At 54.3% G+C, this 57,367-nt stretch carries 55 protein-coding genes (1 of these 55 cut by a window edge); 16 read left to right on the top strand and 39 right to left on the bottom strand.

Going from position 1 to position 57,367, the window contains the following annotated elements:
- A protein-coding gene (locus AC6I8L_RS00275; RefSeq protein ID WP_058961170.1) for a valine--pyruvate transaminase crosses the window boundary here: on the top strand, positions 1 to 740 show its 3' portion. The gene continues 502 nt to the left of window position 1, outside the view; the window shows 740 of its 1,242 coding nt (coding positions 503-1,242); its start codon lies beyond the left edge, outside the window; the stop codon is at positions 738 to 740.
- A 49-nt stretch (positions 741 to 789) separates the two neighbouring features.
- Here the strand turns inward: AC6I8L_RS00275 and AC6I8L_RS00270 are convergent, their stop codons facing one another.
- Together AC6I8L_RS00270 and AC6I8L_RS00265 are read right to left on the bottom strand one after the other, a co-directional pair.
- Positions 790 to 1,005 (bottom strand): hypothetical protein, encoded by a 216-nt coding sequence (locus AC6I8L_RS00270; protein WP_058961171.1) that lies wholly within the window; start codon positions 1,003 to 1,005, stop codon positions 790 to 792.
- Positions 1,006 to 1,148: 143 nt separating this feature from the next.
- Positions 1,149 to 2,600: an aminotransferase-like domain-containing protein gene (locus tag AC6I8L_RS00265; RefSeq protein WP_058961173.1), complete on the bottom strand. Its 1,452-nt coding sequence runs from the start codon at positions 2,598 to 2,600 to the stop codon at positions 1,149 to 1,151.
- 182 nt (positions 2,601 to 2,782) lie between these two features.
- Here AC6I8L_RS00265 and AC6I8L_RS00260 point away from each other — a divergent pair, with 182 nt between their 5' ends.
- From AC6I8L_RS00260 to AC6I8L_RS00235, 6 genes are read left to right on the top strand one after another with little or no spacing between them, the layout of a single operon-like run.
- Entirely contained in the window at positions 2,783 to 4,249 is a 1,467-nt protein-coding gene (locus AC6I8L_RS00260; protein ID WP_058961175.1) for a hypothetical protein, read from the top strand.
- Positions 4,250 to 4,266: 17 nt separating this feature from the next.
- Positions 4,267 to 5,544 (top strand): ATP-grasp domain-containing protein, encoded by a 1,278-nt coding sequence (locus tag AC6I8L_RS00255; RefSeq protein WP_058961177.1) that lies wholly within the window; start codon positions 4,267 to 4,269, stop codon positions 5,542 to 5,544.
- Entirely contained in the window at positions 5,532 to 6,242 is a 711-nt protein-coding gene (locus AC6I8L_RS00250; protein ID WP_058961179.1) for a class II glutamine amidotransferase, read from the top strand. Before AC6I8L_RS00255 ends, AC6I8L_RS00250 begins: the two co-directional genes overlap by 13 nt.
- A gap of 5 nt (positions 6,243 to 6,247) precedes the next feature.
- Positions 6,248 to 7,048: a 2OG-Fe(II)-dependent halogenase WelO5 family protein gene (locus AC6I8L_RS00245; protein ID WP_097118435.1), complete on the top strand. Its 801-nt coding sequence runs from the start codon at positions 6,248 to 6,250 to the stop codon at positions 7,046 to 7,048.
- Positions 7,049 to 7,075: 27 nt separating this feature from the next.
- A complete protein-coding gene (locus tag AC6I8L_RS00240) occupies positions 7,076 to 7,576 on the top strand; it encodes a YbaK/EbsC family protein (RefSeq protein WP_034829989.1) in 501 nt (166 codons plus the stop codon).
- A 23-nt stretch (positions 7,577 to 7,599) separates the two neighbouring features.
- A complete protein-coding gene (locus AC6I8L_RS00235) occupies positions 7,600 to 8,505 on the top strand; it encodes an EamA family transporter (RefSeq protein ID WP_058961711.1) in 906 nt (301 codons plus the stop codon).
- 56 nt (positions 8,506 to 8,561) lie between these two features.
- Here the strand turns inward: AC6I8L_RS00235 and ibpA are convergent, their stop codons facing one another.
- On the bottom strand, positions 8,562 to 8,978 hold the full coding sequence (gene ibpA, locus AC6I8L_RS00230) for a small heat shock chaperone IbpA (RefSeq protein WP_034830093.1): 417 nt from the start codon (positions 8,976 to 8,978) through the stop codon (positions 8,562 to 8,564).
- 277 nt (positions 8,979 to 9,255) lie between these two features.
- Here ibpA and AC6I8L_RS00225 point away from each other — a divergent pair, with 277 nt between their 5' ends.
- Complete coding sequence (locus tag AC6I8L_RS00225) at positions 9,256 to 9,603, top strand: YceK/YidQ family lipoprotein (protein ID WP_034829992.1); 348 nt, start codon at positions 9,256 to 9,258, stop codon at positions 9,601 to 9,603.
- Here AC6I8L_RS00225 and AC6I8L_RS00220 read toward each other — a convergent pair.
- The 15 genes from AC6I8L_RS00220 to dnaA form a co-directional block, all read right to left on the bottom strand.
- Entirely contained in the window at positions 9,581 to 10,843 is a 1,263-nt protein-coding gene (locus AC6I8L_RS00220; protein WP_058961710.1) for a YidR family protein, read from the bottom strand. The genes AC6I8L_RS00225 and AC6I8L_RS00220 overlap by 23 nt on opposite strands.
- Positions 10,844 to 11,070: 227 nt before the next feature.
- The gene (locus tag AC6I8L_RS00215) at positions 11,071 to 12,363 is read right to left on the bottom strand and encodes an MFS transporter (RefSeq protein ID WP_058961709.1); all 1,293 of its coding nucleotides are present in this window, start codon (positions 12,361 to 12,363) and stop codon (positions 11,071 to 11,073) included.
- Between the two features lie 297 nt (positions 12,364 to 12,660).
- Complete coding sequence (gene dgoD / locus AC6I8L_RS00210; RefSeq protein WP_034829995.1) at positions 12,661 to 13,809, bottom strand: galactonate dehydratase; 1,149 nt, start codon at positions 13,807 to 13,809, stop codon at positions 12,661 to 12,663.
- The gene (locus tag AC6I8L_RS00205) at positions 13,806 to 14,423 is read right to left on the bottom strand and encodes a 2-dehydro-3-deoxy-6-phosphogalactonate aldolase (RefSeq protein WP_034829997.1); all 618 of its coding nucleotides are present in this window, start codon (positions 14,421 to 14,423) and stop codon (positions 13,806 to 13,808) included. Before AC6I8L_RS00205 ends, dgoD begins: the two co-directional genes overlap by 4 nt.
- Positions 14,407 to 15,282 (bottom strand): 2-dehydro-3-deoxygalactonokinase, encoded by an 876-nt coding sequence (locus AC6I8L_RS00200; RefSeq protein WP_058961708.1) that lies wholly within the window; start codon positions 15,280 to 15,282, stop codon positions 14,407 to 14,409. The genes AC6I8L_RS00205 and AC6I8L_RS00200 overlap by 17 nt, the downstream gene beginning before the upstream one ends.
- Positions 15,279 to 15,977: a FadR/GntR family transcriptional regulator gene (locus AC6I8L_RS00195; RefSeq protein ID WP_034829999.1), complete on the bottom strand. Its 699-nt coding sequence runs from the start codon at positions 15,975 to 15,977 to the stop codon at positions 15,279 to 15,281. The genes AC6I8L_RS00200 and AC6I8L_RS00195 overlap by 4 nt, the downstream gene beginning before the upstream one ends.
- 453 nt (positions 15,978 to 16,430) lie before the next feature.
- Entirely contained in the window at positions 16,431 to 17,240 is an 810-nt protein-coding gene (gene yidA / locus AC6I8L_RS00190) for a sugar-phosphatase (protein ID WP_034830000.1), read from the bottom strand.
- An 88-nt stretch (positions 17,241 to 17,328) separates the two neighbouring features.
- The gene (locus AC6I8L_RS00185) at positions 17,329 to 18,618 is read right to left on the bottom strand and encodes an MFS transporter (protein ID WP_058961707.1); all 1,290 of its coding nucleotides are present in this window, start codon (positions 18,616 to 18,618) and stop codon (positions 17,329 to 17,331) included.
- A complete protein-coding gene (locus tag AC6I8L_RS00180) occupies positions 18,615 to 19,109 on the bottom strand; it encodes a NanQ anomerase/TabA/YiaL family protein (RefSeq protein ID WP_058961706.1) in 495 nt (164 codons plus the stop codon). The genes AC6I8L_RS00185 and AC6I8L_RS00180 overlap by 4 nt, the downstream gene beginning before the upstream one ends.
- A gap of 72 nt (positions 19,110 to 19,181) precedes the next feature.
- Positions 19,182 to 20,105: a dihydrodipicolinate synthase family protein gene (locus AC6I8L_RS00175; protein WP_058961705.1), complete on the bottom strand. Its 924-nt coding sequence runs from the start codon at positions 20,103 to 20,105 to the stop codon at positions 19,182 to 19,184.
- A gap of 44 nt (positions 20,106 to 20,149) precedes the next feature.
- Positions 20,150 to 21,346, bottom strand: coding sequence for a PfkB family carbohydrate kinase (locus AC6I8L_RS00170; RefSeq protein ID WP_058961704.1), 1,197 nt, complete (start codon positions 21,344 to 21,346; stop codon positions 20,150 to 20,152).
- Positions 21,347 to 21,545: 199 nt separating this feature from the next.
- A complete protein-coding gene (gene gyrB / locus AC6I8L_RS00165; RefSeq protein WP_034830003.1) occupies positions 21,546 to 23,954 on the bottom strand; it encodes a DNA topoisomerase (ATP-hydrolyzing) subunit B in 2,409 nt (802 codons plus the stop codon).
- Positions 23,955 to 23,971: 17 nt separating this feature from the next.
- The gene (gene recF / locus AC6I8L_RS00160) at positions 23,972 to 25,057 is read right to left on the bottom strand and encodes a DNA replication/repair protein RecF (protein ID WP_058961703.1); all 1,086 of its coding nucleotides are present in this window, start codon (positions 25,055 to 25,057) and stop codon (positions 23,972 to 23,974) included.
- A 180-nt stretch (positions 25,058 to 25,237) separates the two neighbouring features.
- Entirely contained in the window at positions 25,238 to 26,338 is a 1,101-nt protein-coding gene (gene dnaN, locus AC6I8L_RS00155) for a DNA polymerase III subunit beta (protein ID WP_034830010.1), read from the bottom strand.
- 5 nt (positions 26,339 to 26,343) lie between these two features.
- Entirely contained in the window at positions 26,344 to 27,744 is a 1,401-nt protein-coding gene (gene dnaA / locus AC6I8L_RS00150; RefSeq protein WP_034830012.1) for a chromosomal replication initiator protein DnaA, read from the bottom strand.
- A gap of 600 nt (positions 27,745 to 28,344) precedes the next feature.
- Here dnaA and rpmH point away from each other — a divergent pair.
- The 6 genes from rpmH (at position 28,345) to AC6I8L_RS00120 (ending at position 33,001) form a co-directional block, all read left to right on the top strand.
- Positions 28,345 to 28,485 carry a 50S ribosomal protein L34 gene (gene rpmH / locus AC6I8L_RS00145; RefSeq protein ID WP_000831330.1) on the top strand — a complete coding sequence of 47 codons (141 nt, stop codon included), beginning with the start codon at positions 28,345 to 28,347 and terminating at the stop codon, positions 28,483 to 28,485.
- A 14-nt stretch (positions 28,486 to 28,499) separates the two neighbouring features.
- Positions 28,500 to 28,859 (top strand): ribonuclease P protein component, encoded by a 360-nt coding sequence (rnpA, locus tag AC6I8L_RS00140; protein ID WP_034830013.1) that lies wholly within the window; start codon positions 28,500 to 28,502, stop codon positions 28,857 to 28,859.
- Positions 28,823 to 29,080: a membrane protein insertion efficiency factor YidD gene (yidD, locus tag AC6I8L_RS00135; RefSeq protein WP_007893564.1), complete on the top strand. Its 258-nt coding sequence runs from the start codon at positions 28,823 to 28,825 to the stop codon at positions 29,078 to 29,080. The genes rnpA and yidD overlap by 37 nt, the downstream gene beginning before the upstream one ends.
- A 2-nt stretch (positions 29,081 to 29,082) precedes the next feature.
- Positions 29,083 to 30,729, top strand: coding sequence for a membrane protein insertase YidC (yidC, locus tag AC6I8L_RS00130; RefSeq protein ID WP_038643953.1), 1,647 nt, complete (start codon positions 29,083 to 29,085; stop codon positions 30,727 to 30,729).
- A 141-nt stretch (positions 30,730 to 30,870) separates the two neighbouring features.
- On the top strand, positions 30,871 to 32,235 hold the full coding sequence (gene mnmE, locus AC6I8L_RS00125; protein WP_034830015.1) for a tRNA uridine-5-carboxymethylaminomethyl(34) synthesis GTPase MnmE: 1,365 nt from the start codon (positions 30,871 to 30,873) through the stop codon (positions 32,233 to 32,235).
- 175 nt (positions 32,236 to 32,410) lie between these two features.
- On the top strand, positions 32,411 to 33,001 hold the full coding sequence (locus AC6I8L_RS00120; RefSeq protein WP_058961702.1) for a malonic semialdehyde reductase: 591 nt from the start codon (positions 32,411 to 32,413) through the stop codon (positions 32,999 to 33,001).
- A gap of 43 nt (positions 33,002 to 33,044) precedes the next feature.
- On the opposite strand, the gene AC6I8L_RS00115 is transcribed toward AC6I8L_RS00120, so the two are convergent.
- A complete protein-coding gene (locus AC6I8L_RS00115) occupies positions 33,045 to 33,554 on the bottom strand; it encodes a flavin reductase family protein (protein ID WP_034830017.1) in 510 nt (169 codons plus the stop codon).
- A 291-nt stretch (positions 33,555 to 33,845) separates the two neighbouring features.
- Here AC6I8L_RS00115 and AC6I8L_RS00110 point away from each other — a divergent pair, with 291 nt between their 5' ends.
- The gene (locus AC6I8L_RS00110; RefSeq protein WP_058961701.1) at positions 33,846 to 34,595 is read left to right on the top strand and encodes a 4'-phosphopantetheinyl transferase family protein; all 750 of its coding nucleotides are present in this window, start codon (positions 33,846 to 33,848) and stop codon (positions 34,593 to 34,595) included.
- A 31-nt stretch (positions 34,596 to 34,626) separates the two neighbouring features.
- Here AC6I8L_RS00110 and AC6I8L_RS00105 read toward each other — a convergent pair whose 3' ends face one another.
- The gene (locus AC6I8L_RS00105) at positions 34,627 to 35,940 is read right to left on the bottom strand and encodes an NCS2 family permease (RefSeq protein WP_058961700.1); all 1,314 of its coding nucleotides are present in this window, start codon (positions 35,938 to 35,940) and stop codon (positions 34,627 to 34,629) included.
- A gap of 150 nt (positions 35,941 to 36,090) precedes the next feature.
- On the opposite strand from AC6I8L_RS00105, the gene yieH reads away from it, so the two are divergent.
- Complete coding sequence (gene yieH, locus AC6I8L_RS00100; RefSeq protein ID WP_058961699.1) at positions 36,091 to 36,750, top strand: 6-phosphogluconate phosphatase; 660 nt, start codon at positions 36,091 to 36,093, stop codon at positions 36,748 to 36,750.
- A 229-nt stretch (positions 36,751 to 36,979) separates the two neighbouring features.
- On the opposite strand, the gene AC6I8L_RS00095 is transcribed toward yieH, so the two are convergent.
- The 19 genes from AC6I8L_RS00095 to mnmG form a co-directional block, all read right to left on the bottom strand.
- Positions 36,980 to 38,218, bottom strand: coding sequence for an MFS transporter (locus AC6I8L_RS00095; protein WP_479397882.1), 1,239 nt, complete (start codon positions 38,216 to 38,218; stop codon positions 36,980 to 36,982).
- A gap of 119 nt (positions 38,219 to 38,337) precedes the next feature.
- Positions 38,338 to 39,072: a phosphate signaling complex protein PhoU gene (phoU, locus tag AC6I8L_RS00090; protein WP_034830028.1), complete on the bottom strand. Its 735-nt coding sequence runs from the start codon at positions 39,070 to 39,072 to the stop codon at positions 38,338 to 38,340.
- 14 nt (positions 39,073 to 39,086) lie between these two features.
- Positions 39,087 to 39,860 carry a phosphate ABC transporter ATP-binding protein PstB gene (pstB, locus tag AC6I8L_RS00085; RefSeq protein ID WP_034830029.1) on the bottom strand — a complete coding sequence of 258 codons (774 nt, stop codon included), beginning with the start codon at positions 39,858 to 39,860 and terminating at the stop codon, positions 39,087 to 39,089.
- A gap of 44 nt (positions 39,861 to 39,904) precedes the next feature.
- Positions 39,905 to 40,792: a phosphate ABC transporter permease PstA gene (gene pstA, locus AC6I8L_RS00080; protein ID WP_058961698.1), complete on the bottom strand. Its 888-nt coding sequence runs from the start codon at positions 40,790 to 40,792 to the stop codon at positions 39,905 to 39,907.
- Positions 40,789 to 41,751 (bottom strand): phosphate ABC transporter permease PstC, encoded by a 963-nt coding sequence (gene pstC, locus AC6I8L_RS00075; protein ID WP_034830032.1) that lies wholly within the window; start codon positions 41,749 to 41,751, stop codon positions 40,789 to 40,791. The genes pstA and pstC overlap by 4 nt, the downstream gene beginning before the upstream one ends.
- A gap of 90 nt (positions 41,752 to 41,841) precedes the next feature.
- Entirely contained in the window at positions 41,842 to 42,885 is a 1,044-nt protein-coding gene (gene pstS / locus AC6I8L_RS00070) for a phosphate ABC transporter substrate-binding protein PstS (protein WP_045815086.1), read from the bottom strand.
- 177 nt (positions 42,886 to 43,062) lie between these two features.
- On the bottom strand, positions 43,063 to 44,892 hold the full coding sequence (glmS, locus tag AC6I8L_RS00065; protein WP_058961697.1) for a glutamine--fructose-6-phosphate transaminase (isomerizing): 1,830 nt from the start codon (positions 44,890 to 44,892) through the stop codon (positions 43,063 to 43,065).
- A 244-nt stretch (positions 44,893 to 45,136) separates the two neighbouring features.
- A complete protein-coding gene (gene glmU, locus AC6I8L_RS00060) occupies positions 45,137 to 46,507 on the bottom strand; it encodes a bifunctional UDP-N-acetylglucosamine diphosphorylase/glucosamine-1-phosphate N-acetyltransferase GlmU (protein ID WP_058961696.1) in 1,371 nt (456 codons plus the stop codon).
- 264 nt (positions 46,508 to 46,771) lie between these two features.
- Complete coding sequence (locus AC6I8L_RS00055) at positions 46,772 to 47,191, bottom strand: F0F1 ATP synthase subunit epsilon (protein ID WP_034830038.1); 420 nt, start codon at positions 47,189 to 47,191, stop codon at positions 46,772 to 46,774.
- A gap of 24 nt (positions 47,192 to 47,215) precedes the next feature.
- Positions 47,216 to 48,613: a F0F1 ATP synthase subunit beta gene (gene atpD, locus AC6I8L_RS00050; RefSeq protein ID WP_034830039.1), complete on the bottom strand. Its 1,398-nt coding sequence runs from the start codon at positions 48,611 to 48,613 to the stop codon at positions 47,216 to 47,218.
- A gap of 63 nt (positions 48,614 to 48,676) precedes the next feature.
- Positions 48,677 to 49,543: a F0F1 ATP synthase subunit gamma gene (gene atpG, locus AC6I8L_RS00045; RefSeq protein ID WP_034830040.1), complete on the bottom strand. Its 867-nt coding sequence runs from the start codon at positions 49,541 to 49,543 to the stop codon at positions 48,677 to 48,679.
- A 52-nt stretch (positions 49,544 to 49,595) separates the two neighbouring features.
- Positions 49,596 to 51,137, bottom strand: a complete 1,542-nt coding sequence (atpA, locus tag AC6I8L_RS00040) for a F0F1 ATP synthase subunit alpha (protein WP_058961695.1) — start codon at positions 51,135 to 51,137, stop codon at positions 49,596 to 49,598.
- Positions 51,138 to 51,151: 14 nt separating this feature from the next.
- Positions 51,152 to 51,685, bottom strand: coding sequence for a F0F1 ATP synthase subunit delta (atpH, locus tag AC6I8L_RS00035; RefSeq protein ID WP_034830043.1), 534 nt, complete (start codon positions 51,683 to 51,685; stop codon positions 51,152 to 51,154).
- 14 nt (positions 51,686 to 51,699) lie between these two features.
- Positions 51,700 to 52,170 carry a F0F1 ATP synthase subunit B gene (gene atpF, locus AC6I8L_RS00030; protein WP_034830044.1) on the bottom strand — a complete coding sequence of 157 codons (471 nt, stop codon included), beginning with the start codon at positions 52,168 to 52,170 and terminating at the stop codon, positions 51,700 to 51,702.
- A gap of 107 nt (positions 52,171 to 52,277) precedes the next feature.
- Positions 52,278 to 52,517, bottom strand: a complete 240-nt coding sequence (gene atpE / locus AC6I8L_RS00025) for a F0F1 ATP synthase subunit C (protein WP_003849523.1) — start codon at positions 52,515 to 52,517, stop codon at positions 52,278 to 52,280.
- A gap of 50 nt (positions 52,518 to 52,567) precedes the next feature.
- Positions 52,568 to 53,386, bottom strand: coding sequence for a F0F1 ATP synthase subunit A (gene atpB / locus AC6I8L_RS00020; protein WP_034830046.1), 819 nt, complete (start codon positions 53,384 to 53,386; stop codon positions 52,568 to 52,570).
- 8 nt (positions 53,387 to 53,394) lie between these two features.
- Positions 53,395 to 53,775 (bottom strand): F0F1 ATP synthase subunit I, encoded by a 381-nt coding sequence (gene atpI / locus AC6I8L_RS00015; protein ID WP_034830047.1) that lies wholly within the window; start codon positions 53,773 to 53,775, stop codon positions 53,395 to 53,397.
- 713 nt (positions 53,776 to 54,488) lie between these two features.
- Positions 54,489 to 55,106, bottom strand: a complete 618-nt coding sequence (rsmG, locus tag AC6I8L_RS00010; RefSeq protein ID WP_038643976.1) for a 16S rRNA (guanine(527)-N(7))-methyltransferase RsmG — start codon at positions 55,104 to 55,106, stop codon at positions 54,489 to 54,491.
- Between the two features lie 47 nt (positions 55,107 to 55,153).
- The gene (gene mnmG / locus AC6I8L_RS00005) at positions 55,154 to 57,043 is read right to left on the bottom strand and encodes a tRNA uridine-5-carboxymethylaminomethyl(34) synthesis enzyme MnmG (protein ID WP_058961694.1); all 1,890 of its coding nucleotides are present in this window, start codon (positions 57,041 to 57,043) and stop codon (positions 55,154 to 55,156) included.
- Between the last annotated feature and the right edge of the window lie 324 nt (positions 57,044 to 57,367).

The raw sequence follows: 57,367 nt of genomic DNA, 5'->3' as shown, positions 1-57,367 counted from the left end.
ACGTCGATTTCGACCATCTGCCGCTGAATGAGGACGTGGGCCTGATTTGTGTGTCGCGCCCGACCAACCCGACCGGCAACGTGATCACCGATGACGAGCTGATGCAGCTGGATGCGCTGGCACAGCAGCATGGCGTGCCTCTCTTGATCGATAACGCCTACGGTGTGCCCTTCCCCGGCATTATCTTCAGCGAAGCCCGTCCGTTGTGGAACCCGAATACTATTCTGTGCATGAGCCTGTCGAAACTCGGCCTGCCGGGTGCACGTTGCGGCATTATCGTTGCCGATGAGAGCACGATCAGCGCGATTGGCAACATGAATGGGATTATTAGTTTAGCGCCAGGCAGCATCGGTCCGGCGATTGCCACTGAGATGATCGTGCGTGGCGATTTGCTGCGTCTGTCGGAAGAGGTGATCAAGCCGTTCTATCAGGCCAAGGTGAGCGAGACGATTGCCATTCTGCGCCGCTATTTGCCGGAAGATCGCTGCCTGATCCACAAACCCGAAGGAGCGATTTTCCTCTGGCTGTGGTTCCGCGATCTGCCGATCAGCACCGAAGCGTTGTATCAGCGCCTCAAAGCGCGTGGTGTGCTGATGGTGCCGGGTCATTTCTTCTTCCCAGGTCTGGAACAGGAATGGCCGCATACACATCAGTGCATGCGCATGAACTATGTGCCGGACGCGGAGAAAATTGAACGCGCGGTGCAGATTCTGGCGGAAGAGCTGGAGAAGATTGGCTAAACCAATCTTTTAAAACGCCTCTCGAAATTAATCGGGAGGCGTTGATGCATTATTTATTATTGTACCAGTCGTAAAATCGGAACAGGCTTGAATAAAAAGCATAGGCTCCGATCAGCATAAATAACCATGCTACTACGCCAACCCATCCAGGATTATTCACCGGGACATAGGGTAAGGATTCATGCGATAGGGTAAAGAAAGTCCAAATCCACAATGCGAAAATAATGAATCCACGTGTAGGGATATCCTTTCCAAAAATTTTCATTACTTATCCTTGTCATCTATTTCATATATTTAATGATAAACCAAGCCAGACAAGAATAAATTAGTGATTCCATTAACTGGTAGTGAATAATAAACACAGCAGCCGATGTTTATTTAAATTTGTGAACTACTTCCAAATAATCTCTATTTATCCGCCACCAGCGATAGCTGGCACCATTGCGCCAGCTGCTTGATCGCCTCCTCCACTTCCGCATTCCAGCCAAAACCGGCGTTCAGTCGGAAACAGTGATCGTAACGGTGATCGGTGGCGAAGATATGTCCCGGCGCGATACCGATGCCCGCGTTACGCGCTTTAAGAAACAGCGCGCGCACGTTTAACGACTGAATGGGCATTTCCACCCACAACACATAGCCGCCTTCAGGATCCGATACACGCGTGCCCGCAGGGAAATAACGCAACACCGCCTGGCGCATATGGTGGATTTGATTCTTCAACTCACGACGCAATTTGCGCAGATGCGCATCGTAGCCGCCGCTGCGCAGCAGTTCAGCAATCGCTGCCTGTGACAACACCGAGGTGCCCATGCTGGTGGTGTATTTCAGCGAGGCGATTTTGCGCATGTAATTACTGCTGTGCACCCAGCCAATGCGGATACCGGGCGCCACCGTTTTCGAGAAGCCGCTGCAAAGAATGGCATTCGGGCTAAAGGCGCGCATCGGGAACGGACGGCGATTGCCAAACGCCGTATCACCGAAAATATCATCCTCAATAATCACCACATCATTCTCATCGGCCTGACGCGCAATATAGGCTTTCTGCTCGTTGGGAATGCTTTTCCCCAGCGGATTATTGATGTTGTTGATGGTGAGATAGGCCTGCACCGCTTTACGCTGAAACAGCGCGGTAAGTTTGCTGACGTTAACATAACCTTCCGGCCCGGCTTCCACTTCAATCACGCGCAGATTGAGATTATGCAGCATCTGCAACAGCACGAAGTAGCACGGCGATTCCACTGCCACGATATCGCCGGGGCGGGTGGTGGCGCGCAAAGCCAGTGAGATAGCTTCGATACAACCGTTGGTGATCAGGATGTCATCAGCGCTGATATTGCAGCCATAATCCACCGCGCGGCGTGCAATCTCGGCTTTGAGCGGCGCATAGCCGGTGCCCTTCACCGTGTTGCCGAGCAGTGCCGGTTTGCTGTAGCCCATCTGGCGCATCAGCAATCCAATTTTCTTGACCGGATAGAGCGAGATATCGCCATTGGCCAGATCCAGCCGCACACGACAATCGGAGCCCAGCATGGCCAGATGCAGCTCGGTTTGTTCATCCAGCGGGGCGACTTCACGCGGCTGTTCGCTGTGGATGGCAGCGGGTAACCCCCTGGGAACCTGACGGGGCGCCACAAAAAAGCCGGACTTAGGACGCGCAACGGCATAGTGCTCATCCTCCAGCGTGCGTAATGTTTTCAGCGCAGTGGTCATGCTGACGCTGTACTGCGTCGCCAGCGTGCGCACCGACGGTAAACGGCTATCAGGCGGCAGCGATCCGCTGTGAATGGCTTGTTTTATCTGCTCTGCAATCTGACGGTAACGACTACTCTGGCTCTCCTGTTCACCCGTTCCATCCGCCATCTGTTCCACCCTATATCGTGCTGATCTGTGCGTATCCATCAGATTACATTCAAAGTACTTTAGGCTGCATCTGTTAATTCAGCCTCAGACATTCATTCCGTTGCAACTTCGTGGCCCCTTTTCCTGCCCGTTACCGCCAGCACGGTAACGGCGATTTTATTAGCCAAAGGATGAAGTGAAAAATGAATAATCTGTCCACCATGATGAGAGAAATTGAAGGTTATCTCACGCCCGCGATTATCGATTCTGCTCAACGCTGTTCTCAACGCTTACTTGCCGCCCTACCCGATAGCGACAATCCCGCTAACAATCGCGTGCTACTCGCCTATGGCGGCGGGAAAGACAGCAGCTACATGGTGGCGTATGTGCGCTACATTCAGGGGCTGATTTGGCAGCAGCAGGGCAGCACCTTCCAGCTGCGCATCAGCACCAATCGTCATGCGGCGATGAACGACAGCGTGATGGAAAATATCGACCGCGTATATCGTGCACTGCACATTCCGGGTGATGACTTTACCGAATGCCTGGTGACTGATGGCTTGCAAATCCGCCACTTTGAACGTCATCTGCCGATGCCCGACAGCGTGCGCCAGCAGAATCGCAACGATGTGCTGATGAATGGCCATCGCTTTCGTGCCGATGCGCGCTCCACTTTCTGTAACGCCTGCAACCTCAGCATGGTGAACTCATTTGGCCTTGCCGCGCACTACGAGGGCGGCGTGGATGTGATCATCACCGGTGATTCGCCGCAGGAGCAGACCGCTTACCTCGCCTGGGCTCGTCATCTTTCACGCCTGTTTGATGCGCCCGTTGCCGACAAATCACGCGGCTTTAGCGGCTTCCTGCAAACCCTGGATGGCGTGGCAGAACGCTATTTCGCCGACATTTACGGCGCCGAGCAGGTTACCCCGGCCCATCGCATCACCTGGCAGCTGGCACGCGATCCGCTGTTCTTCAACATCTATCAGGACACCGCCTATGAAGCGGGTGCGCACTGGTCGCTACTCACCGAGTTCATGCACTTCCGCTTTGATGAGCTGATGTTCAGCTTCTCTGAATCGGACTGCGGCAACCCGACGTTAATGGCACATATTCGCGGTCTGCGAGCGGAGACGCTGATGCAGCGTAGCTACGCCGAAGGCATTCGCGAATATGTGCGCTTTGCGCTCGGCCTGATGGAGAAGAAAGATTTCCCGCCGCAACTGATTGCGGAAATGGCGGCGCGTTATCAGGACGATGCGGCGATTGAACGCGCTCGCCAGCGTGCAGCGCAGTTTGCCGAACAGGCGTTTGGCCTCAACGAAACCCAGCTGGTGTGCATGATCTATTCGCCGTTTATCGCGCAAGGCCAACAGCTCAATGTCTGGCTACAACAGCTCGATCAGGCGCCTGATGAACAGGCGGTGTGGGCACTGCTATGCGGCGATAGCGATGATTTGCTGCTGGCACAGCAGCTGGAGCAGCTCTCCGGCCTGACGATTGCACAGATGCGCCAGTGCTGGCGCAGTGCACAGGTCAATACGCTGCTGGATGGCACGCGCGGCGATGCGCTCTCACGCGTGCTGCGTTTCGATCCCCACAAAGCAGTGATTCAGGTCAACAACGGTGCCTTGCAAGACATCGTCACTGAAGTGATCTCCGGGCGTTAACCCGGTAAGGCGACGCGATGAGAAAGATTTTCCTGCAGATTGGCGCCACGCGTGACGGGCAAAATCCGTACTGTGCGGTGGCAAAACGTGAGGGCTATTTTACCGTGCTGGCGGAGATGGGCGACTTTGTCGACTATCAAAGCTTAAGCATTCAGCTGCCGTTCGATCTGATTGTGCGTCTCGATCGCCCGGAAAATCCGTGGGATGTGTTACAAGCCTGTCTGCGCGCGGGCTTACTGGAACATCCTCAGGTGGTGCTGGCAGGCTTTGAAGCCTACAACGCCAGCGCCGGTCGCGTACGCGAACTGCTGGCCGGGCCGGATGCCGGACCTTGCTTTATTCCGCCGGATAAGTACGCACAGCGCATGGCCTTGCGTAAAGCCTGGCCACGCTTTCCACAGCCGGAGTTTCGCTTCTTTGCCTCACCGCTGAGCATTCGTGACGCGCGTGATGCACTGCTGTATCCCTGCGTGATCAAACCGGTAGATGGCGGCGGCGGATTAGGGATCTGGCTGGTGGAAGAGGCCAGCCAGCTCGATGCGGTGATCGGCAAGCTGGTGGAGACCATGAACTACGGCGGGCGCGGCTTTAGCGGCTTTATTGTCGAAAGCTGGCTGCCGGGCGACGAGTATTCACTACAAGGTGTGGTGGATAACGGACACGCGGTGGCGCTGACCTGCTGTCAAAAGGTGATCGAGCACCACATCGATGCAGAAGGCTGTATCAGCTTTTACGAATCCGGCCATGTGGCGATGGCTGCACAACAGCTGCCTGCGGCCTTTGCCAGTTTGATGAGCTTTTGCTGTGAGACCTTTGGCTATCGCCAGGGCGCCTTCCACATCGATTTTATTATGGTGAACGGTGAACCGCACTTCCTCGAAATGGGCTTCCGCTTATCGGGCATGGGCGTGGTGAATCTGGTCGAGGAAGTCACCGGCATTAACTGGGCGGAGGTAGCGTTTCAGATTGAAGCCGGACGGGGTTTGCCGGTGCTGCACTTCCCTAAGCAAGCCCAGGCCATTGGTCGCCTGCGCCTGCGTCAGCGCCTGCAATATGACGCAGCGGAACGCTGGATCGCCCAACATCAGCGCGGTCAACTATTGCCACCGCTCAATCTGCCCGCGCTGGCCGTCTCGCCGCGATCTTCGCTCTACGCTGATCTCACCCGCCATGCCGGGATTCTCGCCACCTTCCGTCTCGCAGCAGAAAGCCGGGACGATGTGCTGGCTGTGTTCCAGCAGATTCTCGACGTTCCGTCTTTAGCCACCCGGAGAGATCTTCTATGTGCAGAATGATTCTGGCATACGGCCAGTTTGATGCGGCAGCGGTACTGGACGCCGCACGCGCCATGAGCTGTGGCGAAACCGCCACGCATGACGGCCCGATCAAACAGCACCCGAATGGCTGGGGCTGTTTGTGGCTGGATCAGGGAAAGATTCGCACCCTGCATGGCACTGGCACCTTTGCTGATGCGCTGCCTGGTATTGATGTTGATGCATTGCGTCATAGTCGTTTTCTGGCGGTACATGTCCGCCACGCCACGCTGAGCAAAAATCACGGCATCGAGTTTTCCCATCCGCTGTGGCGCACCAGCGGCGCGACGCAGTGGTACATGATGCACAACGGCTTTTTACCCACGGTCTATGCGCAACTGGGCATGGCGGAATCGCGCTTTGACTCCGCCGAATACCTTGAATATATCGTCGATCAGGTGACGCCTGCCGATTTTACCCGTGACTACCTGCGCAGCAAGATGGCGCGCGTGGCACCGGGTGGCAGTGCGGCTAATGCGATTTTTGTCACCCGGGATAAAGCCTGGGCGTGGCAGTGGCATCCCGATGACACCCCTTATCCTGACTATTTCACGTTGCATCATTATCAAAATAACAGCACCACTTTTATCTCTTCTGAACCTATTGCTGCACTGGGCACGGCGTCTGACTGGCGTCGCATGAACAACCATGAACTTCATGAATTTCCACTTGGGGAGTGATCAGCATGGCCATTTTCAATCAGATACGCGTTATCCATCCAAAAATGTTCGTCGAAAGCACCTGGCTGGATGACATCGTGACCGCGCGCGTGCCGCTGTTGGTGCTGCGCAATTTCCTGACGCCTGAAGTGCGCGAAGCGGTGGTGGACGATCTGCAACAGTGCCGCGATCAGGTGCGCGTCTCGCGCTATCCAAATGGCGCACTGACCACGCTCGGCCCCTATCTGGCTAAACACACTCGCGCACCCGAAAATTACTTCACCGAGTTGCGCGACATCCAGCCTGCACTGCCAGCATCACTGCACTGCCTGCGCGATCAGGTTTACAACTGGGTTAAGCACTCATTGCGTCTGGAGAGTCTGCACACTGCCCGCGAGCCGGAGTTGGGCGATTACGCGGGTTCGATTGTGCGCTTTCATGCCAATGGCGTCGCCAATCCACTGCATAACGACAACATCGTACGCGATGCCGCGGGCAGTGGTTTGGCCGTCACCCACATCCTGCATCAACTGAGCTGTGTGGTCTGTTTGCAGGAGTGTCACGCGGGCGGGGAACTGCGGATATTCAACAAGAAGTGGCATCCGGTGGATGAGCGCTTCAAAACGCCGGGTGAACTCGGCTATCAGACTGGCGTGATTGAGCAAAGCGAGGCGTGTGAGTTCTCCCCACGCAGCGGCGACATCTATCTGTTTAATCCTGCGTTTTATCACGAGATTGATCGCGTGGAAGGCGACACGCGCATCACCATGGGCTTTTTCTTTGGCCTGACCGACAAAAAAATGAAGCACGCCATTGCCTGGAGTTAATACCGGGCCTTCGACGAGGAGATGAAGATGAATACCTATGAAAAAATCACCACCCTGCTGGATCAACACCACGCGGACTATCGCGTGGTGGAGCATGAGGCCATCGGTCAGACCGATGTGATCAGCGGCATTCGCGGCAACGATCTCAATCAGGCGGCCAAAGCGATGGTGCTGGAAGTGACGATGCCTGACGGTGCCGATGCGCGTTACCTGCTGGCGATAGTGCCGGGCGACTGCAAGATCAACTTCAAAAGTGCCGCACGCGCCATTGGTGGCAAGAAGTCGAGCTTTGCCGCGCCAGAGAAAGCACAGGAACTGACGCAGTGTGTGATGGGCGCGGTGCCGCCCTTTAGTTTTGATGACCGACTGGCGCTACGCGTCGATGCGCGCCTGCGTGATGTCGGCACGCTGTGGTTTAACGCCGGCGCGCTGGAGCGTTCCATGGCGCTGAATGTGGATGATTTTTTTCGAGTTATCGGCGATGACTGTTGTGCAGACATTGCCACTCCGATGACGGCGACTGCCTGAAACGGCCGTAGTAAGGAACGAGTATGTCAGTAAAAGATATGATGTTAGCCCTGTGCGTAGTGGTGGCGTGGGGCGTGAATTTTGTGGTGATCAAACTGGGTCTGCACGATATGCCGCCGTTTCTGCTGGCGGGATTGCGTTTTGCACTGGTGGCGTTCCCGGCGATCTTCTTTGTGAAGCGGCCGCAGATCCCTTTGCGCTGGCTGATCGTGTACGGCATGACTATCAGCTTTGGTCAGTTCGCTTTCCTGTTTCTGGCGATCAAACTCGGCATGCCTGCGGGACTGGCCTCACTGGTGTTACAGGCACAGGCGTTCTTTACGCTGCTGCTCGGTGCTTTGTTACTGGCGGAGAAACTGCGCTGGAATCACATCGTCGGGATTTTGGTGGCCACGCTCGGCATGTTTATGCTGGCAACCGCCGGCATGGAAGGCCAAACCACCGCCGGGATTACGCTCACTACCATGATGCTGACGCTAGCGGCGGCGCTGTCATGGGGACTGGGCAATATCACCAACAAGATCATTTTGCGTAATCGTAAGGTGCCGGTGATGTCGCTGGTGGTGTGGAGTGCGCTGGTGCCGGTAGTGCCCTTTTTCGCCTGCTCATGGTGGTTCGATGGCGAGGCAGCGATCGTCACCAGCCTGCTGAATATCTCGTTGCAGACGGTACTGGCGCTGATTTACCTCGCGTTTATTGCCACTATTGTCGGCTACGCGATCTGGGGCAATTTGCTCGGTCGCTATGAGACCTGGCGCGTGGCGCCGCTGTCACTGCTGGTGCCCGTGGTGGGCATTCTTAGCGCTGCGCTGGTACTCGACGAAACCCTGTCAGCGCAGGAAGTTCTCGGTGCGTCAGTGATTATTCTCGGCCTGCTGGTGAACGTGTTCGGCGGGATGGTGAGTCAGCGATTATGGGTGCGCACCTGATTCGCAGAAACAAAAACGCCGCATTTCTGCGGCGTTTTCTTCTCAACACAATATCCTTAGTTAAGGATTTCAATGCGGCGCGGTTTCGCCTCTTCAGGAACGATGCGTTCCAGATCGATGCTCAGCAGGCCCAGTTCGAGACGCGCATCGCGCACCACGATGTGATCGGCCAGCTGGAATTTGCGCTCAAAGTTACGTTCAGCGATACCCTGATACAGGTATTTGCGCTCCGGTTGCTCTTCGGGGTGCGCACCGCGAATAATCAGCACATTGTCGTGTGAGGTAATATCTAACTCGCTCTGGGCAAAGCCCGCAACGGCAATGGTGATGCGATAGTGGTTTTCATCCACCAGCTCAACGTTGTACGGAGGATAGCCACCATTGGCCTGGTTCTGATTGGACTCAAGCAGACTAAACAGACGGTCGAAACCAATAGCAGAACGATAAAGCGGAGTGAGATCAAAGTTACGCATAAAAAGACTCCTGAAAATCAGCAAGTTTTGGCAACCTTCCACCATGGACAGGTTGTGCGGCCCGCTGCTGTCCCTGTCGGCAACAGCAACGCGACCGTGAAGTAAAAATGGGTGCGCTTTGATCGCTTTCAAGGGCAATGCGTATTTTTTTACAGCAATTTTGACGAAATAGCATACACTCAGAAATTCTTCGCCTGCATTGCATGACATCGCCACAGAGCTTTGCTGCAGCAGGAGACACACTCCAGCCAGAAGTGATGGCTGTAGGGATGATGAAATGAAAATGATGAAAAGCTTTCCGCTCACCGGCCTGCTGGTCTGCGGCGTTTTGACTACTTCGGGTTGCTCCAGCGTCATGTCTCACACTGGCGCCAGCCAGGGTTATTATCCCGGCACTCGCGCCAGCGCAGATATGATTGCCGATGACAATACCAGCTGGGCGATAAAGCCGCTGGCGGTGATCGATCTGCCCTTCTCCGCCGTACTGGATACGATTCTGTTGCCGTGGGATTACTTCCGCACTGACAAAGATTCGGCGCATGACCGTGTGCTGCAAAGCGAAAAATTGGCTGGCACTGACGCCAGCCTGGCGACTGCCGCCGCTATGCCATCGACGTCGCACTGACGCAGAACAGCTGGCGCCAGCCCTCAATTTCCCGCATATAAGCGATCTGTTTGCCGTCCGGTGACCACACTACCGCATCACCGGAAGGCGGCTGCTCGCTGCGTTTGGTTAAGCGCGTGCAGTGCCCGGTCGCCACATCACAGCGCATCACGCTGTTATCGCAAATAAAGGCGATCGCCTCGCCTGACGGCTGCCAGCTGAATGCCGACTGAATAGTGCTGCTGAGCCGCGTGATTTGACGCGGTGAACCACCGTTAGGCGACACACGCCACAGCTGTACAACGCCCTGCTCATCCGCCATCAGGAAGGCGATGGTGCTGCCGTCCGGTGACGCGCGCAGCCAGTGACGTGGCTGCAATGCTAACCCTTTACTGTGCGTGATGCGGCGCTGCTGCACACCGGCAGGCGGTGCAGGCAGTTTATCCGCCGTGCCCTGTAACGGTGATGCACCGGGTTTGGCGTAATCACTCAGCGCCTCGGGCAAATCCACCACAAACACTTCCGGCACTTTATCGCCGTTGGCAGCACGCGTATCACCGATAAACGCCAGCGCCCAGCGCTGCCAGCTGCCATCTGGTTTTTGATATCCGCGCTCGCCAATCCAGCCCTCTTCATAAGCGCGGTCAATCTGATCGCTGCCCGGCTGGGGATCGCGCGTGGTTTGGCTCACCAGCACGCAGTAATGGCTGCCATCGTATTCACGGGGATGCTGTTTCGGTGGACACACCGGATGCAGCGGTACGGCTACACCGACATTACGCAGATCCTCACGCGCATCTTTTTCATGCATCACATGGTCGTTATAGGTATAGCTGAGGCGCGATCCGTCTGGACTAAATACATGCACATGCGAGCCGCCGCGCAATGCGCCGGGCGTATAAGGTGCGGTAATGTCACAGGCATCGAGATTTTCCGCATTGCCCTGCTGCACAATGACGCCGCGACGATGATGGAAATCGTAATGCCAGTGTGCATCGGGATGCTCCGGGCCATGGATACATACATAGCGCGACGGCAGATCCGGGCTGACGGTCACCACGCCGACATGCGCACCGTCGCGTGCCTGATACAGCACCTCGACCGCACCGCTCGCGACGTTGACGCGTTCGATGGTCAGACTGGTAAAGGACGCGCCCGACGGACGAACATCAAACGCCAGCCACTGGCTGTCTGCGGTCCAGACGTTGATATTGGTGAGCTGATGATGACGCTGTGCAAAGGTGAGTTGTTTTTCTGACATGAGGCAACCTTACATCCAACAGTTGCCGAACAAAGTACGCGATTATGGGGTGAGGTGCAGCAGTCACAGCGCAATAATTTGCGAACAGTTGGCGCAATTCAATACGAATCGATCACGTCAGGAATGAGTGATCGATTGCGCGATAAATCATGAACAGATCGCGCAATGAATGGCGCCGCTACGCATCGCAGGGCGTTGTAGCGGCGCCATTTATCGCGCGTTATCGATCACCCAACCCGCTTCACATCCCCGACCAGCAGGATATAGGAGAGCGCACCAACCAATGCCACGGCGGAGATATACACCAGCGCCGGGGCAAAGCCGTAATCCTGTGCCAGATAGCCCACCACCAGCGGCACCGTGATGCCGCCCAATCCACCGATAAAGTTAAACATTCCACCGGTTAAACCGATCAGGCGAACCGGCGCCAGCGACGACACCAGCGACCAGGTAATAGAGGCGAAGCCGTTGCCGAAGAACGCGATGGCCATCAGCGTCATAATCCACACCGGATCGTTGGTGTAGTTGGCACCCATGATGCAGGTAGAGATCAGCAATCCACAGATAATCGGCGTTTTACGCGCAAAACCAAGTGAACGCCCGCTGCGCACCAGACGATCGGCCACGATGCCAGAAAGAATCACACCAAAGAAGGCAGCGAGGAACGGCACGGTGGTCATAAAGCCTGCTGTCAGCGCAGAGATGTGTTTTTCCTGCGTCAGATAGTTCGGGAACCAGGTCAGGAAGAACCACAGCGTAGATGTCACCGCGAACTGGCCAAGATACACACCACACAGCTTGCGATGGAACACCAGTTTCCAGTCGGCTGCGGTGAGTTTGGTGCGCGTTTTTTTCGCGGCAGGTGCATCACCCTCCACCATCGCGCCACCTTCGCGGATATAGTCCAGCTCCGCCTGGTTGATGCCTTTGCTCTGGCTTGGGGCTTGATAAAACTTGATCCACACCAGCGACCAGATGATGCCGATGCCGCCTGTGATGATGAACACCCAGTGCCAGCTCAGCAGTTCCTGAATCCAGATCAGCAACGGTGTGAGAAAAGCGAGACCGACAAACTGACCGGAGGTATAAAAGCCGACAGCGGAGGCGCGCTCCTGCTCGGGGAACCAGCTGGTGACCAAGCGATTGTTGGTCGGGAACGCGGGTGCTTCGAAAATACCGGTAATCGCACGCAAGCCAATCAGCGATAATAATCCGCTGGCAAAACCCTGGAATAACGTGGCGACCGACCAGCCGAAGATGGCAATAAAATAGGTCAGGCGGGAACCGACGCGATCGAGGAACCAGCCGCCGGGGATCTGGCACAGCGTATATAACCAGGCAAAGGCAGAGAAGACATATCCCATCTCCGCTTTACTGATGCCGAACTCTTCCTGAATATGCGCAGAGGCCACCGCTAAATTAGCGCGGTCGACATAGCAAATCACTACCGTAATAAAGATCATCAGCAGCGTAATATAACGACGCCGGGTGGGTTTGGCCTGAACAGCAGAGAGATCCATGGTGTGTCTCCGTAATCATATTTGTAGTTCAGGCGCGAAGATGCCCGCCGCTACAAATGCAGGGTAAGGATAGTGAAGGTAAAACCGCACAGGCGGTAAATGTCATTTGCCGGGAAAAAGGCTGAGCGAGGCCCTATGCCTTATTTCACCGGCATATCTTTATCTAAAAGATTTTATAAATTCTTATACCCTAAATAATTCGACGTGCAGAATGGTGGCATGGGAATACACTCCCAAGAGCTTACTTAAGGTGAGTAAGCACAGCCAACGCATCTGTCGCTTAAATTATGACGAGTATTACCACTCAGCGACCGTTCCGTCTGGGAAACGCCATAATGGATTACGCCAGTCTGGTGCATTCTTACTTCTTTCAATCACCAGCTCTTCGTTAATTTCCACGCCGAGACCCGGTTTATTCAGTGGATAGAAGTGACCATCATCCATTTTGAAATCATCTTTATTGATAACGTAATCCAGCAGTTCAGCACCCTGATTATAGTGAATGCCCATGCTCTGCTCCTGGAACACCGCGTTGCGTGAAACGAAATCGACATGCAGGCAGGCAGCCAGCGCGATTGGGCCGAGCGGACAGTGTGGTGCCAGCGCTACATCGTAAGACTCTGCCATCGCGGCAATTTTGTAGCACTCGGTGATACCGCCCGCATGCGACAGATCCGGTTGCAGAATCGCCAGGCCACCCGCTTCCAGCACGCGTTTGAACTCGAAGCGCGAGAACATACGTTCGCCTGCCGCAATCGGAATATGAGTTTGCGCCGCCAGACGCGGATAGTATTCTGCCTGCTCCGCCAGCACCGGCTCTTCAATGAACAGCGGACGATACGGCTCCAGCTCTTTGATCAGCACTTTCGCCATTGGCGCACTGACGCGGCCGTGGAAATCGAGGCCGAACTCAATCTCTTTGCCAAAGGCTTCACGAATCTGTGCCACGGTATTCACCGCTGCATCCACTTTGCGCGAGTTGTCGATAATGCCCATCTCTTCGCATCCATTCAGCTTGAAGGTGTCGAAGCCAATCTTGCGCAGTTTCTTGATGCCGTCGACCACTTCTTCCGGACGATCGCCCCCCACCCAGCTGTAAGCCTTGATGCTGTCACGCACCAGACCACCAAGCAGCTGATACACCGGCACGCCCAGCGCTTTGCCTTTGATATCCCACAATGCCTGATCGATACCGGCGATGGCGCTCATCAAAATCGGACCACCGCGATAGAATCCACCGCGATACATCACCTGCCACAAATCGTTGATGCGTGCCGGGTCCTGACCAATCAGATATTCCGACAGCTCATGCACAGCCGCTTCGACGCTGCGCGCGCGCCCTTCAATCACCGGTTCGCCCCAGCCAACGATGCCTTCGTCGGTTTCGATTTTCAGGAACATCCAGCGCGGCGGCAGGCGATAAGTGGTCAGTTTGGTAATTTTCATCGTACAGCATCCTTATAAGCAGCAATAAATGCGCGAGCTTTCTCCACAGTGCGCGACAGCGGCTGGCCAGCGCGATAGAGATCGCTGCCCAAACCTGCGCCAATGCAGCCTGCGGCCATAAATTCATGCAGGTTTTCCGGCGTCACGCCGCCCACCGCAAACACCGGCACTTCCGGCGGCAGCACCGCTTTCAAGGCCTTGATGTAGCCCGGACCAAACGCCGACGATGGGAAGATTTTCAGCGCCTGGGCGCCCGCTTGCAGTGCGGTGAAGGCTTCGGTGGCGGTGGCGCAACCCGCTGCAACAATCATCCCTTTCGCCACGGCCTGACGGATGACTGCCGCATCGGTATTCGGCGTCACCACCAGCTTGCTGTTAAGCGTGGCCAGTTCATCGACCTGCGCCGGATGCAACACGGTGCCCGCACCGATCAGCGCTTTATCGCCGAAAGTCTGCACCATCGCGCCGATGCTTTTGGCCCATTCCGGGGAATTCAGCGGGATCTCAATGGCATCGAAACCCGCTTCGATTAGGGCACCCACGTGCGCTTCAGCCTCGTCTGGCGTGATGCCACGCAGGATGGCGATCAATGGCAATTTAGTGTGCCAGGTCATCTGCAATACTCCTTATTCCATGCTGGAACGCGCGGTCGCCTTCCAGGGTGACTGAATCCATGCCGATAAATTGCAGCGCCTGCTGATAACGCTGCGCCAGCGCATTTCCAGCAATAATGATGATCGGTTGGCGGCGATCCGCGTGTTCCGTCATCAGCGCCACTTCATGACCAATCAGCAGGCCGGATAGGAAATCGCTGATATGGCGGCGATCGCGTGCGCCCAATACATGAGAAGCACGCACTTCGAACAGCCTGGAAAGGATCGATGCGTCGTGGCTGCCGACCGCTAAGCCCTCACGGAAAGCGGCGGCATTCTCTTCCTGTTCGGGTAAACCCGCACCGATTAGCGACTGTTTCAGCAGCAGATGATGCAGTTCACCCGTCATCACCGTGCGAAAGTCCTGTACACGCTGCTGCTCCACCTGCACCCATTTGGCATGCGTGCCAGGCATCACATACTGCATAGCGGGTTGCAGCGCGAAGGCACCTAGCAACTGTGTCTCTTCACCGCGCATCACGTTGTAGTTGTCAGCACGTTCGACGCTCAATCCCGGCACGATCCACGCTTTATCTTCAACGCGGGTCAGGCGGCTGCTGAGTTGATCCAACGCCACAGGACAGGCCAGATAAGGCACCGTAAGCCAGCCTGCATTGCTACCGACCATGCCCGCCATCACCACCGGCACATCATTCACTGGCCAACCGTCTGTCACACTGGCAAAGACCTCTGCAGGCGTGCGTCCGCCAAGACGCGTGACGCCCGCTTCTGACCGGCGCTCATCAACGCAGTTACCCTGCTGATAATGCCAGGCACGCAGATTGGTTGAACCCCAATCAATCGCGATATAGCTGGTCACATAATCTCCTTGAGTCGGGCGGTGGAGCTGGCGATCATCGCTTTTGCCGCCTGCTCCGCCGCATCACCATCCTGATGTCGGATGGCATCAAACAGCGCCTTGTGTTCGGCTAAGGTGCGCGGCATGTTGCCGGAATCCGCCATGTAGGTTTTCGCAAACACCGCTTTCTGTAACTGGCTGATCGCCACATTAAGCTGCTGCAATACCGGATTGTGCACCGAAGCCAGCACCGCTTCGTGGTAGCGGATATCCGCCTCATTGAATGCTTCCCGATCGAGATGATGGGCAACCATGTCGTTATAAGCCTGCTCAATCGCCGCCAAATCGTTGGAGGTCGCGCGTTCCGCCGACCAGCGCGCAATCTGCGGCTCCACCAGCACGCGCACTTCACTCATGGCGGCAATCAGCCTGGGATCCTGGTCGTGCGCCAGTGCCCATTGCAGGACATCGCTGTCGAGGTAATTCCACTGATTGCGCGGGGTGACAAAGGCGCCACGGTAACGCTTCATCTCCATCAACCGCTTCGCCATCAGCGAGCGAAATACTTCGCGGATGATGTTTCGCGAGGTGCCAAACCGTTCACACAACTCGGCTTCGGCTGGCAACGCGGCGCCCGGCACATACTTCCCTGCTACAATTTCTTCACCCAGCGTCAGGATGATGCGCTCGGTTTTGCTTAATTGTTCTTGCGTCATGATGTTCCATTCAGTGAAAGACGGTAGCCCATCAGATTACTGCTTTCGACGCGTGAAAACTAACAGACACCTCACGTCATGACGCAGATTGTAGTACCAACTAGGAAAGTTGTACTACAATATGGATCACATAACAGACAATTTATCGACGCATAAATGTGCACCCGATTAAATCGAGCTGAGTGTGAGTTGGGGCATCATTTATGACGGATCAGTGTGCCCCAGGCAGAAACTTAGAAGCTCGCTCGTTGGGTGATCATTCATGGTGAAGCAATGCGCACCGGGTGGAAACGGGACTGATCGTTCGCGGGTTCATCATTTATGAAGTATGAATAGCTGCTTCACGGAAACCGTAACGATCATTCGTCGTGTCGGCATTGATGGCGACCGATGGGCATTTGCAGAATGAATTCAGAGAGGCGGACAGCAGCACGCTGCCCGCAAAAGAAAGGATTACAGCACCAGCTCTTCAATGGCATGCGCGACGCCATCTTCCATATTGGTTTTGGTCACGAACTGCGCAATGTTTTTGACTGAATCAATGGCATTACCCATCGCCACGCCGGTTCCCGCGTACTCAATCATCGCCAGGTCGTTTTCCTGATCGCCAATTGCCATGACTTCCGACTGTTGCAGGCCGAGTTTGTCCGCCAGCATTTTCACGCCGTAGCCTTTGTTGACCAGTGGATTGAGAATTTCGAGGTAGTACGGCGCACTTTTCAGGATGGTATAGCTGTCACGCGCCCGCGCAGGCAGGCCAGCAATCGCTTTATCCAGCAAATGTGGCTTGTCGATCATCATCAGTTTCGGGAAGCGAGTGGCCGGGTCCATCTCTTCTACCGCGCGATAGCGAACCGGAATGCCGGTCAGGCTGGCTTCATGGATGGTGTATTCGCTGATGTCTTTGTTTGGCGTGTAGAGGAAAGATTTGTCGAATGCCTGGAAATGCACGCCGAGGTCGCGCGCCAGCTGTTCCAGATAAAGATAGTCATCAAAGCTCAGCGTTTTTTCTGCCACCACATCGCCGCTATCCGCGCTGTGCACCAGCGCACCGTTGTTACTGATGCAATACTGGCCGGGCTGCTGCATATCGAGTTCCATCAGATAGCGCTCAATGCCGACCAACGGACGACCAGTCGCCAGCACAATGGAAACGCCTTTATCACGCGCACGACCAATCGCCGATTTCACCGCCGCCGTCACTTCGTGCTGCGGGTTGAGCAGCGTGCCGTCCATATCGATCGCAATCAATTTTATCGCCATAACATCCTCGGTTAAGTCAGAGTTTGTTTAATGCTAGCGCGATTCAGCTCACATTGAACAGTTAATCGGCAACGGACGGCACTTCAGGCTATTTTGCGGTCAGCGGCTTGCGGACAAACAAGCCATAGCTCAGCGCACCCAGCATCAGCAAGCCCGCTCCCAGCAAGAACACGTTGGTAAATTTGCCGGTAGTATCCAGGATGATGCCCGTGACAATGGGTGCCATTGCTGCGCCGAGGAAGCCACCAAAGTTCTGAATCGCACCCAATGAGGCAACCTGAGATTTTGGTGCAATATCACTGGCCAGCGTCCAAAGTGCCCCTTGTGGCATCTGCGAACAGAAGTAGCCCATGGCCAGCAGGCCGATTGCCAGCGGCGTACTATCCACGAAGGGGATCGGTGCCACGAAGCAGGCGGCCAATGCTGCGCCAGTCACAATAGGAACTTTACGCGCGGTGATGGCCCGCACACCGCGACGCACTAATCGATCGGACAGCATACCGCCCACCAGCACGCCTAAAATGCCGGCGAAGAATGGAATAGAGGCGATCCAACCAGTGGCTTTAAGACTGAAACCCAGGGATTTCTCCAGATAGCCTGGTAGCCAGGTCAGATAAACCCAAATGGTGAACATGATGGAGAAGTTGCCGATCACCATAAACCAGGTGGTGCTATGGCGGAACAGTGCGCCCCAACTGGCTTGTGCCTTCTCTTCTGGTGCAGCGACACTGCGCTGCCCGGCATGCAGCAAAGCATCTTCACGCGCTTCTGGATCACGATAAAACTTCCACCACGCCAGCAGTAATGGGATCCCCATTAAGCCAATGGCGACAAACATGCCGCGCCAGCCGAATGTCAGCAACAGTACGGTCAGAATCGGAGGGGCAATCGCATTTGCGATTTGCGAACCGGTATTGATGATCGCCGTGGGTAAGCCTCGCTCGTTATCACCAAACCAGCGATGGGTGATCTTAATGCCCGAAGTGAAAAACGGCGATTCGGCGATCCCTAACATCATGCGTAAGCCATAGAAGAAGCTGTAGCTGTTCACAAACGCCGCCAGCACAGTAAACGTGGACCATAAGCCAAGCGCCCATGAAAACATTTTCTTCGGGCCAAACTTATCCACCAGCCAGCCAGCGGGTAAATTCGCCAGCGCATAAGGCCAGAGGAACGCGGAAAGTAACAAGCCCATTTCCGTTTGAGAGAAACCAAATTCAGCGGCAATGGTGGTGTTGGCAATGCTCAGGTTGGCGCGATCAAGATAGTTAACCACCGCTGCCAACAACAGAAGGAGGACGATGCCCCAGCGCAGTTTACCTATGGTTGTCGGCTGGGTAATGGTCGCATCAGATAAGGTATGCGCAGAAGGTTTCATGACGCCTCCTGCGGTGCAGTAAACAGGTCGAGATGGATTTTAATCACTGCTTTGCGAATGCGCTGTACTTCGGGCGCGGCACAGCATGGGCGATGCACATCGTGCGGGAAAAACAGCGCGAATTGGCCAGGCGTTAAGGTAATCATCGATTCATTGATGGTGTCCTGATAAAACACCACATCTCGTTCATTGCGCAAATCTTCAGTAATGACATGCTGCGGATGCGCACGCGCCACGCCGATATTTTCACGTCCTTCCAGTAAATATTGAATATCAACATAGTTAAAGTGCGACTCCGCACGGCGCGCACTCGCCGGCTCGGTCTCCATTTCCTGCACCAGACAGAACATCTGGTTGTTGGGCAGTAAATCGTATTTCCCTGCTTCCAGCTGGCTGAAATCGGTATCCGCAATCCAGCGAATAGCCTGGTCAACTATGGGATGAAAAGCGTGGCGCTCGCGCGTCCAGTCCAGTCGATCGCATACAATCATGATGTCTTCCCGTGTCGTTATCGTTAGAGGGTTCAGGTACAGCGGGAGGATAAATATCCTCCCTGAGAGGTGTTATTTGGCTACACGTGGCTGCCACAACGCACTGCCATCACGGATTTGATCGAGCAGCACGCTCAATCCCCAGAATTTTTCCAGCACGTTGTCTTTGTTCACCCGGCAGTGCTCACTGGCAAACGTGCCCAGTCGCTGGTGATAAATCTTGGCGTTTTTTGGATAGCCGAGCGTTTCAGTCACAGCGCTCAGCGACAGGAACAGCGACAGTTCATGGGCTTTTTCCGGCTGCTGTGCGCCATGGTGATAAAGCCAGTGATATAAGCCCGGATGGAAGTTGGTGAACACACCGCTGAAACCTTTGGATCCCGCTTGCATCGCCGGCCAGGCAATCGCGGCATTCGCATTGATAATGGCCAGTGGCGTGCCCTGAGCCAGTTTGACGCGGCGCTCAACAGTTGGCAGATCGCAGCTCACATCTTTCAGCACCACAAAACGGCCACTATTGGCGCAGAAACTGAACTCTTCATCACTCAACAGTCGACGATATGGCGCCGGGCACTCATAAAGCCCCAATGGCATGTCTGCGGGTAACGATTCCAACAGATGATTGAGATGGGTATAGAATGCTTCGCTGCCCTGATTTTGAGGATCGAGGTGGTTGGTCACCAGGACCAAAGCATCAATCCCGGTATTGGCCATAGCCTGCAGCTCTTTAGTTTGCTCTGCCAGATCATCACTGACATGGCCTGAGGCGATAACGGGCACGCGGCCTTCTACTTTCTGTACCACAAAGCGAGCCAGTTCTACTCGCTCCTCAAGGCTGAGATACTGCATCTCACTCGACTGGCACACCGCGAATAGCGCATCCACGCCCTCTTTTAAGTACCAGCTAATTAGCTTTTCCAGGCCGGGATAATCAATCTGGTTATCTGGGGTAAACGGGGTCAGCATAACCGGTACAATGCCTTCAATCTTTTTCATCATCTCTCCTGACAGCGAAAGGCCGCTGTGATTAGTTATCTGGTTTATCGTTGTTGAAGTCGGGTCAGCACCTGCTGACGATCGGGCATGTTGCTTGCCCCTTCTCGTTCAACAGCGAGCGAAGCAAAAGCAGAGGCCCAGGTCGCCGCTTGCAGCAAGCTTTGGCCCTGAGCGAGTGCCGCCACCAACGCGCCGTTGAAGGCATCGCCCGCGCCCGTGGTATCCACGCTGAGCGCAGGAAATGCCGGAATATGGTGAAATTGTTGGTTATCAAACAGCAGTGCACCGCGCGATCCCATGGTGATGATCACCCTCCGCGCGCCCAGTGCGACAATGGCCTGAGCAGCCGCGCGTGCGCTGGCGACATCATGGATTTCAATGCCAGACAGACGCGAAGCTTCGGTTTCATTCGGCGTGAGTACATCAATCATCGGCAGGCAGCTCACCACGTCAGGGGAAAATGGCGCAGGGTTCATAATGACGCGCACGCCCATGGTGTGTGCGAGACGGATGGCGCTGCGGGTAGCTTCAAAGTTGTTTTCCAACTGCAGTAGCATCACATCCGCATCGGTTAATTCATGCGTGAGTTCAGCAATCTCTTCGTCGGTAATGGTTTTGTTGGCACCCGAATAGATGGCAATCATGTTCTCGCCATTTTCTTGCGAGACATAAATGATGGCGCTGCCCGTGGGTTCGGTATCGGTCTGATAGAGACGAAAGGAGTGAATGTCGGAAGCGGAGAGATGATCGAACGCAAACTGGCTGAATTGATCGGTACCGACTTTGGCCACAAAATGGACGCGCGTACCCGCACAGCTAGCGGCCATCGCCTGATTGGCGCCTTTACCGCCAGGCCCCAGCGTGCTGCCTAACGCCATCAGTGATTCGCCACTTTGCGGAAACTGCGCCACTTTCGCCACGATATCGACGTTAAAAGCACCAAGAATGCAGACTTTCCCCTGCTTACCGGATGACTTTATCTGGCCTTTACGTGACTGCAGGCGTTGTAGCAACACCTCAAAGTTGCCGCTTTCGCTGATGAGCTTTTCCTGCAAATTGCGGCGTAACGCAATCGCTCCACCATAGCAGCGCTGCACTAAGCCCTGCTGTGCCAGTGCACTGAGATCAGTACGAATGGTTTCTCGTGTCACGCCTAACTGGCTTGCCAATCCATTAACCGTGACCCGTTCGTGCTCATCCAGCCATTGCAAAATCTGGCTACGTCGTTCTTCCAAAAACATGCGTTTCCCTCCGTTTCGCTCGCAAGCGTAAGGGAGACGACTGTTTATGAAAGTGATGCGGATCTCAGCACTCGGGAAAAAACGGAAGCAAACAAAAGCGAATGCAGATGTTTTTCAAGGAAAAAGAAGATTGTCAGGCGGATAACAAAATAGGGGGAATAAAAAACCCTTCCCGATAGGGAAGGGTTGATGTGACAAATCAGATATCGATGTTAGCAGCTTTCAGCGCGTTCTCTTCGATGAAGGCGCGGCGCGGTTCAACCGCATCGCCCATCAGCGTGGTGAACAGCTGGTCAGCCGCGATGGCGTCTTTGATGGTGACGCGCAGCATGCGGCGGCTGTCTGGATCCATGGTAGTTTCCCACAGCTGCTCTGGGTTCATCTCGCCCAGACCTTTATAGCGCTGGACTGACAGACCACGGCGCGACTCTTTCACCAGCCACTCAATTGCCTGCTCGAAGCTGGTCACTGGCTGACGGCGATCGCCACGTTCGATAAACGCATCTTCTTCAATCAGGCCACGCAGCTGCTCGCCCAGACCACAGATTTTACGGTATTCCGGTCCATCAATGAATTCGCTGTCCATCGGATAGTCGGTATCAACGCCGTGCGTACGCACACGTAATACCGGTTCGAACACGTTCAGTTCGCTGTTGGTGCGTACGTGCGCCATATAGCTGCTGCCGTGCGCTTCGCGCTCGCTCAGGTATGCGACTAAACCTTCAATCCAGCCTTTAACTGCGGCTTCATTGCTGAGATCGCTGAGGGTCGGATGGTAGATCAGGCCACGCAGCATTGCCGTTGGGAAGCGACGTTCCATACGCTTGATCATGCGCTGGGTGCTGTTGAAATCACCCACAAGATTTTCCAGCGGCTGGCCGCCGAGCGCCGGTGCGCTGGCGTTGGTGTGCAGTGTTGCGCCATCCAGTGCGATAGCGATCTGGTACTGATCCATCGCTTCGTCATCTTTAATGTATTGTTCCTGCTTGCCTTTCTTTACTTTGTACAGTGGCGGCTGAGCAATATACACATGACCACGCTCGACGATTTCCGGCATCTGACGATAGAAGAAGGTCAACAGCAGCGTACGGATGTGCGAGCCATCGACGTCGGCATCGGTCATGATGATGATGCTGTGATAACGCAGTTTGTCCGGGTTGTATTCGTCGCGTCCGATACCACAGCCGAGTGCGGTGATCAGCGTCGCCACTTCCTGAGAGGAGAGCATCTTGTCGAAACGCGCTTTCTCCACGTTGAGGATTTTACCTTTCAGCGGCAGGATCGCCTGGTTCTTACGGTTACGTCCCTGCTTGGCAGAGCCGCCCGCTGAGTCCCCTTCCACAAGGTAAATTTCAGACAGCGCAGGGTCACGTTCCTGGCAATCAGCCAGCTTGCCCGGCAGACCAGCCAAGTCCAGCGCGCCTTTACGACGGGTCATTTCACGGGCGCGGCGCGCCGCTTCACGTGCACGCGCGGCATCGATAATTTTGCCAACCACGATTTTCGCGTCTGACGGGTTTTCCAGCAGGTATTCGCTCAGCAGTTCGTTCATCTGCTGCTCAACCGCGGATTTCACCTCAGAAGAGACCAGTTTGTCTTTGGTCTGTGAGGAGAACTTTGGATCCGGCACTTTCACCGAGACCACAGCAATCAGGCCTTCACGCGCATCATCACCGGTGGCGCTGACTTTGGCTTTTTTGCTGTAGCCTTCTTTGTCCATATAAGCGTTCAGCGTACGCGTCATTGCCGCACGGAAGCCCGCAAGGTGCGTACCGCCATCGCGCTGTGGAATGTTGTTGGTGAAGCAGTAGATGTTTTCCTGGAAACCATCGTTCCACTGCAGCGCGACTTCCACACCAATACCGTCTTTCTCGTTAGAGAAATAGAACACGGTTGGGTGAATCGGGGTTTTGTTCTTGTTGAGGTACTCAACAAACGCCTTGATGCCGCCTTCGTAGTGGAAGTGGTCACTCTTGCCGTCACGCTTGTCTTCCAGACGGATTGAAACACCCGAGTTCAGGAAGGAGAGTTCACGCAGGCGTTTCGCCAAAATGTCATACTCGAACTCCACCACATTGGTGAAGGTTTCGTAGCTCGGCCAGAAACGGACGCGTGTACCGGTGGTTTCAGTATCACCGGATACCGCCAGCGGTGCCTGCGGCACACCGTGCTGATAAATCTGCTGATGCACTTTACCTTCGCGGCGAATGGTCAGTTCCAGTTTCTGCGACAGGGCGTTAACCACTGACACGCCCACGCCGTGCAGACCACCGGACACTTTATACGAGTTATCGTCGAATTTACCGCCGGCGTGCAGCACGGTCATGATCACTTCTGCCGCAGACACACCCTCTTCCGGGTGAATGCCGGTCGGAATACCACGGCCATCATCCTGAACAGACACAGAATTGTCCGCATGGATGGTGACGACGATGTCACTACAGTGACCCGCGAGCGCTTCGTCGATTGCGTTATCCACGACCTCGAATACCATGTGATGCAGACCGGTGCCGTCATCGGTATCACCGATATACATACCCGGGCGTTTGCGTACCGCATCAAGCCCTTTAAGGACTTTGATACTTGAGGAGTCATAAGAATTCGACATCAACGTTTCTCGCTCATTTAATCTTCAGGTTGAACCGCTATTTTACCCTGTTCCACGCGGAACATCTTGCCCTTTTCGTCACTCATGTCGATTACATGTTCGACACCAATGGCGCTGACAAATACCTGAGCCTGCGTGGCTTTCAGGCGCTCGGCCAGCAACCGACGACGCGAATCGTCCAGCTCCGAGGCAAAGTCATCAATCAGGTACAAACAGCGACGTCCGCTGCTGCGCGTCAGATATTCGCCCTGCGCTAAACGCAGCGCACACATCAGCAGCTTTAATTGTCCGCGTGAGAGTAAATCTTCCACCGGCGTGCCTTCTGCACGAATGCGAAAATCCGCTTTGTGCGGGCCGCTGGCGGTGTAGGTGAGCGCGCGATCGCGCTCGAAATTGCGTTCCAGCAGTTCGGCAAAATCGCTCTCTTTATCCCAGCCACGTTGGAATGAAAACGACAGCTCAAACTCTGGTAAAAATTGACCACAGGTGGCGATGATCTCTTTCGCTATCGCCGCACTGTACTCAGCGCGCCACTGACTAATCTGTTCGGCCAGCGGCACCAGTTCCTGATCCCACGGGCGGATCTGGCTGTAGCGTGAAACTTGTCGCAGCGCGGCATTACGCTGTTTCATCAATCGCCGCAAATTGTTCCACGCGTTGAAGAAGCCGGGCGCCGAGTGAAAACAGCCCCAATCAACATAGGCTCTACGGTATTTGGGGCCGCCGTTAAGTAAAGTAAACCCTTCAGGGGTGATCAGCTGCATCGGCAGCAATTGTGCCAGCTCGGCCACTTTATGGCCGTCGCTTCCATCAATCCGTACTTTGCTGTCACCGGCACGATTTTTGGTGAGACCAACTGCCAACTCTCGCTCGTTGCCTTCAATACGCCCATGCAGCACAAAGGCGTCCTGATCGTGGCGGATAACGCGTCCGGCCTGCAAACTGCGGAATGCGCGACCGTGTCCGAGGGTATAAATAGCTTCGAGCACGCTGGTTTTGCCGCTGCCGTTAGCGCCCACAAGGAAATTAAAGCCCGGTGCCAGCGTGAGATCGGCTTGCTCGATATTACGGAAATCTTTAATCAGGAGGCGGGTTAAAGCCATGAACGAATCCAGCTACGCATTAAGAAGTGTTTTTTCACCTAACCCTGCTATCAAGGGCGTTAACGGCGAAGCTAGTTTGCTCAAGGCCAGCGCGCAGGCCCTGGGAGCATACTGAAGTATGTGACCAGGGACGAGCACTGCCCGGGGGCAAAATAGCGAGTAAGTTAGCCCGCTAGACGATCACAAGCGCATTGGCATGACGACGTATGCCGCCGCTGGGCTGGCGACATCTTCAATTTGCACACTCGAAACCGAATCGGTCAGCAGCAAACGCACGTTTTCGCATTTCAGTGCATTCAGCACATCTAACACGTAACTCACGTTAAAGCCGATCTCCAGTTCAGTGCCGCTGTACGACACATCCAGCATCTCTTCCGCTTCTTCCTGTTCAGGGTTATTGGCGGTGATCTTGAGCTGATTTTCGGTGATATAGATACGAACACCGCGGAACTTCTCATTAGAGAGAATCGCTGCACGGGCAAACGCCTGTTTCAGCAGATCGCATCCCGCTTCCAGCGCTTTGTCCGGATTTTTCGGCAATACGCGGCGATAATCCGGGAAACGGCCATCAACCAGCTTAGAGGTAAAGATAAAGTCACCTACGTGGGCGCGAATGTTGCTGCTGCCGATCTGTACCTGCAGCGGAGTCTCGCCGCCATCAAGCAAACGGACTAATTCAATCACACCTTTACGTGGCACGATCACCGAATGGTTAGGCAACGCCTGGCCAATCGGCATGGAGCATACCGCCAGACGGTGACCATCGGTGGCGACGGTGCGCAACTCTTCACCTTCGGTCTCAAACAGCATGCCGTTGAGGTAGTAACGCACATCCTGATGCGCCATCGAGAACTGGGTTGCTTCAATCAGACGTTTCAGCGTGGCCTGTGGCAAGGTGAACTCCACCTCGCTCTGCCAGTCATCCAGATTAGGGAAGTCAGTGGCGGGCAGCGTCGATAAGGAAAAACGGCTGCGGCCAGAACGCACCAGCATTCTGTCACCTTCAAGCGTCAGGCTAATTTCCGCCCCCTCTGGCAAACCGCGACAGATATCGAGGAATTTACGCGCGGGCACGGTGGTCGCACCGGGCTCGTGGGGCTGCGTTAATGCAACGCGGGCCACCATCTCCATTTCCAAATCGGTGCCGGTCAGACGCAGTACGCCTTCACTCACCTGCAACAGTAAATTTCCGAGGATCGGTAAGGTCGGGCGTCCACCAAGCGGGCCGCTAACCTGTTGCAGTGGTTTCAGCAACTGCTCACGTTCTACAATAAATTTCATATGCGTCAGGAAGATAATGTTCGAATGAGGTTAGAGAAATCTTCTTTGATGTCGTGGCTCTCTTCACGCAACTGCTCAATTTTACGGCAGGCATGGAGCACGGTGGTATGATCGCGGCCACCAAACGCATCGCCAATTTCCGGCAGGCTATGGTTGGTCAACTCTTTCGCCATTGCCATTGCCATCTGACGCGGACGTGCCACCGAGCGCGAACGGCGCTTCGACAGTAAATCCGCGACTTTGATCTTGTAGTATTCGGCCACCGTTTTCTGGATGTTATCGATGGTGACCAGCTTTTCCTGCAGCGCCAGTAAATCTCGCAGCGCTTCGCGCACGAAATCGATGGTGATCGCGCGGCCGGTAAAGTTGGCATTGGCGATGACGCGGTTCAGTGCCCCTTCCAGCTCACGCACATTGGAGCGCAGACGCTTGGCAATAAAGAAGGCGACTTCTCCCGGCAGGCGAATATCGTTTTCATCCGCTTTCTTCATCAGGATCGCCACACGCGTTTCCAGCTCAGGCGGCTCGATCGCGACGGTTAATCCCCAGCCAAAGCGCGACTTCAGGCGATCTTCAACACCATTGATCTCTTTTGGATAGCGATCCGAGGTCAAAATGATCTGCTGATTGCCTTCCAGCAGGGCGTTAAAGGTATGGAAAAACTCTTCCTGCGAGCGCTCTTTATTGGCAAAGAACTGAATGTCATCGATCAACAGTGCATCGACGGAGCGGTAATAACGCTTAAATTCTTCAATGGCGTTGTTCTGCAGCGCTTTTACCATGTCCTGCACAAAACGTTCTGAGTGCATGTAAACCACTTTGGCATTCGGCTTGCGCGCAATAATGCCATTTCCCACTGCATGTAACAGGTGAGTTTTACCTAAACCGGTTCCGCCATAAAGGAAGAGCGGGTTGTAAGCCCCACCAGGATTATCCGCCACCTGACGTGCCGCCGCGCGCGCCAGCTGGTTAGATTTACCTTCAACGAAGTTATCGAAGTTGTGGCGGTTATTCACATTTGAGCGGTAGGTAACATCCGCCGGGGCGGGCACTGAGTCCCAGCTTGGGCGCAAGATTTGCGCCGGAGCAGGACGGTTTTCAACAGGAGCAGGGGTGCTGTAAGCCGCCATGGCTGGCTGGCTGGCTGCAACCTGCGCAGCCGGGCGCGTGCCCACTTCAAAACGCAGCAAAGGCACATTCGGACCGCAGAATTCATTCAGCAGCCCATTAATACTATTGAGATATTTATCCCGAACCCAGTCGAGTACAAACCGATTTGGTGCATACAAGGTCAGCGTATTGTCGTTTAATTCAGCTTGCAGCGGACGAATCCACATGCTGAATTCGGTGGCAGGAAGCTCATCCTGCAAACGGGCAAGACACTGTTGCCAAAGCGTAAGTGACACGGCGGACTCCACTCGTACAAAATCGATAAGAATTTCAGGCGCTAATAATAGAAACTGTCTTTTTTGACACAGGCGATCAGAAAGCGCCTGCGACCGCTATCCGCGGTAGTCATCCCTGGCGATCGCAGTGAGGATCGTCAGCGGAAGGGCGGATCATAGCGCAAAGCGGCACAGAGATCTTCCCTTTCTACACAGTTTTGATCCAATTTATCCACAGGCTAGTGAAGCGCTAATGAGTTTACGCTTTCTGTGGAAAAAGCGAGCGGTGATCTTGCTGAAAGAGGCAATTTTTCTGGTCGCCTCTCGTTTCCGCGCAATAAATCTGCAAATTGATCGCAAGAAGATCCGGCGCGATCCTTGCGCTTTACCCTATAGCCCGTATAATTCCCCACCCGGCATTATTGCGTGAAGCCTTGATGCCCGGAATCAGCGGGCTGTATCTGGTTTCCAGGTGCCGCGAACTGCGAAGTAAATTGACTCTGGACTGTACAATTATTACAATCCCGCCTCTTTATTAAAGACACATTGAGGCGTCGGTCGATTTACTGGCCCGAAAACGCGTCACCCAGTGAAAATTTTCAAGTTTAGGTAGAAATCGCCATGAAACGCACTTTTCAACCGTCCGTACTGAAGCGCAACCGTTCACACGGTTTCCGTGCTCGTATGGCAACAAAAAATGGTCGTCAGGTTCTGGCACGTCGTCGTGCTAAAGGCCGTGCTCGTTTGACCGTTTCTAAGTAATAAAGCTAACCCTCGTGGTTAAGCTCGCATTTCCCAGGGAGTTACGTTTGTTAACTCCCACTCATTTCACTTTCGTCTTCCAGCAGCCACAAAGAGCCGGTACGCCGCAAATCACCATCCTCGGCCGCCTTAACTCGCTGGGGCATCCCCGCATCGGTCTTACCGTCGCCAAAAAGCATGTGAAACGCGCCCATGAACGCAACCGGATCAAGCGATTGACCCGCGAAAGCTTTCGTCTGCGCCAACATGAGCTGCCTGCGATGGATTTTGTCATCGTGGCGAAAAAGGGGATTGCTGACCTCGATAACCGTGCGTTAACGGAAGCGTTGGAGAAACTATGGCGTCGTCACTGTCGCCTGGCTCGCGGCTCCTGATCGCCCTGATACGCGTTTATCAACGCGCCATCAGCCCACTACTTGGACCTCATTGTCGGTTCCATCCCACCTGCTCGCAGTATGGGATTGAGGCATTACGTCGTTTCGGCGTCGTAAAAGGTAGTTGGTTGACGATAAAACGCGTATTAAAATGCCACCCTTTGAACCCGGGTGGTGACGATCCTGTGCCGCCAAAAACCTTTGATACCAGAGAACATTAACGATGGATTCGCAACGCAATCTCTTTCTCATCGCTTTTCTGTTCGTGTCTTTTATGATCTGGCAAGCCTGGCAGACGGACCACGCTCCGCAGCCACAGCAGACTCAGACCACGCAGAACACAAGCAGCGCAGCGGGTGATGCCGCCTCTTCCGGCGTGCCGGCTAGCGGTCAGGGCCAAACGATCACCGTTAAGACTGATGTCCTGTCACTCAGCATCAATACTCGCGGTGGCGATATTGAGCAGGCACAGCTGCTGACTTACCCGGACAAACTGGGTTCAGACGCACCGTTCCAGCTGCTGGAAACCACCCCTGCCTTCGTTTATCAGGCGCAGAGTGGCTTAACCGGTCGTAATGGTCCGGATAACCCGAACAATGGCGCTCGTCCGCTGTTCACCACCACTCAGGATCACTTCGAGATGGCCGATGGCCAGACCGAGCTGCGCGTACCACTGACCTGGACCGATGAAAAAGGTGTGGTTTACACCAAAACCTTCGTGTTCAAGCGTGGCGACTTCGCGGTTAACGTTGACTACAACATCAATAACGCCTCGCAGCAGCCGCTGGAAGTGTCGATGTTTGGTCAGCTGAAGCAGACCATTGATCTGCCGAAGCATCGTGATACCGGCAGCAACAACTTTGCCCTGCACACCTTCCGTGGCGCAGCGTACTCGACCAGCGAAGCGAAATACGAAAAATACAAATTCGATACCATCGCGGATAACGAGAACCTGAACGCGACCACCAGCAATGGTTGGGTGGCGATGCTGCAGCAGTACTTTGCAACGGCTTGGGTGCCACGTACTCAGGGTAACAACACCCTGTACACCAGCAACCTCGGTAACGGCGTTGCGGCAATCGGTTATAAATCTTCACCGGTGACCGTGGCAGCAGGCGCACAGCAAGACCTGGGCGCGACCCTGTGGTTGGGGCCAGAAATCCAGGACAAGATGGCCGCTATCGCGCCTCACCTGGATCTGACTGTAGATTACGGTTGGTTGTGGTTCATCTCTCAGCCACTGTTTAAGCTGCTGAAGTTCCTGCACAGCTTTATCGGTAACTGGGGCTTCTCGATTATCGTTATCACCTTCATCGTTCGTGGCATCATGTACCCGCTGACCAAAGCGCAGTACACCTCCATGGCGAAGATGCGCATGCTGCAGCCGAAGATTCAGGCAATGCGTGAGCGTCTGGGCGATGACAAGCAGAAGCAGAGCCAGGAAATGATGGCGCTGTACAAAGCAGAGAAAGTGAACCCGCTGGGTGGCTGCTTGCCGCTGGTTATCCAGATGCCTATCTTCCTGGCCTTGTACTACATGCTGTCAGGTTCGATTGAACTGCGTCATGCACCGTTCATTCTGTGGATTCATGACCTCTCCGCGCAGGATCCGTACTACATTCTGCCGGTTATCATGGGTATCACCATGTTCTTCATCCAGAAGATGTCACCGACCACCGTGACCGATCCGATGCAGCAGAAGATCATGACCTACATGCCGGTTATCTTTACCGTGTTCTTCCTGTGGTTCCCTGCGGGTCTGGTGCTGTACTACATCGTCAGTAACCTGGTGACCATCCTCCAGCAGCAGCTGATTTATCGCGGGCTGGAAAAACGTGGTCTGCACAGCCGCGACAAGAAGAAAGCGTAACGTCTGACTGCAACAGCAGCAGCGTATACTCAAGGGGCGGCATTTATGTCGCCCTGTTTTTTTTCAAATTTTGTACCCTAAATAATTCGAGCGCAGCCAACGCCGCTGCAGCTTGAAGTATGACGGGTAAGAGAGAGAATCATGAGCCACAGCGATACTATCGTTGCCCAGGCGACACCTCCCGGCCGTGGCGGCGTCGGCATTCTGCGTATTTCCGGCGCCAAAGCCGCTGACGTCGCGCAAGCCGTGCTCGGCAAATTGCCGAAACCGCGCTATGCCGACTACTTGCCATTCAGCGATGCGGATGGCAGCGTGCTGGATCAGGGGATTGCGCTGTGGTTTCCTGGTCCCCACTCTTTCACCGGCGAAGATGTGCTGGAGCTGCAGGGTCACGGCGGCCCGGTGATTCTGGATCTGCTGCTGAAACGCATCGTGGCGCTGTCGGGTGTACGCATCGCTCAGCCGGGTGAATTCTCCGAACGTGCGTTCCTCAACGACAAACTCGATCTGGCGCAGGCGGAAGCGATCGCCGACCTGATCGACGCCAGTTCAGAGCAGGCCGCGCGTTCCGCCGTGAATTCACTGCAAGGCGCATTTTCCCTGCGCATCAATACACTCGTGGAAGCACTCACTCACCTGCGCATCTACGTGGAGGCCGCTATCGACTTCCCGGATGAGGAGATCGATTTTCTGTCTGACGGCAAAATCGAAGGTCAGCTTAATGCGGTGATCGGCGATCTTGATAACGTGCGCGCCGAAGCGCGTCAAGGCAGCCTGCTGCGCGAAGGAATGAAAGTGGTGATTGCTGGTCGTCCTAATGCCGGTAAATCCAGCTTGCTGAATGCCCTCGCCGGTCGTGAAGCCGCGATTGTCACCGATATCGCTGGCACCACGCGTGACGTGCTGCGTGAGCATATTCATATCGACGGCATGCCGCTGCACATCATCGATACTGCGGGGCTGCGTGAAGCCAGTGATGAAGTTGAGCGAATTGGAATTGAGCGCGCCTGGCAGGAAATCGAGCAAGCCGATCGCGTGCTGTTTATGGTCGATGGCACCACCACCGACGCCACCGAAGCGGCCGCAATCTGGCCTGATTTTGTCGCACGTTTACCGGCACAACTGCCGATTACTGTGGTGCGTAACAAAGCCGATATGACCGGCGAAGTGCTGGGTCTGACAGAAGTGAATGATCACTCACTGATTCGTCTTTCTGCGCGGACGGGGGAAGGCGTGGATGCACTGCGCGACCATCTAAAACAGAGCATGGGCTTCTCTGGCAATATGGAAGGTGGCTTCCTGGCACGCCGACGCCATCTGCAGGCATTAGAGTTAGCAGCCACTCACTTACAGCAGGGTAAAGACCAGCTGCTGGGTGCATGGGCCGGTGAACTGCTGGCGGAAGAGCTGCGTCTGGCTCAGCAGGCGCTGAGCGAGATCACCGGTGAATTCACCTCCGACGACCTGCTCGGCAGGATTTTCTCAAGTTTCTGTATTGGTAAGTAGTCTTTACCCTGTTTCCCCCATCACTGTTTGGTTGGGGGAAACATGCGTCTTTGTTATTTGGCACCCCCTCTCCTTTGCAGTATAACGATCGCTGGCCCGTGCTAAAGCGTATCGGCCTCACCCACGATTCATGCTAAACATTAGGCGCAAGTTGCTGCCTGAACAGGAGAGAAACATGAGTACACCGCTCGACAGCGTGGCGCTGAACGCGCTGTTCAATGACGCTCGCACCCACAGCTACTGGCAGGACAAACCGATTTCTCACGATGTGCTGCAGCAACTCTATAGCCTGACCGCGCTCGGCCCGACTTCAGCCAACTGTTCACCAGGACGGTTCGTGTTTGTCACTTCGCAGGAAGGCAAAGAGAAGCTGAAACCTGCGCTCTCCTCCGGCAACGTGGACAAAACCATGGCAGCACCGGCAACGGTGATCGTGGCGTGGGATCCTGAGTTCTATGAAGCGCTGCCCAAACTCTTCCCGCACGGTGATGCGCGTAGCTGGTTCACCAGCAGCCCGGATCTGGCTAAAGAGACGGCTTTCCGCAATAGCAGCCTGCAGGCAGGATATTTAATTCTGGCGGCGCGTTCGCTGGGGCTGGATGCCGGCCCTATGTCCGGTTTTGACCCGTCAAAAGTCAATGAAGCCTTCTTTAGCGAAAGCAAATGGCAGGTGAATTTACTGATTAATCTGGGCTATGGCGAAGCCAGCAAACTACATGCGCGTTTACCGCGTCTCGGCTTTGATGAAGCCTGCAAATTTGCCTGATTGATTCCAGGCGTCGGGCATTGCGCGACGCCTGTCACTCACATTAACCCAGCGAGTGAAAACCGCTGTTGAAATAGACCATCGGCTCCGCCGCTTCACCTGGCAGTGAAATGCCAACGATGCGCGCCAGCAGCACGCTGTGCGTATTCCACTCCACCACTTTCTCCAGCTGGCAGTCAAAACTCACCAATGCATCAGCCAGCACCGGTGCACCGGTGTTCAGCGTTTGCCACTCACCGCTCTGGAAGCGTTCTGCGCGACGTGCAGACTGACTGAACTGCGCGCATAAATCGTCATGCTGTTCACGCAAGACGTTCACAGCGAAATGGCCAGCATTCACAAATGCGTCGTGGCTGGATGCACTACGATTAACACACACCAGCAGGCTTGGCGGCTCGGCAGCCAGTGAGCTAACGGAGGTCGCAATCAGACCCAGCTTTTCGCCCTGAAACTCAGTGGTCACTAAAGAAACGCCTGCGGTCAGGCGGCGCATACCATGACGAAATTCATCAAGTGAGATTGATTCCTGGCGAGTAAGTGAAGTTACTGACATAAAAAAACTCCGACGTGCATGCTGCTGCGATGGGCACGATTATCTTGAGGTGGATTGTTCACGCACTTAGATGTGCTTTTGGTTGCCCAAATCCTACACTACCTCAGACTTTACGGCACCCTATCCGCGCAAAATCAGCAAAAGCGTTATATGCAAATTCAACTGATGGGATTAGCCGCCGCTTCGGTCTTATCTGATTTTTGGTCATTGCATGTTATGCCGGATGCAAACCTCTGAGAAAATTCCTACAATAGCGCCGATGATTATCTGACCATTTTCACGGAGCGACAGATGGCTAGTCATTTTGTACGTTGGATGGGTAACTCGCCGCTCTCTTCAGAGCTGTTTCGGGTTCCACAGGATGTGATTAACAGCGCCGATCGCTTCCCTGACAAGCGCCGTAGCCGTTTTCTCGCCGCACGCGAATTGCTGGCTCAGCTGATGCTGCGTGTCTATGGCATTCGTGAACTCCCGCCGCTTGTGACCACCAGCAGCGGACGACCTTGCTTTGCCGATCCTAACCTCCCTGACTTTAGTATTGCGTACGCCGGTAATATGGTCGGTGTGCTGCTGGCGGAAGAAGGCGGACGTGCGGGGTTGGATATGGAGATTGTCCGCGCCCACAGCCGTCAGACGCAGGACACGCTCACGCAGGATCTCTCATCGGGTGAGAAAGCGTGGATCAACGCGCAGCAGGATTTTATGGAAGCGGTGACGCAAATCTGGACACTGCGCCAGAGCATCCTCAAATTGACCGGTGAAAGTGAGAACGGTGCCGGTTCGCTGCAGTTGCACCCTGCTGCCGGCCGTCTGCGCTCCAGCGTGTTTCCGGATATTCAGGCGGTCTGTGATGCCGAGCCGATGCTGGTGTGGTCGTGCGCGCTCTCTCCGGGCACTGAGCGCTTATGCCTGTGGGAGATTGATGCACAACAGCAATGGCACCCATTGCGCGACGTTGAAATGAGCAAACCGAATATTGGCCCGCGCTCACTGCGTCTGACCAGCCTCACTCCCACACCCCAGGAAATCGGACATCTCTAACAAAACAGGCCGCAATCGCGGCCTGTTGTTTTTAGTGCGCGTCGATAAACGCGATTTTTAGCACAAACAGCAGGGCAACAATCACCACGCACGGGCTGATTTCACGCCAGCGTCCTGTGCCAAGCTTCATCACACAGTACGAGATGAAGCCCAGCGCGATACCTTCGGTGATCGAGAAGCTGAATGGCATCATCGCCGCCGTGACAAACGCCGGGACCGCTTCGGTGAGATCGTCCCAGCGCACGCGTGACAGTGACGCCGTCATCAAGACTCCCACATAGATCAGCGCACCTGCTGCCGCATAAGAAGGCACCATCGCGGCCAGCGGTGACAGGAACATCACCAGCAGGAACAGAATCCCGGTGATGACCGCCATCAAGCCGGTACGGCCACCAATCGCCACGCCGGAAGAGCTTTCGATATACGCCGTCACTGAAGAGGTGCCGATGAGCGAACCGGTCACCGAGCTGATGCTATCAACATACAGCGCCTGCTTCATACGCGGGAAAGTGCCCTTTTCATCGGTCAATCCGGCCTTATCGGTGACACCGATCAGCGTGCCGGAAGAGTCGAACAGGTTGACCAGCATAAAGGAGAAGATCACTCCCGCCATGCCGATGTTGAACGCCCCTTTAATATCGACCTGACCCACTACTGCGGTCACGGCCGGCGGCGCGGCAAACACACCGCTGAATTTCACATCGCCAATGGCTAAGCCAATCGCCGTAGTGACCACAATCGATACCAGCACCGCCGCGTGGATATTGCGTGAGGCCAGAATCGCGATAATGAAGAAGCCCAGCGCCCCCAGCAGTACGCTATGCGAGGTCAGGTTCCCGACCGTCACAATGGTGTCGGCATTCGGCACGATGATACCGGCGTTTTTCAGGCCCATCATGGCGATAAACAGGCCGATACCGGCGGTGATGCCGACGCGCAGACTCATCGGGATATTAGCAATCATCCAGTAGCGCACACGCAACAGCGTGAGGATCAGCAGACCCAGTGCGCCCCAGAAGATCGCCCCCATACCAACCTGCCATGAGTAACCCATCGCGCCGACCACCACAAACGCGAAGAAGGCGTTCAGCCCCATCGCCGGTGCCAGCGCGACCGGCAAGTTCGCCACCAGCCCCATCAGGATGCTACCAAAGGCCGCTATCAAACAGGTGGTGACAAACACCGCCTGAGTATCCATGCCTGCGGCGCCCAGAATTTGCGGGTTTACAAAGACGATATACACCATCGTCAGGAAAGTCGTGAAACCGGCGATCACTTCGGTGCGCGCGGTTGTGCCGTGTTCCTGCAGCTTAAAGATGCGCTGCAACAAGCCCTGATTGTTCATTCAACTGTCCCGGAAAAAAATTTATCGCCGCGTATCCTATAGATTTTAGCGCAGCAAAACACTGATTATTCGCAAACGGTTGCCGGGGTCGCTTTCTACGCTCAGTGCGCTAGAGTGTCAGCTGGCTGTTTAATAAAAGGATGATGTGCGATGTCAGTTGAATGTGTGTTTTTCGATTGCGACGGTACGCTGGTCGACAGTGAAGTGATCTGTACGCAATCCTACGTCAACACCTTTGCCCAATACGGTATTGAGCTCTCTTTGCAGCAGATGTTTGAGCAGTACAAAGGGGTAAAGCTCTATGACATCGTGCGGGATGTACTGGCGCAGCATCAGAAAGAGGTGCCGTTAGACGAGTTCGAAGCGGCGTATCGCGCGGATGTCGCCCGCCTGTTTGACCTCGACCTGAAGCCGATTGCCGGTGCCAAAGCGCTGGTGGAAAGCGTGAAAGTGCCGATGTGCGTGGTCTCCAACGGGACAGTGAAGAAGATACAGCACTCGCTGGGTTTAACCGGCATGCTGCCATACCTCGAAGGTCGGCTGTACAGCGGTTATGACATTAACCACTGGAAGCCCGATCCCGAGTTGATGTATCACGCAGCTGAGCAAATGCAGGTGCTGATTGAGAAGTGCATTCTGGTGGATGATTCAGAAGCCGGTGCGCGTGCGGGGATCGCGGCGGGCATTCCGGTATTTTACTACTGCGCTGATGCACACAATCCGGAGTTGGATCATCCGCTGGTGACGCGCTTTGACGATATGGCACAACTGCCCGCACTGTGGCGCGCACGGGGTTGGGATTTGGTGTAAACCCAGGGCGGCATGAATGTCGCCCCTGCAGAAACCGGCGCACGATGTCCGGGCAATGCAGGATGCAAATCGACTGACCCCAAAAGTGTTACCTCTGTGGTCGGTCTGATCTGTTACCTCCGTGCCCGGTGGAACCTGGTGCTGCTTCTACAGAGGCCGATGTGCGATTTTGATCTGTTCGCAGATCTAATAGGGTGCGCATTTATGCGCACCAGGTAACCTAAACGCCTTAGCCAATCGCGCCCAGTGAATCCTCGTTGCTCTGCTTCTTCGGCAGCAGGAACAGGGTGGCAACAATATCCAGCAGGTAAATCAGCGCCAGCAGCGTGATCGCCGCGGTAAACGAGATTTGCGCCGCCAGCAGACCAATCACCAGTGGACCAAAACCGCCGACACCGCGTCCAAGGTTGAACAACACGTTCTGCGCAGTGGCGCGCGCCTGCAGTGGGAAGGTGTCCGAGATCAGCGCGCCGTAACCGCCAATCATGCCATTCACAAACATCCCCATGATCGCGCCGGTAAACAGCATGACGGTAGGATCGCGCAACTGCGCATACACCACCACCATGGCGACCGCGCCAAACTGGTACAGCAGAAAGATTTTCCAGCGCGCGAAGCGATCGGCCAATACGCCAAACAGCCAGATACCAAAGGTCATGCCCACCACGGTCACCGCCGTCCACAAGCCGGATTTCGTCAGGCTAAAACCAAAGCTGGATGAGAGGTAACTTGGCATCCAGATCATCAGACCGTAATAACCGAAGTTCTGCACTGAGCAGAGGATGAAAATCCCGAGACTGGCTTTGCTGGTGGCGCGATCGGCAAACAGCAATTTGATGCGCGCGGCGAATGACAGCTGTGGCGTCTTCTCAACATGGCGTGTGAAACCCTCCGGCTCCCCCATACTGCGACGAATCACGAAGGACACTAGCGCGGGCAGTAAACCCACCAGGAACATGCCGCGCCAGCCGATCACACTCAGTAGCGGCGGAGTAATAAACGCCGCCAGCAGCACACCGAGCTGCCAGCCGATGCCGACCCATGCCGAGGCGCGATTACGCTTCTCCTTCGGCCAGGCTTCCGCAATCAGTGCCATGCCAATACCAAACTCACCGCCTAAGCCCACGCCCGCCAGCGTGCGATAGGCCAACAGATCCCAGTAGCCCTGCGCCACCGCGCACAGCCCGGTGAAGATTGAGAACATCAGGATCGTCACGGTAAGAATACGGATACGACCATAGCGATCGCTGAGATGACCAAACACAATGCCACCGATCACCGCGCCGATCAGCGTCCAGGTGACCAGCGAACCGGCCTGAGAGGGATCGAGCGCCAGCGAGACGCTGATCGCCGGTAACATAAAGCCCAGAATTAACAGATCGAAGCCGTCCATCGCATAGCCACTAATGGCAGCAACCATCGCTTTTGCCGGCGTCACGGCGTTTTTTTTCGTTATTGGGGAAGACATTTAACAGCACCTGGCAGAAAAAAGTGCGCCAAGTATAAAGAGAGGGAATCGCGGAGACCAATCAGAAATGAAGATGGCTGCCTGTTTGCCACAGTGGCAACAGGCAGCCGAAACGGCAATTAAGAGGGTTTATTGCTGCCGTCGTCACCTGACAGCAGTTCATCCAGCTTGTCGCCGCCAACGTGACGGAAATCCTGACCTTTAACGAAATAGAAGATAATTTCGCAGATGTTCTGGCAACGGTCACCGATACGCTCGATAGCGCGGGCACAGAACAGCGCCGTCAATACACTTGGGATGGTGCGGGGATCTTCCATCATGTAGGTCATCAGCTGACGCACAATGCCTTCGTACTCTTTGTCGACCTTCTTATCTTCACGATAGATCTTAATGGCTTCATTCAGATCCATACGCGCGAAGGCATCCAGCACGTCGTGCAGCATCTGCACGGTGTGGCGACCCAGAGACTCCAGGCTCACCAGCAGAGGCAAGTGCTGCTGGCTGAACTTCTCCAGCGCGGTGCGGCTGATTTTCTCCGCAACGTCACCGATACGTTCCAGCTCAGAGATAGTCTTGATGATCGCCATGACCAGACGCAAATCGATCGCGGTTGGCTGACGTTTGGCGATGATGCGCACGCAGGCTTCATCAATCTCCACTTCCATCATGTTGACCTTCTGGTCACCGTCGATGACGCGACGTGCCAGCTCGCCATCCTGGTTGTGCATCGCGGTAATGGCGTCAGTGAGTTGCTGCTCCACCATGCCACCCATGATCATCACCTGAGTGCGAATGTGCTCCAGCTCCGCGTTGAACTGACCGGAGATGTGTTTGTTCAGATTTAAATTATCCATGTGCGTCTCCTGAATCAGCCGTAACGACCGGTGATGTAATCTTCGGTCTGCTTCTGCGCGGGCTTGGTAAACAGTGTATCGGTGTCGCTGAATTCGATCAGCTCGCCCAGATACATGAAAGCGGTATGGTCAGAACAACGCGCGGCCTGCTGCATGTTGTGCGTCACGATCACCACGGTGTAATCCTGCTTCAGCTCGGTGATCAGCTCTTCAATACGACCGGTAGAGATCGGGTCGAGGGCTGAGCATGGCTCATCCAGTAACAGGACTTCCGGGCGAATCGCGATACCGCGTGCGATACACAGACGCTGCTGCTGTCCGCCTGAGAGACTGTAACCGCTCTGATGCAGCTTGTCTTTGGTTTCATTCCACAGCGCGGCTTTGGTCAGCGCCCACTGCACACGCTCGTCCATATCGGCACGTGACAGCTTTTCAAACAGACGCACGCCAAACGCGATGTTGTCATAAATCGACATAGGGAACGGCGTTGGCTTCTGGAACACCATGCCAACGCGTGCGCGCAGCAGGGCAATATCCTGATGGGAAGCCAGAATATTGTCGCCATCCAGCAGAATGTCACCTTCAGCACGCTGCTCAGGGTAGAGCGAGTACATTTTGTTGAAGGTGCGCAGCAGGGTGGATTTACCACAGCCTGATGGTCCGATGAAGGCGGTGACCTGGTTCTTTGCGATATCCAGGTTAATGTTCTTCAGAGCGTGAAACTTTCCGTAATAGAAGTTCAGATTGCGAACCTGAATTTTACCGGCAGAAGTCGTTGCCATACTCATTGCTCATCTCTCATGTGCAGCGCCGCCGAAGCCGCGCCGGGAAATTAATGTTTGCCCTTGGCGAAAACCACTCGCGCGACAATGTTCAGCAGCAGCACGCACAGGGTAATGATCAACACACCCGCCCATGCCAGGCTTTGCCACTCGGCAAATGGGCTCATGGCGAATTTGAAAATCGTCACCGGCAGGTTGGCGATCGGCTGCATCATGTCGGTACTCCAGAACTGGTTCGACAGCGCAGTAAACAGCAGCGGTGCAGTTTCGCCCGCGATACGTGCCACGGCCAGCAGGACACCGGTAATGATGCCGGAGACTGAAGCTTTCAGCGTAATGGCCGAAATCATCTTCCACTTCGGCGTACCCAGTGCATAAGCCGCTTCACGCATGCTGTCAGGTACCAGACGCAGCATGTTTTCAGAAGTACGGATCACGATAGGAATCTGCAACAGCGCCAAGGCAACCACGCCCGCCCAACCAGAGAAGTGCTGCATCTGCGCGACCACAATGGTGTAGACAAACAGACCGACCACAATGGAGGGGGCAGAAAGCAGGATGTCGTTGATGAAACGAATCACTTCTGCCAGCCAGTGCTTACGACCATACTCGGCAAGATAGATACCAGCCATGATACCCAGCGGTGTACCAATCACCGTTGACCACAGAATAAGTAACCCACTGCCCGCCAGGGCGTTGGCTAAACCACCGCCTGCGGTGTTCGGTGGCGGGGTTGATTCAGTGAACAGTGACCAGCTCAGACCATCAATGCCTTTGGTGACGGTAGTGAACAGAATCCACACCAGCCAGAACAGGCCAAAGGCCATGGTCAGCATCGACAGCGTCAGTGCCACTTTATTTTTAGCGCTGCGACGTGCCTGCATTTTACGGCGCGAGGCTTCCAGCTCAGCACGAGCATGCATTTCGATAGCGGTCATGAACGGGCTCCTTCACTCTTCGCCAGGCGCAGGATCATCAGTTTGGAGATGGCCAGTACGATAAAGGTAATCACGAACAGAATCAGACCCAGTTCCATCAATGCCGCCACATGCACACCGGATTCAGCTTCAGCGAATTCGTTCGCCAGCGCGGAGGTGATACTGTTGCCCGGCATAAACAGCGAGGCGCTGTCGAGCTGGTAGGTGTTACCGATGATGAAGGTCACCGCCATGGTTTCACCCAGTGCACGACCCAGGCCCAGCATCACACCACCGATTACACCGTTTTTGGTGAACGGCAGCACGATACGCCAGATCACTTCCCACGTGGTGCAACCAATACCGTAGGCGGACTCTTTCATCATCACTGGCGTCTGCTCAAACACATCACGCATGACCGATGCAATGTACGGAATGATCATGATGGCGAGGATCACGCCAGCGGCCAGAATACCGATACCGAATGCCGGGCCTGAGAACAGGGCACCCACAATGGGAATGTTCGACATGATGTTGCCGACCGGTGTCTGGAAGTACTCAGCGAACAGCGGGGCGAAGATAAACAGGCCCCACATGCCGTAAACGATACTCGGGATCGCTGCCAGCAACTCAATTGCGGTACCCAGCGGGCGACGCAACCAGTTAGGTGCCAGTTCCGTCAGGAATAGCGCAATGCCAAAGCTCACCGGCACAGCGATGATTAAGGCAATGATGGAGGTGACGAGGGTGCCGTAGATCGGTACCAGCGCACCAAATTGTTCGTTTGGCGCATCCCAGGTTTTGGTCCATAAGAAGGAAAAACCAAATTTTTGGATGCTTGGCCAGGAAGAGAAAATCAGGGAGACGATAATGCCACCCATCAACAACAACACGATAAGCGCGGAAAGTTTCACCAGCGCGCCGAAAATCATGTCACCTTGTTTACCTGGGGCTTTGAACGTCGGCTTAGTGGCAGCCATAAGTTTCTCGGTTCTCAGAGGAAGTTCAGGGCGGCATACCATGCCGCCCATCGGGTTGGTCAGTCAGGGGAGACTGACCGGGTCATTCGCTTACTTGTAAATCGCTTTGCCTGAGCTGTCTTTGATGTTCGCTTTCCAGGCAGTACGAATCTGGTTAGCGACGCTTTCTGGCAGCGCGGCGTAATCCAGTGAGGTTGCAGTTTTGCTGCCGCCTTTGTAAGCCCAGTCGAAGAACTTCAGCACTTCAGCACCTTTCTCAGCATTCGCCTGGTCTTTGTAGATCAGGATGAAAGTGGTTGAGGTGATCGGCCATGCATCGTTGCCTTTCTGGAAGGTCAGGTCTTGAGCGAAAGACTCGCTCCAGTTTGCGCCTTTGGCAGCGTTAGCAAAGCTGGCTTCGCTTGGTGCAACAGATTTACCGTCAGCATCAACCAGTTTGGTGTAGGTCAGGTTGTTCTGCTTAGCGTACGCATATTCAACGTAGCCGATTGAACCCGGCAGACGCTGTACGAAGGCTGCGACACCGTCGTTACCTTTACCACCCAGACCGGTTGGCCAGTTAACGGTGTTGCCTTTACCAATTTTGCTGTTCCAGTCTGCGTTGACTTTAGACAAGTAGCTGGTGAACACGAAAGAGGTACCTGAACCATCTGCGCGGCGAACCACGTTGATGTTGGTGTCTGGCAGTTTCACGCCTGGGTTCAGCTTAGTGATCGCCGGGTCGTTCCACTTTTTGATGTTGCCCAGGTAGATATCGCCAACGGTTTTTCCGTCCAGCGTCAGTTCACCTGATTTAACACCTGGGATGTTAACGGCCAGAACCACGCCACCGATAACGGTAGGGAACTGGAACAGACCATTTTTTTCCAAATCGGCATCCGCCATCGGCGCATCTGACGCACCGAAATCAACGGTTTTAGCGATGATCTGCTTAACGCCGCCTGAAGAACCAATACCCTGATAGTTGATTTTGCTACCGGTGGCTTGCTGGTATTCTGCTGCCCACTTGGCATAAACCGGTGCCGGGAATGTACCGCCAGCGCCAGTCAGGTCGGTGGCTGCAAAAGCAGATACCGCGCTTACTGCGAAGGTGGCAGCGAGGATTCGGGCTACGGATGTACGCATCAGTGTCATGTTCCCTCCAGGGGATTTAAAAAAAATCAGGCTCAATGCCATTTTAGTTGGAGTCAGTGATTGCTGCTGGAGGGAAAATAGGACAGTTTGATGACAGTGAAATGTACGAAATATGACAGTTATATGACACCGTTTAAAAAGCAAGCGGACCCGTTGCAGGCCCGCCCTTTTTATAGATTATTCAACAGTAACCGATTTTGCCAGGTTACGGGGCTGGTCAACGTCGGTGCCTTTAATCAGCGCAACATGATACGAAAGCAGCTGCAACGGCACGGTATAGAAGATCGGTGCTATCACCTCTTCGACGTGTGGCAGTGAGATAATTTTCATGCCTTCGCTGTCGGTGAAACCCGCATCCTGATCGGCAAATACATATAGCAAACCGCCGCGCGCACGCACCTCTTCAATATTCGATTTCAGCTTCTCCAGTAGCTCGTTATTCGGCGCAACGACGATCACCGGCATATCGGCATCAATTAGCGCCAGCGGGCCGTGCTTGAGCTCTCCGGCGGCGTAGGCTTCTGCGTGAATATAGGAGATCTCTTTCAGCTTCAGCGCGCCTTCCATCGCGATCGGATACTGATCGCCACGACCCAGGAACAAGGCATGATGCTTGTCAGAGAAACCTTCCGCCAGGCTTTCAATCACTTTATCCTGCGCCAACATCTGCTCAATGCGGCTTGGCAATGCCTGCAGCGCATGCACAATTTCGTGCTCGGTTTCTGGCTTCATGCCATGCAGACGACCCAGTTTCGCCACCAGCATCAGCAACACCGCCAACTGCGTGGTGAAGGCTTTCGTTGAGGCCACACCAATTTCGGTGCCGGCTTTGGTCATTAGCGCCAGATCGGATTCACGCACCAGCGAAGAGCCGGCAACGTTACAGATGGCCAGCGAACCGAGATAACCCAGCTCTTTCGACAAGCGTAGCGCGGCCAGCGTATCGGCGGTTTCACCCGATTGCGACAGGGTGATCAGCAGACTGTTTTTACGCACAGCGGATTTGCGATAGCGGAATTCGGAGGCGATTTCCACATCGCAAGGAATGTTGGCCAGCGACTCAAACCAGTAGCGCGACACCATCCCGGAGTTATACGAGGTACCGCAGGCGATAATCTGGATGTGCTCAACCTTGCTCAGCAAGGCTTCGGCATTGGCACCCAGTTCGCTGAGATCGATCTGCCCATGATTAAAACGACCAGTGATGGTGTTTTTAATCGCGTTCGGCTGCTCATAGATCTCTTTCTGCATGTAGTGACGATAGGCACCTTTATCACCAGCATCGTACTGCGCCGTGGATTCGATTTCCGCGCGTTTGGCTGGCTTGCCATCACGATCGATGATGGTGACTTCACGGCGCGTAATCTCGGCGATATCGCCCTCTTCCAGGTACATAAAGCGGCGGGTCACCGGCAGCAGCGCCAGTTGGTCAGAAGCAATGAAGTTTTCACCCACGCCACGGCCAATCACCAGCGGGCTACCTGAACGCGCAGCCACCAGCACGGATGGATCGCGGCTGTCCATGATCACCATGCCATAAGCACCGCGCAGTTGCGGGATCACGCGCAGTACCACTTCACGCAATGTGCCGCCCTGCTTCTGCTCCCAGTGCACCAGATGCGCCACCACTTCGGTGTCCGTTTCTGAGGCAAACTGGTAACCGCGTTCGATCATCTGCGCACGCAATGGCTCATGGTTCTCAATGATGCCGTTATGCACAATGATAATGTGCTCAGAGACATGCGGATGCGCATTGGCTTCTGATGGCTCACCGTGGGTTGCCCAACGCGTATGAGCAATACCAGTGCCACCAATCAGTGGCTGCTGCTCTGCGGCTTCAGCCAGATTAGCCACTTTACCAAGACGACGCAGACGCGTCATATGTCCCTGGCGATCGACAACGGCCAGACCCGCAGAGTCATAACCGCGATACTCAAGACGACGCAGACCTTCCAGCAGAATTTCTGCGATGTCACGCTGCGCTACTGCACCAACAATTCCACACATAATAGTTTCCTGACTTCATGGCTTTCGGCCATTGCGTTGTCTTCTGACCTGATTATTCCCCGAGCCTTGTAGAGAGTGGGGGATCTACCCTTCATACATCAAATTTCAGGTGCGTTGGCTACGCGCATTCACCTCAGTCACTGACTTCAGTCAGCTCCTGAGGACTCGCGCTTGCCGCCTTTCAGAAACTCAAATGATTTCGGGTAGTTTTTTTCACGGGTCGATCTTTGCCGACCCTTAAAATTTATTTTTTCTTAACCGGACGCTGCCAGCCAGACTTCTGATTCTGTTCTTTGCGGTTGTAGACCAGATCGGCGGCGGTGACATCGTTCATTACCGTGGTACCTGCAGCGATGGTCGCGCCAGCCGCGACGGTGACCGGAGCCACCAACTGGGTATCGGAGCCGACAAACACGTTGTCGCCGATAATGGTTTTCGATTTATTCGCGCCATCGTAGTTACAGGTAATGGTGCCAGCCCCGATGTTTACGCCCGCGCCAATTTCTGCGTCGCCAAGATACGAAAGATGACCCGCTTTGGAACCTTTGCCCAAGATGGCCTTTTTCATCTCAACGAAATTGCCGACATGTGCCTCTTCCGCCAACTCGCTGCCAGGACGCAGACGCGCGAACGGGCCAACGGTGCAGGCAGCGGCTAAGGTGGCATCTTCGAGGACTGAATAAGGGCTGATTTCACAATCATCACCAATCACGCTGTTTTTGATGATGCACCCAGCGCCAATTTTGACGCGGTCGCCCAATGTCACGGTGCCTTCAATGATAACGTTGGTATCGATCTCGACATCACGCCCATGTTGCAGCGAACCGCGCAGGTCGAAACGCGCAGGATCGCGCAGCATGACGCCCGCCAGCAGCAGTTGTTCTGCCTGCTCGCTCTGATAGGCACGCTCCAGCGTGGCCAGTTGCAGGCGGTTATTCACACCATCGGTCTCACTGATACGCGCAGGATGTACCGCGTTGATCACGCGACCTTCGTGATGCGCCATGGCGATGATATCGGTGATATAAAACTCGCCTTGAGCATTGTTATTGTTGAGCTGCGCCAGCCAGCGTTTGAGGTCGCCGCCGTTGGCAATCAGGATGCCGGTGTTAATTTCCTGAATCTTAAGTTGTTCTGCTGAGGCATCTTTCTGCTCAATGATGCCGGTCACCGTGCCGTTTTTACGCACGATGCGACCATAGCCGGTAGGGTTGTCTAACACCACGGTGAGCAAACCGATTCCACCTTCAGGTTTCGCTTCACGCAAACGCTGTAAAGTGGCTTGCGAGATCAGCGGCACATCGCCGTACAGCATCAGGATGTCTTCGTCATCGGCAAAGAAAGGTGCCGCCTGCTGCATCGCATGGCCGGTACCCAGCTGTTCAGCCTGCAATACCCAGTTCAGGGTGTTGTGGGCTAGTTTCTCTTGCAGCAGATCGCCGCCGTGACCGTACACCAGATGCACCTGCTGGGCTCCAAGGCCGGTCGCCGCATCAATCACATGCTGAACCATCGGTTTGCCTGCCAGGGTGTGCAGTACTTTGGGCAGATCGGAATACATACGGGTGCCTTTGCCAGCGGCTAAAATCACCACACTCATTGCGCTTGTAGACATAACTATCCAGACTCAATTTAACTTTCGAAAGTGTAAGGTTTACCTCTGAGATTACTACATTTTTCTCGGACCGAAATTAGCGGATAAAGATGAAAGGGTGATCGGGGATAAAACCAGTGCCGGCCTGGGCATCACGCGATGCACTTTGCCGATGAAATCGGGCAAAGCAAGACAACATCGCCCTCCCCCAAAGCAGGATGATTTATCGCGCGCAAAAAAAATGCCAACCCAATGGGCTGGCATTTCGTGACGCATAAAGCCTGATTACATCGCTTTCTTGGTCAGCTCGATTACACGCAGTTTCGCGATAGCTTTCGCCAGTTCCGCAGAGGCCTGAGCATAGTCCACATCACCGTGGCTGCTGTTCATGTGCTCTTCTGCTTTACGTTTCGCTTCCAGCGCGCGCGCTTCGTCGAGGTCTTCACCGCGAATCGCGGTGTCGGCCAGAACGGTCGTGCTGCCCGGCTGTACTTCCAGCACGCCGCCAGAGAGGTAGATATACTCCTCTTCGCCGTGCTGTTTCACGATGCGAATCATACCAGGCTTGATGGCTGTCAGCAGCGGGGCGTGGCCAGGGTAAATACCCAGCTCACCTTCGCTACCTGACACCTGGATGCGCTCAACCAGACCGGAGAACATTTGTTGCTCCGCGCTGACAACGTCCAGATGATAAGTCATAGCCATACTATTCCTCCTGGGAAACCGTTATTACAGTTTCTTCGCTTTTTCTACAGCTTCTTCGATAGCGCCGACCATGTAGAACGCCTGCTCTGGCAGGTGGTCGAATTCGCCTTCCATGATGCCTTTGAAGCCACGGATAGTGTCTTTCAGGGTCACGTACTTACCTGGAGAACCGGTGAAGACTTCAGCAACGAAGAACGGCTGAGACAGGAAGCGCTGAATCTTACGCGCACGTGCCACCAACAGTTTGTCTTCTTCAGACAGCTCGTCCATACCGAGGATGGCGATGATGTCTTTCAGTTCCTGGTAACGCTGCAGCAGAGACTGCACGCCACGCGCAACGTCGTAGTGCTCCTGACCCACGATCAGTGGATCCAGCTGACGGCTGGTTGAATCCAGCGGGTCAACAGCTGGGTAGATACCCAGAGAGGCGATCTGACGGCTCAGCGTAACGGTTGAGTCTAAGTGAGCAAAGGTGGTTGCTGGTGATGGGTCGGTCAAGTCATCCGCAGGAACGTAAACGGCCTGTACAGAGGTGATTGAACCCGTCTTAGTGGAGGTAATACGCTCCTGCAACACACCCATCTCTTCTGCCAGCGTTGGCTGGTAGCCTACCGCAGATGGCATACGACCCAGCAGTGCTGATACTTCAGTACCGGCCAGGGTGTAACGGTAGATGTTATCGATGAACAGCAGAACGTCACGGCCTTCATCACGGAATTTCTCCGCCATGGTCAGACCGGTCAGTGCTACGCGCAGACGGTTACCCGGCGGCTCGTTCATCTGGCCATACACCAGCGCTACTTTATCGATAACGTTGGAGTCAGTCATTTCGTGGTAGAAGTCGTTACCCTCACGAGTACGTTCACCCACACCAGCAAATACCGAGTAACCTGAGTGCTCAGCCGCGATGTTACGGATCAGCTCCATCATGTTTACGGTTTTACCTACACCCGCACCACCGAACAGACCGACTTTACCGCCCTTAGCGAACGGACACATCAGGTCGATAACCTTGATGCCGGTTTCCAGCAGCTCTTGCGAGTTAGACTGATCTTCATAAGAAGGCGCAGCACGGTGAATAGAGGAAACCTCTACAGTGGTGCCGTCGTCATTCTGCAGGTCGCCTTTCATGTCGATTGGTTCGCCCAATACGTTCATGATACGGCCGAGGGTTGCTTTACCAACCGGTACCTGGATCGGTTTTTTCAGGTCGGTAACTTGCAGACCGCGCTTCAGGCCGTCAGAAGTACCCATGGCGATGGTACGAACCACGCCACCACCCAGCTGCTGCTGAACTTCCAGCACCAGACGAGCATCACCATTTTGAACCTCAAGCGCGCTATATACCTGCGGTACCGCGTCCTGAGGGAATTCGACGTCAACTACGGCGCCGATAATCTGGACAATCTTTCCAGCTGCCATCTTGAATCCTCTACCTAATACGAGAATATCCGGCCGCGCTCGCGCGACAGGATATATGCCTGGTTAAACCGCGGAGGCTCCCGAGACGATCTCGGTAAGTTCCTGGGTGATGCTGGCCTGACGAGCTTTGTTGTAAACCAACTGCAGCTCTTTGATCAGGTTTCCGCCGTTATCGGTTGCAGCTTTCATTGCCACCATACGTGCAGCCTGCTCACTGGCCAGGTTTTCCACCACACCCTGATAAACCTGCGATTCGACATAACGGCGCAGCAGGGTATCCAGCAGCGCTTTCGGATCGGGTTCGTACAGGTAATCCCAGGTCTTCGCCTTCATCTCTTCTTCACCTTCCGCTGGCGGTAACGGCAGCAGTTGGGTAATGGTCGGAGTCTGAGACATGGTGTTATTAAACTTGTTGCTGACGATATACAGCTTGTCGATGCGGCCTTCATCATAGGCCTGCAACATCACTTTTACCGGGCCGATAAGATCAGACAGTGCAGGCTTGTCGCCCATACCAGTGACCTGTGCCACGATGTTGCCACCGACAGAGCCGAAGAATGAATTGCCTTTAGAACCGATAACGGCCAGATCGCTCTGTACACCTTTATCAGCCCAGCCTTTCATATCTGCCAGCAATTTTTTGAACAGGTTAATGTTCAAACCACCACAAAGCCCGCGGTCAGTCGAAACGACCAGGTAGCCGACGCGCTTAACGTCACGCTCATCCAGGTAAGGGTGCTTGTATTCCAGATTACCGAGAGCAAGGTGACCAATCACTTTGCGCATGGTATCTGCATACGGACGGCTGGCCGCCATGCGTTCCTGCGTTTTACGCATTTTGGAGGCGGCGACCATTTCCATCGCTTTGGTGATCTTCTGCGTATTTTTTACGCTTCCAATCTTGGTACGTATTTCTTTTGCACCGGCCATTAGCTTCTCCTCAAAGCCTTGCGGCCTGCCTTTTCAGACAAGCCGCCAGACATTACCAGGACTGGGTTGCTTTAAACGTTTCGAGGAGGCCTTTCAGCTTCTCTTCGATTTCGTTATTAAAGTTGCCCGCTTGGTTGATTTCAGCCATCAGCTCGGCGTGATCGCGGTCTGCGAACGCCAGCAGAGCGGCTTCGAAGCTGCCGATTTTCGCCAGTTCAACGTCGTTCAGGAAGCCGCGCTCAGCAGCAAACAGCACCAGACCCTGTTGCGCGACAGACATCGGCGCATACTGTTTCTGTTTCAGCAGCTCGGTCACTTTCTGACCGTGGCTCAGCTGTTTACGCGTTGCATCGTCCAGATCGGATGCGAACTGAGAGAACGCAGCCAGTTCACGATACTGTGCCAGAGCGGTACGGATACCACCGGACAGTTTCTTGATGATCTTGGTCTGTGCAGCACCACCAACACGGGATACAGAGATACCCGGGTTAACGGCTGGACGAATACCGGAGTTGAACAGGTTCGATTCCAGGAAGATCTGACCATCAGTAATCGAGATTACGTTGGTCGGAACGAACGCAGAAACGTCACCCGCCTGAGTTTCGATGATTGGCAGCGCGGTCAGAGAACCGGTCTGGCCTTTCACAGCACCGTTAGTGAAACGCTCAACGTAGTCAGCGCTTACGCGTGATGCACGCTCCAGCAGACGAGAGTGGAGATAGAACACGTCGCCTGGGAATGCTTCACGACCTGGTGGACGGCGCAGCAGCAGTGAAATCTGACGGTAAGCAACAGCCTGCTTAGACAGGTCATCGTATACGATCAGGGCATCTTCACCGCGGTCACGGAAGTACTCACCCATTGCGCAACCGGCGTATGGCGCCAGGTATTGCAGTGCAGCGGATTCAGAAGCAGAAGCCACAACGACGATGGTGTTAGCCAACGCGCCGTGTTCTTCCAGCTTACGTACCACGTTAGAAATGGTTGACGCTTTCTGGCCAATCGCAACGTAGACACACTTGATGCCTGAATCGCGCTGGTTGATGATGGCGTCGATTGCCATTGCGGTTTTACCGGTCTGACGGTCACCGATGATCAGCTCACGCTGGCCACGGCCGATTGGAATCATCGCATCGACAGATTTGTAACCGGTCTGAACAGGCTGGTCTACAGACTGACGGTCGATAACGCCCGGTGCAATCACTTCAACCGGCGAGAAGCCGTCGTTGTCGATTGCGCCTTTACCGTCGATCGGTGCACCCAGGGTGTTCACCACACGGCCCAGCAGGCCACGGCCAACTGGAACTTCAAGAATACGGCCAGTACATTTAACCTTCATGCCTTCGGCGAGGTCAGCGTACGGGCCCATCACTACTGCACCAACCGAGTCACGCTCGAGGTTCAGTGCGATAGCGTAACGGTTACCCGGCAGGGCAATCATCTCACCCTGCATCACATCGGCCAGGCCGTGTACGCGGATGATACCGTCACTTACAGAAACAATAGTACCTTCGTTGTGAGCTTCGCTCACCACATTGAACTGAGCAATGCGCTGCTTGATCAGTTCGCTGATTTCGGTGGAATTCAGTTGCATATGCTCCAGTCCCCTTAAGACTGCAAGACGTCTGCCAGACGATCAAGACGGCCGCGTACGCTACCATCAATGACCAGGTCACCCGCACGGATAACCACACCTGCCATTACAGACTTGTCAATTTTGCAATTCAGCTTAACTTTGCGTGACAGACGTTTTTCCATCGCGGCGCTGATTTTACTCAGCTGGCTGTCACTCAGGGTACTGGCAGAAATCACATCCACTTCGGCGGTCGCTTCATAAGCGTCACGCAGTTGGATGTACTGTTCCAGTACCGCTGGAAGTGCTGTCAAACGTCCGTTTTCCGCCATTACCTTAATCAGGTTCTGAGCGGGTTCATCAAGTTGATCGCCACATACCGCGTTGAAAGAAGCAGACAAAGCTTCCGGCGCGAGCGCACCGGAAAGAAGATCTGCCATCTGTTCGTTGCGAGCCACTTCAGCGGCAAACGCCAGCATGGTCTGCCAACGATCGATACTTTGATGCTCAACAGCAAAGTCAAAAGCTGCTTTGGCGTAGGGGCGAGCTACAGTAATCAGATCAGACATCAGCCCCTCCCTCCTTACAGTTCAGCGACCAGTTTATCAACGATGTCGCTGTTAGCAGCTTCATCCACGGAACGTTCGATGATTTTCTCGGCGCCAGCTAATGCCAGCAACGCGACTTGCTTACGCAGCTCTTCACGGGCACGTGAACGCTCGGCTTCGATTTCTGCCTGCGCTTGTGCCACGATGCGGTTACGTTCAGTCTCAGCTTCGGTTTTCGCTTCGTCCAGAATCTGTGCACGGCGTTTGTTCGCCTGCTCGATAATGACCTGAGCGTCTTCTTTCGCTTTTTTCAGCTGGTCGGTCGCATTGGCCTGCGCGAGATCTAAATCTTTCTTCGCGCGCTCAGCAGAAGCAAGGCCATCAGCAATTTCTTTCTGGCGCTTCTCGATGGCAGCCATGATCGGCGGCCATACGTACTTCATGCAGAACGCGACAAACAGAATGAACGCGATGGCCTGGCCGAGGATTGTTGCATTAATGTTCACAGCACAATGCCTCTTATTAAGTTAACTTGCTCTGCCGCTATCAGCGATAAACGGCAGAATCCGTTCCTCATCACACCGGGTGCCATGAGTGAACAAGGCTACCAGGTTTAGGCGACCGCAAACATCACGTAGAGACCCAGACCTACAGCGATCATTGGGATTGCATCCACCAGACCCATTACAACAAAGAACTGCGTACGCAGCAGAGGAATCAGATCCGGTTGACGCGCAGCGCCTTCCAGGAATTTGCCTCCGAGGATGCCGATACCGATCGCAGCACCGATTGCCGCCAGGCCCATCATCACAGCGGCAGCCATGTACAGCAGATCCATATTCAGGTTTTCCATGACAGTCTCCAGTTTGTTTCAGTTAAAAGCTTAGTGTTGAGATAAAAAAATCAATGTTCTTCAGATGCCATCGACAGATAGACGATCGTGAGGACCATGAAAATGAAAGCCTGCAGCGAAATGATCAGGATGTGGAAAATGGCCCATGGCACATTCAACACCCACTGCGACCACCACGGCAGCAAGCCGGCAATCAGGATAAAGATCAGTTCACCCGCATACATGTTGCCGAACAGTCGCAGACCGAGTGAAACCGGTTTAGACAGCAGGCTAACACCTTCAAGAATCAGGTTGATTGGGATGAAGATCGGGTGATTAAAAGGCTGCAGCGTCAGTTCTTTGGTGAAGCCGCCAATGCCTTTCATTTTGATGCTGTAGAACAGAATCAAAATAAAGACGCCCAACGCCATAGACAGCGTGATGTTCACATCTGCAGACGGCACAACGCGCAGCGCTGGCAGGCCAAGATAGTGCTCACCGATAAACGGCAGCAAATCGATAGGCAGCAGATCCATGAAGTTCATCAGGAAGACCCAGACAAAAATTGTCAGAGCCAGCGGGGCGATAAGTTTGCTTTTACCGTGGTACATGTCGCGAACGTTATTATCAACGAAACCGACAACCAGTTCGATAGCCGCTTGAAGTTTCCCTGGCACACCGCTGGTGGCGCTTTTTGCCACTTTACGGAACAACACCAGGAAAAGCAGTCCCAGTACCACAGAGAAAAACATGGAATCGATATTTAATACCCAGAACGTCGCAGGAGCGTCGTGCGGATTCACCAACTCGAAAGTACGCAGGTCCAGCTGAAGGTTATTCAGGTGGTGACCTATGTATTCTTGCGGAGTAGAGATTTCTCCAGCAGCCATGATGCCTCTTACCCTTTGTTGTTAATTACAGCCGGCGCGACGATCTGCACCACCAGCACCGATAACCAAGTGATTGCGAGAGGCCAGAAGACCGCTCCAAACACACCTAACGCCACCATGAGAAGAATGACTGTCGTGAAGACCTTCAACACTTCACCGAGGGCGAAGCTCCAGGCCACACGACCTTTGGCAGGCGTTTGATCCTGCAGGCGCCAGGCTAAAAACATAAACAACACATTCGGCAGCCAGGCTGCCGCTCCACCCGCGATGGCGGAGGCGCCCCAGATAACATCTTTCAGAGTAAAGAGTGCACCGATGATGACAAACGTCACCAGCTGGATCACCAGCACGGTCCGGGCTAATTTCACACTGTAAAGAGACACTGACATGGCGTTGAACTCTCCTGCCCCGAACGGGGTATGTCGCGTGTCGTATAAGACTGCCTTTACTCATTTGAGTCAAGCAGCAAAAGCCGTGCAAATTATACGGGCGCCACCTGCGATTTCAATCGGTAAGTAGCGAAAAGGTGAACAATTATTTAAATTTCTTTCTGGAGGGCTATTTTTCAAAACATCACCTTCCACTATGACTCAGCTAAATCGCTGAAATTGCCTTGTTGGCTTGCTTTTAAAGCGTGCTTCAGATCACATTATAGGCAATAGGCTGGCGAATGAATTTGTTTTAAGCATGAATTTTAAGATTTCAAAAGTGATGAAAGCTGTTTTTTATCATGACGATAGAATTATCCATCCGGTATCATGTCATGATTTTCGATAAAAACACTCTATTGACATCGTACATCGCAATAAAAACGTAAAACTGATATTACGCACGCCGATTTATTGCAGAGTTATATTTTCTGACGTGACTATTTGCGCAGGTAAATACAGCCAATAAAGTGATCTAACTGATAATGAAATGTGAAATGTTCGTTAAATGTAACAGAGCTTTTCGGATAATTTCCGTGGCGCTTGTTAACTGTCTCACCCTGCCCTGCCGAATAAAAGCTTTTGACTAAAAGTGTTCAACTGCTGTTTTTTTATTCAGGACGTTTTCACTGACTAAAGGTGCGGTTGGTGTTAAATCCGCACCTTCTTTATGGCTATTGGCGAGACAGCACCACTAAATGACGTTCACCATCCAGTTCTGGCACATGCAGTGATTCAATCTTCTCCACCACAAAGCCCGCAGGCAAGGCTGAAATTTCATCATCCGGACGCACCCCCTTCAATGCGTAGAAGCGGCCTGAGGTGCCCGGTAAATGATGACACCAGTTCAGCATGTCTTCCAGCGAAGCAAAGGCACGGCTGATAACGCCATCAAACGGTGGTTCTGCGGGGAACTCTTCCACACGACTTTGTACCGGGGTGATGTTAGTGAGCCCTAACTCATGTTGTACCTGACGCAGGAAACGGATGCGTTTTCCCAGGCTATCCAGCAGCGTAAAATGCGCCTGCGGACGGACAATGGCTAACGGAATCCCTGGCAGACCCGGCCCGGTGCCCACATCAATAAAGCGCTCGCCTTGTAAATGCGGTTCGACGACCACGCTGTCGAGAATATGGCGCACCAGCATCTGCTGCGGATCGCGCACCGATGTCAGGTTGTACGCCTTGTTCCACTTATGCAGCAATTCTACATAGCCGACGAGCTGCTGTTTTTGTTGATCGGTAAGTGAAATATTTGCCGCATCGAGCAGCTGGGAGAGTTTGTTAATCACAAGGAACGTTCCATAAACGGGGGCGAGTGACCTCGCCCCAGGGTCGATCAGGCACTTTTACGCAGCAGGCCCTGTTTTTTCAGGTAAATCAGCAAAATGGAGATAGCTGCTGGTGTAATGCCTGAAATACGCGAGGCCTGCCCAATGGAGGTAGGTTTGTGATCGTTGAGTTTGGCGATCACTTCATTCGACAAGCCATTAACCTGACGATAGTCGAGATCGCCAGGCAGTAAGGTGTTTTCGTTGCGTTGCTGGCGGTCAATTTCTTCCTGCTGGCGTGCAATGTACCCTTCATACTTCACCTGAATCTCAACCTGCTCTGCAGATTGCTCGTCAGATAATGCCGGGCCATAACTCGGTAACGTCATCAGCAGTTCGTAGGTCATTTCCGGGCGACGCAACAGATCTTCACCGCTGGCTTCTTTCGTCAGTGGCGCACTGATGACGCTATTCACTTCGCCCACATTGTCTGATTTCGGATGTACCCACAGATCGCGCAGGCGCTGGCGCTCCTGCTCAATCGCTTCCAGCTTCTGGTTATAACGCGCCCAACGCGCATCATCGACCAGACCCAACTCGCGACCTTTTTCTGTCAAACGCAGATCGGCGTTGTCTTCACGCAGCATCAAACGATATTCCGCGCGCGAGGTAAACATGCGGTACGGCTCTTTGGTGCCGAGCGTGCAGAGATCGTCAACCAGCACACCGAGATAAGCCTGGTCGCGACGCGGCGCCCAGCCCTCTTTGTCTGCTGAGGCACGTGCAGCGTTCAAACCGGCCAGCAAGCCCTGCGCCGCAGCTTCTTCATAACCGGTGGTGCCGTTAATCTGACCGGCAAAGAACAGGCCGTGGATAAATTTGCTTTCCAGCGTCGGCTTCAGATCACGCGGATCGAAGAAATCGTACTCGATGGCATAGCCTGGGCGCACAATCTTCGCGTTCTCCAGACCTTTCATCGAACGGACGATCTGCATCTGTACGTCAAACGGCAAGCTGGTGGAGATACCGTTCGGGTAGATCTCGTTGCTGGTCAGCCCTTCCGGTTCAAGAAAGATCTGATGCGCATTACGATCGGCAAAGCGCATCACTTTGTCTTCGATCGATGGGCAGTAACGTGGTCCGATCCCTTCAATGATCCCGGCATACATCGGGCTGCGATCGAGGTTATTGCGGATCACATCGTGCGTTTGTTCGTTGGTATGGGTGATCCAGCATGGAACTTGTTGCGGATGCTGAGAAACATTACCCATAAACGAGAACACCGGCATTGGCGTATCGCCATGCTGCGGTGTCAGCACCGAAAAATCTATGGTGCGTGCATCAATACGGGGCGGCGTACCAGTTTTCAGACGATTTACGCGCAGCGGCAAAGCACGCAGGCGTTTCGCCAGTGGAATGGATGGCGGATCGCCAGCACGGCCACCGCTGTAGTTATCCAGACCAATATGAATTTTGCCGTCAAGGAATGTCCCGACTGTCAGCACCACAGTTTTGGCACGGAATTTCAGGCCCATCTGCGTGACAGCACCGACGACGCGATCGTTCTCCACAATCAGATCTTCAACGGCCTGCTGGAAGATCATCAGGTTCGGCTGGTTCTCCAACGCCGTACGTACTGCCTGGCGATAGAGCACGCGGTCGGCTTGCGCACGCGTTGCCCGCACAGCAGGGCCTTTGCTCGCGTTTAGTATCCTAAACTGAATACCGGCCTGGTCAATTGCTGTCGCCATCAAACCGCCTAAGGCATCCACTTCCTTCACCAGGTGTCCTTTCCCAATGCCACCAATCGCCGGGTTGCAGGACATTTGTCCAAGCGTATCAATGTTATGGGTGAGTAACAGCGTTTGCTGACCCATTCGGGCAGCGGCCATCGCGGCTTCTGTGCCCGCATGACCACCACCGATTACGATGACGTCAAAAGGATCTGGATAAAACATGAAGTGGGTCCTCGTTAATGTTCGGACAGGGATCGTTGCCCTGGGCGGTGGATTCTACTGAAATTCTGTCGACTGCGAAAGCCGCGGGATCCTGCGGTTTAAAAGAAAGGATCTTTATTCTTTTATATGATCTCTCTGTTAGATCTCTTATTAGGATCGTCAGGGTCTGTTGATAACCCCGAAAAGCAAAGCATTAACAGAGGATTAGAGAGGATCGCTTGCTGTGAATGATCGGTGATCCTGATCCGTATAAGCTGGGATCTAAATGGCGACTTATACACAGCCGAAAAAAGCACCACGGGTTGTTATTGGGATAACTACCGG

This window comes from Type-E symbiont of Plautia stali, from assembly GCF_059731115.1.
The sequence above is the reverse complement of the archived record's forward strand: the minus strand, read 5'-3'. Positions and strand labels throughout refer to the sequence as shown.

What these genes read in the sequence shown, in the direction of transcription:
- AC6I8L_RS00270 (WP_058961171.1), bottom strand. Translation starts at nt 1,005, where the DNA reads ATGAAAATTTTTGGAAAGGATATCCCTACACGTGGATTCATTATTTTC.
- AC6I8L_RS00265 (WP_058961173.1), bottom strand. Translation starts at nt 2,600, where the DNA reads ATGGCGGATGGAACGGGTGAACAGGAGAGCCAGAGTAGTCGTTACCGT.
- AC6I8L_RS00260 (WP_058961175.1), top strand. Translation starts at nt 2,783, where the DNA reads ATGAATAATCTGTCCACCATGATGAGAGAAATTGAAGGTTATCTCACG.
- AC6I8L_RS00255 (WP_058961177.1), top strand. Translation starts at nt 4,267, where the DNA reads ATGAGAAAGATTTTCCTGCAGATTGGCGCCACGCGTGACGGGCAAAAT.
- AC6I8L_RS00250 (WP_058961179.1), top strand. Translation starts at nt 5,532, where the DNA reads ATGTGCAGAATGATTCTGGCATACGGCCAGTTTGATGCGGCAGCGGTA.
- AC6I8L_RS00245 (WP_097118435.1), top strand. Translation starts at nt 6,248, where the DNA reads ATGGCCATTTTCAATCAGATACGCGTTATCCATCCAAAAATGTTCGTC.
- AC6I8L_RS00240 (WP_034829989.1), top strand. Translation starts at nt 7,076, where the DNA reads ATGAATACCTATGAAAAAATCACCACCCTGCTGGATCAACACCACGCG.
- AC6I8L_RS00235 (WP_058961711.1), top strand. Translation starts at nt 7,600, where the DNA reads ATGTCAGTAAAAGATATGATGTTAGCCCTGTGCGTAGTGGTGGCGTGG.
- ibpA (WP_034830093.1), bottom strand. Translation starts at nt 8,978, where the DNA reads ATGCGTAACTTTGATCTCACTCCGCTTTATCGTTCTGCTATTGGTTTC.
- AC6I8L_RS00225 (WP_034829992.1), top strand. Translation starts at nt 9,256, where the DNA reads ATGAAAATGATGAAAAGCTTTCCGCTCACCGGCCTGCTGGTCTGCGGC.
- AC6I8L_RS00220 (WP_058961710.1), bottom strand. Translation starts at nt 10,843, where the DNA reads ATGTCAGAAAAACAACTCACCTTTGCACAGCGTCATCATCAGCTCACC.
- AC6I8L_RS00215 (WP_058961709.1), bottom strand. Translation starts at nt 12,363, where the DNA reads ATGGATCTCTCTGCTGTTCAGGCCAAACCCACCCGGCGTCGTTATATT.
- dgoD (WP_034829995.1), bottom strand. Translation starts at nt 13,809, where the DNA reads ATGAAAATTACCAAACTGACCACTTATCGCCTGCCGCCGCGCTGGATG.
- AC6I8L_RS00205 (WP_034829997.1), bottom strand. Translation starts at nt 14,423, where the DNA reads ATGACCTGGCACACTAAATTGCCATTGATCGCCATCCTGCGTGGCATC.
- AC6I8L_RS00195 (WP_034829999.1), bottom strand. Translation starts at nt 15,977, where the DNA reads ATGACGCAAGAACAATTAAGCAAAACCGAGCGCATCATCCTGACGCTG.
- yidA (WP_034830000.1), bottom strand. Translation starts at nt 17,240, where the DNA reads ATGGCGATAAAATTGATTGCGATCGATATGGACGGCACGCTGCTCAAC.
- AC6I8L_RS00185 (WP_058961707.1), bottom strand. Translation starts at nt 18,618, where the DNA reads ATGAAACCTTCTGCGCATACCTTATCTGATGCGACCATTACCCAGCCG.
- AC6I8L_RS00180 (WP_058961706.1), bottom strand. Translation starts at nt 19,109, where the DNA reads ATGATTGTATGCGATCGACTGGACTGGACGCGCGAGCGCCACGCTTTT.
- AC6I8L_RS00175 (WP_058961705.1), bottom strand. Translation starts at nt 20,105, where the DNA reads ATGAAAAAGATTGAAGGCATTGTACCGGTTATGCTGACCCCGTTTACC.
- AC6I8L_RS00170 (WP_058961704.1), bottom strand. Translation starts at nt 21,346, where the DNA reads ATGTTTTTGGAAGAACGACGTAGCCAGATTTTGCAATGGCTGGATGAG.
- gyrB (WP_034830003.1), bottom strand. Translation starts at nt 23,954, where the DNA reads ATGTCGAATTCTTATGACTCCTCAAGTATCAAAGTCCTTAAAGGGCTT.
- recF (WP_058961703.1), bottom strand. Translation starts at nt 25,057, where the DNA reads ATGGCTTTAACCCGCCTCCTGATTAAAGATTTCCGTAATATCGAGCAA.
- dnaN (WP_034830010.1), bottom strand. Translation starts at nt 26,338, where the DNA reads ATGAAATTTATTGTAGAACGTGAGCAGTTGCTGAAACCACTGCAACAG.
- rpmH (WP_000831330.1), top strand. Translation starts at nt 28,345, where the DNA reads ATGAAACGCACTTTTCAACCGTCCGTACTGAAGCGCAACCGTTCACAC.
- yidD (WP_007893564.1), top strand. Translation starts at nt 28,823, where the DNA reads ATGGCGTCGTCACTGTCGCCTGGCTCGCGGCTCCTGATCGCCCTGATA.
- yidC (WP_038643953.1), top strand. Translation starts at nt 29,083, where the DNA reads ATGGATTCGCAACGCAATCTCTTTCTCATCGCTTTTCTGTTCGTGTCT.
- mnmE (WP_034830015.1), top strand. Translation starts at nt 30,871, where the DNA reads ATGAGCCACAGCGATACTATCGTTGCCCAGGCGACACCTCCCGGCCGT.
- AC6I8L_RS00120 (WP_058961702.1), top strand. Translation starts at nt 32,411, where the DNA reads ATGAGTACACCGCTCGACAGCGTGGCGCTGAACGCGCTGTTCAATGAC.
- AC6I8L_RS00115 (WP_034830017.1), bottom strand. Translation starts at nt 33,554, where the DNA reads ATGTCAGTAACTTCACTTACTCGCCAGGAATCAATCTCACTTGATGAA.
- AC6I8L_RS00110 (WP_058961701.1), top strand. Translation starts at nt 33,846, where the DNA reads ATGGCTAGTCATTTTGTACGTTGGATGGGTAACTCGCCGCTCTCTTCA.
- AC6I8L_RS00105 (WP_058961700.1), bottom strand. Translation starts at nt 35,940, where the DNA reads ATGAACAATCAGGGCTTGTTGCAGCGCATCTTTAAGCTGCAGGAACAC.
- yieH (WP_058961699.1), top strand. Translation starts at nt 36,091, where the DNA reads ATGTCAGTTGAATGTGTGTTTTTCGATTGCGACGGTACGCTGGTCGAC.
- AC6I8L_RS00095 (WP_479397882.1), bottom strand. Translation starts at nt 38,218, where the DNA reads ATGTCTTCCCCAATAACGAAAAAAAACGCCGTGACGCCGGCAAAAGCG.
- phoU (WP_034830028.1), bottom strand. Translation starts at nt 39,072, where the DNA reads ATGGATAATTTAAATCTGAACAAACACATCTCCGGTCAGTTCAACGCG.
- pstB (WP_034830029.1), bottom strand. Translation starts at nt 39,860, where the DNA reads ATGAGTATGGCAACGACTTCTGCCGGTAAAATTCAGGTTCGCAATCTG.
- pstA (WP_058961698.1), bottom strand. Translation starts at nt 40,792, where the DNA reads ATGACCGCTATCGAAATGCATGCTCGTGCTGAGCTGGAAGCCTCGCGC.
- pstC (WP_034830032.1), bottom strand. Translation starts at nt 41,751, where the DNA reads ATGGCTGCCACTAAGCCGACGTTCAAAGCCCCAGGTAAACAAGGTGAC.
- pstS (WP_045815086.1), bottom strand. Translation starts at nt 42,885, where the DNA reads ATGACACTGATGCGTACATCCGTAGCCCGAATCCTCGCTGCCACCTTC.
- glmS (WP_058961697.1), bottom strand. Translation starts at nt 44,892, where the DNA reads ATGTGTGGAATTGTTGGTGCAGTAGCGCAGCGTGACATCGCAGAAATT.
- glmU (WP_058961696.1), bottom strand. Translation starts at nt 46,507, where the DNA reads ATGTCTACAAGCGCAATGAGTGTGGTGATTTTAGCCGCTGGCAAAGGC.
- AC6I8L_RS00055 (WP_034830038.1), bottom strand. Translation starts at nt 47,191, where the DNA reads ATGGCTATGACTTATCATCTGGACGTTGTCAGCGCGGAGCAACAAATG.
- atpD (WP_034830039.1), bottom strand. Translation starts at nt 48,613, where the DNA reads ATGGCAGCTGGAAAGATTGTCCAGATTATCGGCGCCGTAGTTGACGTC.
- atpG (WP_034830040.1), bottom strand. Translation starts at nt 49,543, where the DNA reads ATGGCCGGTGCAAAAGAAATACGTACCAAGATTGGAAGCGTAAAAAAT.
- atpA (WP_058961695.1), bottom strand. Translation starts at nt 51,137, where the DNA reads ATGCAACTGAATTCCACCGAAATCAGCGAACTGATCAAGCAGCGCATT.
- atpH (WP_034830043.1), bottom strand. Translation starts at nt 51,685, where the DNA reads ATGTCTGATCTGATTACTGTAGCTCGCCCCTACGCCAAAGCAGCTTTT.
- atpE (WP_003849523.1), bottom strand. Translation starts at nt 52,517, where the DNA reads ATGGAAAACCTGAATATGGATCTGCTGTACATGGCTGCCGCTGTGATG.
- atpB (WP_034830046.1), bottom strand. Translation starts at nt 53,386, where the DNA reads ATGGCTGCTGGAGAAATCTCTACTCCGCAAGAATACATAGGTCACCAC.
- atpI (WP_034830047.1), bottom strand. Translation starts at nt 53,775, where the DNA reads ATGTCAGTGTCTCTTTACAGTGTGAAATTAGCCCGGACCGTGCTGGTG.
- mnmG (WP_058961694.1), bottom strand. Translation starts at nt 57,043, where the DNA reads ATGTTTTATCCAGATCCTTTTGACGTCATCGTAATCGGTGGTGGTCAT.